The sequence below is a fragment of the Microcoleus sp. S36b_A4 genome (assembly GCF_036700645.1).
GTDB lineage: Bacteria > Cyanobacteriota > Cyanobacteriia > Cyanobacteriales > Microcoleaceae > Microcoleus.
Genome location: NZ_JAUBPI010000019.1, coordinates 1 through 57,671, shown reverse-complemented (window position 1 = coordinate 57,671; position 57,671 = coordinate 1). Strand labels below are relative to the sequence as shown.

42 protein-coding genes and 1 pseudogene (1 of these 43 running past the window's edge) are annotated in these 57,671 nt (G+C 45.8%); 19 read left to right on the top strand and 24 right to left on the bottom strand.

Annotated elements, in window-relative coordinates; genetic code table 11:
* The 5 genes from QUA03_RS08665 to QUA03_RS08645 all read right to left on the bottom strand — a co-directional run.
* On the bottom strand, window positions 1–81 hold the 5' end (the start) of the coding sequence (locus QUA03_RS08665) for a chemotaxis protein CheW (RefSeq protein ID WP_333161208.1). The gene continues 396 nt to the left of window position 1, outside the view; 81 of the gene's 477 nt are visible here — the first part of the coding sequence; the start codon lies at window positions 79–81; its stop codon lies beyond the left edge, outside the window.
* Between the two features lie 220 nt (window positions 82–301).
* Window positions 302–3,172: a hybrid sensor histidine kinase/response regulator gene (locus QUA03_RS08660; RefSeq protein WP_333211298.1), complete on the bottom strand. Its 2,871-nt coding sequence runs from the start codon at window positions 3,170–3,172 to the stop codon at window positions 302–304.
* Between the two features lie 238 nt (window positions 3,173–3,410).
* Window positions 3,411–9,203: a PAS domain S-box protein gene (locus QUA03_RS08655; RefSeq protein WP_333211297.1), complete on the bottom strand. Its 5,793-nt coding sequence runs from the start codon at window positions 9,201–9,203 to the stop codon at window positions 3,411–3,413.
* A 90-nt stretch (window positions 9,204–9,293) separates the two neighbouring features.
* Complete coding sequence (locus tag QUA03_RS08650; RefSeq protein WP_333211295.1) at window positions 9,294–9,797, bottom strand: chemotaxis protein CheW; 504 nt, start codon at window positions 9,795–9,797, stop codon at window positions 9,294–9,296.
* Window positions 9,798–10,050: 253 nt separating this feature from the next.
* Window positions 10,051–10,416, bottom strand: a complete 366-nt coding sequence (locus QUA03_RS08645) for a response regulator (protein WP_333211293.1) — start codon at window positions 10,414–10,416, stop codon at window positions 10,051–10,053.
* Between the two features lie 933 nt (window positions 10,417–11,349).
* Here QUA03_RS08645 and QUA03_RS08640 point away from each other — a divergent pair.
* Together QUA03_RS08640 and QUA03_RS08635 are read left to right on the top strand one after the other, a co-directional pair.
* Window positions 11,350–12,084 carry a phosphoadenylyl-sulfate reductase gene (locus QUA03_RS08640; RefSeq protein WP_333211291.1) on the top strand — a complete coding sequence of 245 codons (735 nt, stop codon included), beginning with the start codon at window positions 11,350–11,352 and terminating at the stop codon, window positions 12,082–12,084.
* A 294-nt stretch (window positions 12,085–12,378) separates the two neighbouring features.
* Window positions 12,379–13,356 carry a class II fructose-bisphosphate aldolase gene (locus tag QUA03_RS08635; protein ID WP_333211289.1) on the top strand — a complete coding sequence of 326 codons (978 nt, stop codon included), beginning with the start codon at window positions 12,379–12,381 and terminating at the stop codon, window positions 13,354–13,356.
* Between the two features lie 55 nt (window positions 13,357–13,411).
* Here QUA03_RS08635 and QUA03_RS08630 read toward each other — a convergent pair whose 3' ends face one another.
* Window positions 13,412–14,251 (bottom strand): Uma2 family endonuclease, encoded by an 840-nt coding sequence (locus tag QUA03_RS08630; RefSeq protein ID WP_333211287.1) that lies wholly within the window; start codon window positions 14,249–14,251, stop codon window positions 13,412–13,414.
* Window positions 14,252–14,406: 155 nt separating this feature from the next.
* Here QUA03_RS08630 and QUA03_RS08625 point away from each other — a divergent pair, with 155 nt between their 5' ends.
* A complete protein-coding gene (locus QUA03_RS08625; protein ID WP_333211285.1) occupies window positions 14,407–16,617 on the top strand; it encodes a Tex family protein in 2,211 nt (736 codons plus the stop codon).
* 90 nt (window positions 16,618–16,707) lie between these two features.
* Window positions 16,708–17,280 (top strand): Uma2 family endonuclease, encoded by a 573-nt coding sequence (locus tag QUA03_RS08620; RefSeq protein ID WP_333211283.1) that lies wholly within the window; start codon window positions 16,708–16,710, stop codon window positions 17,278–17,280.
* A gap of 111 nt (window positions 17,281–17,391) precedes the next feature.
* On the opposite strand, the gene QUA03_RS08615 is transcribed toward QUA03_RS08620, so the two are convergent.
* Together QUA03_RS08615 and QUA03_RS08610 are read right to left on the bottom strand one after the other, a co-directional pair.
* A complete protein-coding gene (locus QUA03_RS08615; RefSeq protein WP_333211282.1) occupies window positions 17,392–17,577 on the bottom strand; it encodes a hypothetical protein in 186 nt (61 codons plus the stop codon).
* A gap of 12 nt (window positions 17,578–17,589) precedes the next feature.
* On the bottom strand, window positions 17,590–18,669 hold the full coding sequence (locus QUA03_RS08610; RefSeq protein WP_333211280.1) for a PIN/TRAM domain-containing protein: 1,080 nt from the start codon (window positions 18,667–18,669) through the stop codon (window positions 17,590–17,592).
* Between the two features lie 396 nt (window positions 18,670–19,065).
* Between QUA03_RS08610 and hemW the strand changes: the two genes are divergently transcribed.
* The 4 genes from hemW to QUA03_RS08590 all read left to right on the top strand — a co-directional run bounded on the left by hemW (window position 19,066) and on the right by QUA03_RS08590 (window position 23,244).
* Window positions 19,066–20,409, top strand: a complete 1,344-nt coding sequence (gene hemW / locus QUA03_RS08605; protein ID WP_333211279.1) for a radical SAM family heme chaperone HemW — start codon at window positions 19,066–19,068, stop codon at window positions 20,407–20,409.
* Between the two features lie 226 nt (window positions 20,410–20,635).
* On the top strand, window positions 20,636–20,857 hold the full coding sequence (locus QUA03_RS08600) for a hypothetical protein (RefSeq protein ID WP_333211277.1): 222 nt from the start codon (window positions 20,636–20,638) through the stop codon (window positions 20,855–20,857).
* A 155-nt stretch (window positions 20,858–21,012) separates the two neighbouring features.
* Window positions 21,013–21,285, top strand: a complete 273-nt coding sequence (locus tag QUA03_RS08595; protein WP_333057596.1) for a DUF1830 domain-containing protein — start codon at window positions 21,013–21,015, stop codon at window positions 21,283–21,285.
* Between the two features lie 393 nt (window positions 21,286–21,678).
* A complete protein-coding gene (locus QUA03_RS08590) occupies window positions 21,679–23,244 on the top strand; it encodes an FAD-dependent oxidoreductase (protein WP_333211275.1) in 1,566 nt (521 codons plus the stop codon).
* A 185-nt stretch (window positions 23,245–23,429) separates the two neighbouring features.
* Here the strand turns inward: QUA03_RS08590 and QUA03_RS08585 are convergent, their stop codons facing one another.
* Window positions 23,430–24,299, bottom strand: coding sequence for a lipid kinase (locus tag QUA03_RS08585; protein ID WP_333211273.1), 870 nt, complete (start codon window positions 24,297–24,299; stop codon window positions 23,430–23,432).
* Between the two features lie 228 nt (window positions 24,300–24,527).
* On the opposite strand from QUA03_RS08585, the gene QUA03_RS08580 reads away from it, so the two are divergent.
* Window positions 24,528–25,820 carry a HEAT repeat domain-containing protein gene (locus QUA03_RS08580; protein ID WP_333211271.1) on the top strand — a complete coding sequence of 431 codons (1,293 nt, stop codon included), beginning with the start codon at window positions 24,528–24,530 and terminating at the stop codon, window positions 25,818–25,820.
* A gap of 136 nt (window positions 25,821–25,956) precedes the next feature.
* Here the strand turns inward: QUA03_RS08580 and QUA03_RS08575 are convergent, their stop codons facing one another.
* The 4 genes and pseudogenes from QUA03_RS08575 to QUA03_RS08560 all read right to left on the bottom strand — a co-directional run bounded on the left by QUA03_RS08575 (window position 25,957) and on the right by QUA03_RS08560 (window position 29,383).
* Window positions 25,957–27,093 (bottom strand): DegT/DnrJ/EryC1/StrS family aminotransferase, encoded by a 1,137-nt coding sequence (locus tag QUA03_RS08575; RefSeq protein ID WP_333211269.1) that lies wholly within the window; start codon window positions 27,091–27,093, stop codon window positions 25,957–25,959.
* A 149-nt stretch (window positions 27,094–27,242) separates the two neighbouring features.
* On the bottom strand, window positions 27,243–27,878 hold the full coding sequence (locus QUA03_RS08570; protein ID WP_333211267.1) for an acetyltransferase: 636 nt from the start codon (window positions 27,876–27,878) through the stop codon (window positions 27,243–27,245).
* 12 nt (window positions 27,879–27,890) lie between these two features.
* Window positions 27,891–28,373 (bottom strand): annotated as a pseudogene (locus QUA03_RS08565) (sugar transferase).
* Window positions 28,374–28,711: 338 nt separating this feature from the next.
* Window positions 28,712–29,383 (bottom strand): sugar transferase, encoded by a 672-nt coding sequence (locus QUA03_RS08560; RefSeq protein WP_333211265.1) that lies wholly within the window; start codon window positions 29,381–29,383, stop codon window positions 28,712–28,714.
* Between the two features lie 159 nt (window positions 29,384–29,542).
* On the opposite strand from QUA03_RS08560, the gene QUA03_RS08555 reads away from it, so the two are divergent.
* Window positions 29,543–29,701 (top strand): hypothetical protein, encoded by a 159-nt coding sequence (locus tag QUA03_RS08555; RefSeq protein WP_333211264.1) that lies wholly within the window; start codon window positions 29,543–29,545, stop codon window positions 29,699–29,701.
* Between the two features lie 5 nt (window positions 29,702–29,706).
* Here the strand turns inward: QUA03_RS08555 and QUA03_RS08550 are convergent, their stop codons facing one another.
* From QUA03_RS08550 to QUA03_RS08510, 9 genes are all read right to left on the bottom strand, one after another.
* Window positions 29,707–29,964: a hypothetical protein gene (locus QUA03_RS08550; protein ID WP_333211262.1), complete on the bottom strand. Its 258-nt coding sequence runs from the start codon at window positions 29,962–29,964 to the stop codon at window positions 29,707–29,709.
* A gap of 224 nt (window positions 29,965–30,188) precedes the next feature.
* Window positions 30,189–31,214, bottom strand: coding sequence for an ATP-grasp domain-containing protein (locus QUA03_RS08545; RefSeq protein WP_333211261.1), 1,026 nt, complete (start codon window positions 31,212–31,214; stop codon window positions 30,189–30,191).
* Window positions 31,215–31,235: 21 nt separating this feature from the next.
* Complete coding sequence (locus tag QUA03_RS08540; protein ID WP_333211259.1) at window positions 31,236–32,396, bottom strand: glycosyltransferase; 1,161 nt, start codon at window positions 32,394–32,396, stop codon at window positions 31,236–31,238.
* A 79-nt stretch (window positions 32,397–32,475) separates the two neighbouring features.
* Window positions 32,476–33,672 carry a glycosyltransferase family 4 protein gene (locus tag QUA03_RS08535; RefSeq protein ID WP_333211258.1) on the bottom strand — a complete coding sequence of 399 codons (1,197 nt, stop codon included), beginning with the start codon at window positions 33,670–33,672 and terminating at the stop codon, window positions 32,476–32,478.
* Between the two features lie 113 nt (window positions 33,673–33,785).
* Window positions 33,786–35,012: a hypothetical protein gene (locus tag QUA03_RS08530; RefSeq protein ID WP_333211256.1), complete on the bottom strand. Its 1,227-nt coding sequence runs from the start codon at window positions 35,010–35,012 to the stop codon at window positions 33,786–33,788.
* 83 nt (window positions 35,013–35,095) lie between these two features.
* Window positions 35,096–36,280 (bottom strand): O-antigen ligase family protein, encoded by a 1,185-nt coding sequence (locus tag QUA03_RS08525; protein WP_333211254.1) that lies wholly within the window; start codon window positions 36,278–36,280, stop codon window positions 35,096–35,098.
* A gap of 45 nt (window positions 36,281–36,325) precedes the next feature.
* Window positions 36,326–37,522, bottom strand: a complete 1,197-nt coding sequence (locus tag QUA03_RS08520; protein WP_333211252.1) for a glycosyltransferase family 1 protein — start codon at window positions 37,520–37,522, stop codon at window positions 36,326–36,328.
* Window positions 37,470–38,804, bottom strand: a complete 1,335-nt coding sequence (locus tag QUA03_RS08515; RefSeq protein WP_333211251.1) for an oligosaccharide flippase family protein — start codon at window positions 38,802–38,804, stop codon at window positions 37,470–37,472. The genes QUA03_RS08520 and QUA03_RS08515 overlap by 53 nt, the downstream gene beginning before the upstream one ends.
* 80 nt (window positions 38,805–38,884) lie before the next feature.
* Window positions 38,885–41,668, bottom strand: a complete 2,784-nt coding sequence (locus QUA03_RS08510) for a polysaccharide biosynthesis protein (protein ID WP_333211249.1) — start codon at window positions 41,666–41,668, stop codon at window positions 38,885–38,887.
* 408 nt (window positions 41,669–42,076) lie between these two features.
* Here QUA03_RS08510 and QUA03_RS08505 point away from each other — a divergent pair, with 408 nt between their 5' ends.
* Window positions 42,077–44,293 carry a polysaccharide biosynthesis tyrosine autokinase gene (locus QUA03_RS08505; RefSeq protein WP_333211247.1) on the top strand — a complete coding sequence of 739 codons (2,217 nt, stop codon included), beginning with the start codon at window positions 42,077–42,079 and terminating at the stop codon, window positions 44,291–44,293.
* A 20-nt stretch (window positions 44,294–44,313) separates the two neighbouring features.
* On the opposite strand, the gene QUA03_RS08500 is transcribed toward QUA03_RS08505, so the two are convergent.
* Window positions 44,314–47,727 (bottom strand): PAS domain S-box protein, encoded by a 3,414-nt coding sequence (locus tag QUA03_RS08500; RefSeq protein ID WP_333211246.1) that lies wholly within the window; start codon window positions 47,725–47,727, stop codon window positions 44,314–44,316.
* Window positions 47,728–48,343: 616 nt separating this feature from the next.
* Between QUA03_RS08500 and QUA03_RS08495 the strand changes: the two genes are divergently transcribed.
* From QUA03_RS08495 to QUA03_RS08465, 7 genes are all read left to right on the top strand, one after another.
* Window positions 48,344–49,318 (top strand): LysR family transcriptional regulator, encoded by a 975-nt coding sequence (locus QUA03_RS08495; RefSeq protein ID WP_333211244.1) that lies wholly within the window; start codon window positions 48,344–48,346, stop codon window positions 49,316–49,318.
* 189 nt (window positions 49,319–49,507) lie between these two features.
* On the top strand, window positions 49,508–50,572 hold the full coding sequence (locus QUA03_RS08490) for an anthranilate phosphoribosyltransferase family protein (RefSeq protein WP_333211243.1): 1,065 nt from the start codon (window positions 49,508–49,510) through the stop codon (window positions 50,570–50,572).
* 306 nt (window positions 50,573–50,878) lie between these two features.
* A complete protein-coding gene (locus tag QUA03_RS08485) occupies window positions 50,879–51,484 on the top strand; it encodes a molybdenum cofactor guanylyltransferase (protein ID WP_333211242.1) in 606 nt (201 codons plus the stop codon).
* A 91-nt stretch (window positions 51,485–51,575) separates the two neighbouring features.
* Window positions 51,576–52,751, top strand: coding sequence for an aminotransferase class V-fold PLP-dependent enzyme (locus QUA03_RS08480; RefSeq protein WP_333211240.1), 1,176 nt, complete (start codon window positions 51,576–51,578; stop codon window positions 52,749–52,751).
* Window positions 52,752–53,172: 421 nt separating this feature from the next.
* Window positions 53,173–53,520 carry a DUF6717 family protein gene (locus QUA03_RS08475; protein ID WP_333211239.1) on the top strand — a complete coding sequence of 116 codons (348 nt, stop codon included), beginning with the start codon at window positions 53,173–53,175 and terminating at the stop codon, window positions 53,518–53,520.
* Window positions 53,521–53,534: 14 nt separating this feature from the next.
* On the top strand, window positions 53,535–54,884 hold the full coding sequence (locus QUA03_RS08470; protein ID WP_333211237.1) for an LCP family protein: 1,350 nt from the start codon (window positions 53,535–53,537) through the stop codon (window positions 54,882–54,884).
* Window positions 54,885–54,976: 92 nt separating this feature from the next.
* Window positions 54,977–55,486, top strand: coding sequence for a pentapeptide repeat-containing protein (locus QUA03_RS08465; RefSeq protein WP_333211235.1), 510 nt, complete (start codon window positions 54,977–54,979; stop codon window positions 55,484–55,486).
* Window positions 55,487–55,614: 128 nt separating this feature from the next.
* Here QUA03_RS08465 and QUA03_RS08460 read toward each other — a convergent pair whose 3' ends face one another.
* Complete coding sequence (locus QUA03_RS08460) at window positions 55,615–56,868, bottom strand: S-layer homology domain-containing protein (protein WP_333211233.1); 1,254 nt, start codon at window positions 56,866–56,868, stop codon at window positions 55,615–55,617.
* Window positions 56,869–57,214: 346 nt separating this feature from the next.
* On the opposite strand from QUA03_RS08460, the gene QUA03_RS08455 reads away from it, so the two are divergent.
* On the top strand, window positions 57,215–57,613 hold the full coding sequence (locus tag QUA03_RS08455; protein ID WP_333211232.1) for an amidase: 399 nt from the start codon (window positions 57,215–57,217) through the stop codon (window positions 57,611–57,613).
* Window positions 57,614–57,671: the final 58 nt, after the last annotated feature.

The following is a 57,671-nucleotide window of genomic DNA, read 5'->3' as shown; positions in this document are numbered from 1 at the left end:
GGAAACAAATTTTTTAGGGGCAATTCTAACAGTGGCTTGTTTCTTGCTCCGAAAGCGGCGATTGTAATTGGCGTGAGTCATTCGATTTTAGATTTTAGATTTTAGATTTTAGATTTTAGATTGAAGATTATAAAATTTTAGATTTTAGATTGAAGATTATTGGATTTCAGATTTAATATTTTTGGATTTTAGTAGGTGATTCGGCTGCGTAGCTTCGCACTATAATTCGCGGGTGGAATTATTTTTTGCCTAAGTTTTGTTTGAGATTAGGGATTATTTGATGGGAATTCGAGATTGTGGATTAAATTATTGATTGGTGGATTAATTTGGGGATAGCTTGTAAAAGTTGGGCTTCGCTGTAAGGTTTCGTGAAATATTGATTTGCGCCTAATTCCATTGCCATTTGCCGATGTTTTGCCCCGCTACGGGATGTCAGCATGGCTACAGGAATCTTAGCAAACCGCTCAGTCGATCTGATCGATCGCAACAATTCAAATCCATCCATCCGGGGCATTTCAATATCCACGATCGCCAAACTGCAATCAAGACCATTTTGCAACTTTTCCAAGGCATCCACACCGTCTTTAGCCTGTACCACCCGATAGCGAGCACGAGTCAGCGTCATAGACAGCAACTGGCGAATTGTATAGGAATCATCCACTACCAAAATCTGTGGTGACTGACTCGAACTCGCCGGCATCTCCTTCACTTTACCTGACACAGCGGCGATCGAACTATTTACCACAGGTTGACCCACCAAATCATCCACATCCAGAATGTTCACCACGCGCCCGTCCCCCAAAATCGTAGTCCCCAAAACGCCGCGAGGCTTGGATAGAGGCGGTGGCAAAGGTTTAACCACAATTTCCTGCTGACCGATCAGCCGTTCCACGGCCACCGCCAGCATTCCTTCGGTAGAAGCCAAAACCAAGACGGGAATTTCGTCTAGGCTTAAAGGGTCAGGAGAGGGGGCATCCGGCGCGACGACGCTGTATTCGAGCAAATCTTGCATCCTCACCAAACGAATAAATTCCTCCCGCCACCACAGCATCGGCTGATTGCCCGCAATGTGAACTTCCGAGGCTTTAATGTGCAGAATTTCTTCGACTGCATCCAGCGGCACTGCTATTTTATTGTGATCGGTCTTCACCATCAAAGCATCAGTAATCGACAGCAGCAGCGGCAGTTTGATAATAAAACTCGTACCTTTTCCCAGGCGAGAGTCTACCTTCACAGTCCCCCGCACAGTCCGCAAATTTGTTCGCACCACGTCGAGCCCGACTCCCCGCCCCGAAAGGTCGCTGACCCCTTCTGTAGTGCTGAAACCCGGCCAAAACAGAAAATCGTAGAGTTCGGCAATGGAAAATTCTTGAGCTTGTTCCTCCGTAGCCAAACCCTTTGTGACAACTTTACGGCGGATCATTTCCGGGTCAATGCCTTTGCCATCATCGGCGACAGTAATAATAGTTTGGCCGCCTTGGTGGCGGGCTTCTATTTCTATTTGACCGCTGGCCGGCTTGCCGCTGGCTTTCCGAACTTCGGGCATTTCGATGCCGTGGTCGAAAGCGTTCCTCACTAAGTGTATTAAAGGGTCGCGCAAAGCATCCAGCAAACTTTCGTCAATTTTGGTATCTCTTCCCACTAGCAGCAGGTTGACATCTTTATCGTATGTGAGGCACATCTCCCGCAGAGCTCTGGGCAAGTGATCGACGGCGCGACTGAAACTCACGACTCGCAACTGCATAACGCGGCTGCGTAGTTGTTCGGTAATGCGGCGCAGTTGGTCGGTACTGCGCTCGAATTTCATGGCTAAAGTGTCTAATTTGGTGGCGGAGTGAGAAATTGCTTGGGCAGTTTCGATGACTTCGGCGGCTGTCGAGTGGAACTCTGTATAACGATCCATCTCTAAGATATCGAAGTGAGCATGAACCGGAGAGGATTTGCCGTTAGCAATCATGGGGAATTCTGGTTCTGTTGCAAGTTTTCCCAATCCAGAGTTCCCGTTTCCCCCTCTCCATTCTGCAAAGCTCAGTCTGTCGTATTCTTCTCGCAACTGACCGCCGAATTGGTTTAAATCTACGATATTGCGGCGGATGCGCTTGACTTCGCCGCGCAGTTCGGATTCTTGAAGTTCTAAATTTGTACGGTTGATGACTAATTCCCCGACTAGATTCACCAATTCAGTTAAGCGTTCTAAGTCTACCCGGATTGTCGGCCTTTGCGGGTTGGCGACTGGGAGAGTCGGAGAGGGGGGGACAGTTGGGGATGGGGATGGGGAGATTTCCGGGGGAGTCGGGAAGTCGGGGAGTCGGGGGGAGTCGGGGGGAGTCGGGGAGGGGGAGATTTCCGGGGGAGTCGGGGAGTCGGGGGGAGTCGGGGAGGGGGAGATTTCGGGGATGTCGATCGCCCTTCCTTCCAATATTTGTTGGCGTGCGGTTTGCAAGTTTTGGGCGATCGCCCAACCCTCGGATTGCAACCGTTGTAGAGTCAAGTCAGGAGAGTCGATCAAAGCGCTGAGGGCTGCAGCGACTTTCGCAAAATCCGGCAATTGCAGCATTCCAGCCAAACCGGAGAGTTGGTAGTAAACCTGCTTGAGGGCGGTGACGCTTGTTGCCAAATCTGCCTCTGAAGCTTGGGAAAGCTCGGTTTCTAGGCGATTGAAGAGTGCCGGCACTTGGTGTTCAAAAATCTGTTTCAGGGTTTCCGGGGCGGTCGATTGGCTGACTGTGGGGACTGGCGACGGTTCTGAGTTGCCGTACTTGGCCTGGAACTGATCGAAAATTTGGGCGATCGCCTCCAAGTTTTCTGTTTGATCCGGAGTTGTGACATCGGAGTGTTGAACTGATTCGATCGTAATCTTTTTGAGAGCATCCACCCCTTGCAGCAAAACACTCACAGTAGTCGGTTCCAGGGCTGACAAGTCTGTGCGATCGCGCAAAATGACAAAACAGTCCTCCAGCGTGTGAGCCGCCGCCGATACGTTTTGAAAGCCCAACATCGAGCCCGCACCTTTAATGGAGTGAGCGGCGCGAAACATTTCTTTAACTGCCGCTTGTCGCTCTTTCAAACCCGCAGCTTCCATCGCCAGCAGATTCGTCTCCATTGACTGGAGAAACTCTTCGCATTCTGCGGTAAAAGCATCTATTAATTCGTTTAAATCGTCATCATTCATATTAGTTTGTTGTCTGTTGTCTGTTGACTGTTGACTGTTGGCAGTTAACAGTTGTCTGTGGGCAGTTTTTTTATATATGTACCCCGTTATTTAACTGTAATTGTTGTCAGGGTGGGTTCACGATTATCTATAAATTCGCATTCAGGATATTCGTCAACTCGCCCCGGCAACAACGATAGTTATTAGTGATTTGTATAACTGTCAACTGTCAATTGTCAACTGTTAACAGTCAACTGAACTAACTGCGGAAATTCGCCACCGACTTTTGCAATTGGCCCAGAGAACCAGACAGCTCGTCCAAAGATGCTTTGACATCAGCACCTTTTTGTGCAGTCGTATTAGCAATCTCGTTGACTTGCTGCATACTGTTAGCAATTCCCTCAGCCGAAACGGTTTGCTTGGCAGATGCGATAGTAATATTCTGCACCAAAGCATTCATTTCTCGACTAACTTCGATGATGGCATTGAGGTGAGTTTTAGCTTCGCTTGCCAGCTTAGTGCCTTCCACTACCTCCAGCGTCCCCGATTCCATTGCCTTCATCACGCGACTGATTTCTTCTTGAATTGTACCGACAATTTCGGAGATTTCCTCAGTAGCGCCGGCGGATCTTTCTGCTAATTTCCGCACTTCTTCGGCAACAACTGCAAAGCCTAAACCTTGTTCGCCGGCTCGCGCCGCCTCAATAGTAGCATTCAGAGCTAATAAATTAGTTTGCGAAGCAAGTTGAGAAATCGAAGTCACAATTTTGCCAATTTGCTGCGAAGATTCGCCCAAACGCTTCATCATTTTCGAGGTAGAGGCGATCGTCAACCGGAGCCCGTTAATGCCTTCGACAGCTCGATCGACCGCCATACCGCCGACTTCAGCCGTTTGAGAAGACTGCTGAGCCACTGTTTCGGCGCGCACCGAAACATCTCGCACGTCGCGGATCGAATTCACAATCCGCTCGATTTCGCGCATGATGGCAGATATTTTTGCTGCTTGAATTTCCGCCTGTTGGGTGAGTTGACTGGTATTGTTAATTGACTCGTCGGTGGCAGATGTTACCTGTTCGGCTAAAGTTTGAATTCCCGTTACCACTTTCCGCAGAGAACCGATTAAGAAGTTGAAAGAGTCGGCCACAGCACCTAAAACGTCGTTAGTCACTTCCGCCCTGACTGTCAAGTCGCCTTGAGCCGCGCCTTTAATTTCTCCCAACAATTTAAGGACTTGCTGCGTCAGAGAATCAGCTTCAGCTTTACGTTCTGCTGCCAATTTTCCTAGTCGTTCTTCTGCTTCTTTGCGCTCGGTGATGTCAAAGCGAATGGCGATATATTTGACTATTTTGCCACTGGTATCAAAAATGGGGGAGATCGTCGAATCTACCCAGTAAAACGAGCCATCTTTGCGTCGGTTTTTGATTTCCCCTTTCCACACCAAACCGCGAGAAAGTGTCACCCACATTTCTTCAAAAAATGATTTGGGATGGTAGCCGGAATTGACGAGGCGGTGGTTGCGGTGCAGGAGTTCTCCCATGCTGTAACCGGAGATTTCAATGAATCCGTCGTTGACGTAGGTAATCATGCCTTGGATATCGGTTTCGCTGACGATCGCCGATTCATCTAGGGCATTTTGCCGCGTTTTGAGTTCTTGCAGCAAGCGTTCCTGTGCCTCGGCTAACTCCTGCATTCGCTGCTGGGATGCTCTTTGTTCAGTGATATTTCGGCAAACGACTACGCCGCCTTTAAGCGCCCCAGTTTCGTCTTTGATCGGCCGGCCGTTAACTTTCACCCACACACCCTCTGGCTTGCCTGCGTGGCGGGTGAAAATGTCTACGTCGTCAACTACTTCTCCTCGAACCGTGCGCGCTAAAGGTATTTCGCCTGGGGGATAGGGAGTTACGGTATCGGGCAAGAATAAACCGTATTTTGCCGACCATTCGTTGAGAATAGAATCTGTCGCACCCATGCCAAACATATCTTCTGCGGCGGGGTTGAACAAAATAAAATTGTTATTTTCGTCGGCAGCAATTATGCCGTCGCTAATGCTGTTTATTAGCAGTTGCAAGAGATTGCTTTGCTGGCGAAATTGCTCTTCGGAACTCGCTAATTGGGCTGTTGTTGTTTCTAATTGCACCATCGCCTGTTTGCTTTCGGTAACGTCGCGAGCGACTGCATACATGAGCTTTTGTTCGGTTTCAGGTCGCACTTTCCACGACAGCCACTTGTAGGAACCGTCTTTGCAACGGTAGCGATTTTCATAAGACTTTAATTCGGAGCCACTGGCTACTTTTTCCGCTTGTTCTAGGGTAGATTCGTGATCGTCTGGATGGACTAAATCGATATAATAGCTGTCTTCGAGTTCAAGCGCTGCGTAGCCGAGTGTCTTTTCCCAAGACGGATTGATGCGCTTGAATTTGCCTTCAAAATCTATAATACAAATCAAGTCTAGGGAAAGGGTAAAAAATCGATCGCGCTCTTCTTCTGCTTTTTTGCGATCGGTAATTTCGAACACCACACCTCCGACACCGATGGGTTTGCCGTCAGCTCCGGGCAAAGGAAAGTATGAGGCTAGCCAATCTCGGATAACGCCCGGTTGGTTGAGAGTTGTACCCGAAACCTCTATGTTTAAAAACGGTTGGTTGGTGACAAGAACTTGCTGCAACATCGGCTCTAGGGTTTCGAGCATTTCGGGTACCACTTCCCTCACCGTCTTGCCGAGGTGTTCGGCAATTGAGGGGCCGGTGGTTTCCGCTAATTTCTCGTTAACTTGCACGAAGCGCAACTGCTCATCAAAAATAAACATTGAGGCCGGGGCTGCTTTGAAAAAGGCGTCAAAGCGGGTTTGACGCAAAACTAATTCTCGTTCTAGGGCTTTGCGATCGCTGATGTCGCGGCCTTCTGGAATTAGCATCAAGACTTTACCACTCTCGTCTGTGATGGGTTTGATCGAGAAGTCAACGGTCGCCACTGCACCGTTGGCAACTAGCACATCCACTTCGTAACGGACTACCTCGCCGGCTGCGGCTGCGGCGATGGCTTCTTGTATCTGTTGCTTGGTTTCTGGGGAAATCTGCCACCACAGGGTTTCGGAAAACGGAGTGCCTATTATTTCTTCGCTTTGCAGGCCTGCGGCGGCCAGGGCTGTTTGGTTGGCTTCCAAAACGGTGCCGTCCGGTTTGAGCAGACCTATGAATTGGAACGATTGGTCGAAAATGGCTCGGAATAGTCTTTCGCGATCGCGCAGCATCTCTTGTGCGCGTTTGCGATCGCTGATGTCGCGAGTAACTGTTGCCAACCCGATAGGCTCGCCGGTTTCTGGGTTTTTGACGGTAAATATGGTGAAGTCAACCGGAATGTTTTCGCCAGTTTGAAAGTTCCTCAAGCGGAATTCACCCTGCCAAAAACCGTCTCGCACAGTAGGCGGCAGGATTTCTTCTTGGAAAAACTTAACATCTTCTGCACAGAAGAACTCATAAACACTTTTATTTTTGACTTCTTCAATATTTGGCAATCCTACTAATTCCATTCCAGCGGGATTCAGGTATGTTGCCTCTCCATCCAGGGTTGCCGTGCCGATAAAATCCGAGCTGCTTTCTACGATGGAAATCAATCTTTGTTTTTCAATTTCGGCTTGCTTTCGACCCGTAATGTCGTTGTTAGTTTCTAAAATGGCTTTGGGTTTACCCTTTTCGTCCCGCTGCAAATTCCAGCGACTAAATACGGTAATTTTGGTATCATGATTTGTGGTGTGAATTACTTCTCCTTCCCAATAATCTTGATCTTCTAACTGTGCCGAAATTGCTGTTAGAGGCTGGGGAAAAATGGTGTGCAATAGAGTATGGGTGACTTTTCCCAAGGCTGCTTTTTTTGTCCAGCCGTACATCCGTTCGGCTCCCTGACTCCAATAATTAATCGTGCCGTCTATATCGCGAACGATCAAGGCGTCGCTGGCAAGGTCGAGCATTTGCAAGTTCTGCTGCAATGCTTCTTCTGCGCGCTTGCGTTCTGTAATGTTGCGGGCGATCGTTGAGAGAAATTCAACTTCTGAATTCTCGGATTTGTGGGCAACAATTACTTGAGAAACTGGTATTTCTTCGCCGTCTAAACTCTGCCAAACAGTCTCGCCACTCCACGCCCCGTCCCGGGAAGCTGCGGGGATGCCGACGTTCACAATAGTGTCGATACTTTTGGGGGATGTCAGGTCAGAAATGTTGATTCGGGTTAAATCTGCGTCAGAGCCAACTCCCAACATTTCTCTGGCGGCGCGGTTGAGATAAATGGTGCGCTGTTGGGTGTCGGCTATGCCTACCCAGTCTGTTGTGGTTTCTAAAATTGCTTTGAACCGCAAGAGTTCTTGTTCAGATTTCCGGCGATCTGTGATGTCGCGCGCCAAGCCGAGCATTCCTAAAATATTGCCTTCTGCATCTTTGAGGGGCAATTTCAGGGTGTCGAAGCTGTGTACTTTACCGTCGGCTAAGGTGCCTAAGTCGTTGGAAGCGGGGGCGAGGTGCTTGCCGGCCCGAAAGTTTTGGATTTGGTTCTCGGAATCAGTTTGGGCGTGGAAGTTGGGGAAGATGCGATCGACCGATATGCCGATTTCTGCGTCGTCTTTGCCGATAATTTCTGCTTGAGTTTTACCGAAGGCGGCGGCGAAACCTGCATTGACTAGGGTATAGCGCGAGTTTCTATCTTTGACAAAGATGCAGTCTGGCGTAGCGTCAATGACTGTCCGCAGCAAGCTTTGGGAGCTTTGTGCTTCTGCGAGTGTGTGCCGCAGTTGTTCTTCCATTTGCACGCGCTTGGTGATATCTCTCATCGCGGAAACGAGAAATTTCCTGCCGTCGGTATCTACAAAAATAGATTTTTTGGCGGAGAGAAAGCGGGTATTTCCTGCTGGATCTTGGATGGTTTTTTGGACTTCGCTGCTGGTATTTGTTAAGAAAACTAATTCGTCTTTTTCTCGATATTTCTCTGCTTCCTCTTTGGGCAAAAACTGGTCGTAGCATTGGCCAATTAGTTCTTCTCTACTGTGACCTATGTATTGACAAAAGGCATCATTTAATGTTATCCAGCGGTGCTGTTGGTCTTTGACGTAAAGCGGGTCTGGGATGCTGTTGAGGATGTTGTTTAAGAATTGTTCTGAGGCTTTTAATTGCTCTTGGGCTGCGGTGCGGTCGAGAATTTCCTGTTCCAATTGTGCGTTAGTTTGCAGTATCTGCTCGGTTCTTTCATTCACTCGCTGCTCTAGTTCTGCGCTTAGCTGCTGCAAGGCGGCTTCGGCCTGTTTGCGCTTGGTAATCTCCCGGCCTTCTGCGAGTATTTGAAATACTTCTCCTGTTGCATTTAACAGCGGCTTAAACGACAAGTCAATTACTGTTACCTGGTTGTTAGCTCCGGTGATTTCGTATTCTTCCCGGACAAAATTACCGACCGAAACTTGTTGAATGTTCGTTTTTAGGCGCTGCTGGTTTGTTGGGGATGATGCCCAGCCTGGTGTCAGCCAAAATTTCATTCCCAGCACTTCTGATGCTGGGAAATTGCCCAATTTTAGCGCTGTCTGATTGGCTTCGATCAGAGTACCGTCTGCATCCAATAATGCGATCGCTTGAAAAGCTTGGTCGAAGATGGCGTGAAATCGCTGGGTAGTTTCGCTCAGCGCTTGTTCTGTTTCTTTTTTAGCGTTAAGGATACGGGTGGAACCTACTAAGAAGCCGTAGCGGTTGGACAAACTCAAAAAAGCGATCGCCGCAATGACAGTGATCCAATCGAACACAGTTTGCACTACCGGAGAGTGCGGCAGTCCTAGGTATTCGGCGGCGTGGCCGCTGTGGCCGAAAGCGCAAGTCCAAAATATGCCTGCTGTGACTGTGGCGAAGATGTCGAACCCGAATTGACGGTTTCGCCACAAACCTAAGCTGATTAGCCAAGCGATGGCAAAGTAACATCCAGAAATAATGATATTAGCCGCCCCAGCTACCAGCGATGGGGACAAGTCAGGCAATGTCAGGGTGAAAGTTGTTGCGAGCCAAGTATAGAGAAGTTTGATCATAAGATTAAGGATTGGCAAATCGGATGCGGGCGATCGTTAGTTAAATTTATAGATGCAAAGCCGTTGCAGACTTATGTGTATGGCGGATTTTTACCAGCGTTCGGAATGGGCGATCGCTTCTACATCGACAATCATTAGCAAGCGTCCTTCGGAATTGTACAGACCTTTTAAGAATGGAGCTAGGTCGGGACTGACATCTAGTGCTGAGACAATGCGATCGGGATTGAGAGGTAAAACTCCTTCGACGCGGGAGACAGCTAATCCCAGGCGCATTTTCGATAACAATCTCACGTCTCGTGGATCAGGCGCTTCTACCACTAAGATGCGGCTGTTTGGGTGGTAGGTGTCAACAGACTCAATACCGATAAACAGTCCAAAGTCTGCTGCTGCTAAGATTTCGCCCCGCAAGTTGGTTAATCCCAGCAAAAATGGCTGGGTATTGGGAACCAGGGAAATCGGTTGTTCCTTGAGTGAAAGGACTTCCCGCACTGCATCTAATTCTATGCCGAACAGACTGCCTCCTTGACCGAACAAGAGAAATTGCTTTGTTGCACTTGTCTGATTCCCCCCAGCGGGGGGAGCCGTTATTTTCATGGCTTATTTTTAGTTTATAGTGTAGCTTACCAATTAGAGTTTTGCGACCCTAAAGCCGATCGCCCATCAAATTTTTCACCATCAGTTTGGGTGGCTCAAATGTACCCGTTAAATAAATCACGGTGGCGTAAAATAAGCAGGTTTTTATCATTAAACATAAACTTTTATGTGGTTCAAAAACCCTGTCTATTAAAAAAACGGGGTTTATCTGTATAATGTTTTTTGGGAAGCGGTCGATGAATTTATATTTTGTTTACGCCGAAAGCAGACGCTGCACTATGTGGACGAGTTGCTGAGGTTCAAAGGGTTTGCTGACGTAAGCATCGGCCCCTAAATCAGTTCCCCAAGCTTTATCGATCTCTGTGTTTTTATGAGTACAAAATACTACGGGCAATTTGGCAGTTGTGCGATCGCCCCGCAATTCTCTGATCACTTCAAACCCATTCATTCGTGGCATCACTACATCTAAAACGACCAAAGCCGGAGGAGTTTTGCGGATCATGGCGATCGCTTCTTCGCCGTCACCTGCCCGCATCACATCCAATCCGGCATCTTGAAGAATGCGACAGATGATTTCTAGTTCGCTCTTTACGTCGTCCACTACTAAAATTTTTGACATAATTCCACACTTCCTTGCTGTTACTGACAGCGGACTACGTTTATTCAGAAGCTGGCGCGACCGGCGGCGATGGGACTATACCGCTTTGCGGACAAATTAATGTACTTCTAAATACAATATAGCCGATCGTATGGCTGAAGGTTAGCTGTAAGCGATAAAAAGCGATAAAAATTTACTTTGCTAACGGAATAGCTCTGAATAAATTAATCGGCAATTAGTAATTGATTTTTGGTGATTGGCTGTGTTGAAACCAACAACTCTTAGTAGAAGGAGCGCTTGGGGTACTAAAGCGATATTTTCTACGTATATTTTTGAAATTTGTTCCCAACTATCTAGTTAATTTTATTGCATAAATAATGCTAGCTAATTGATTTAATTAGTGCCAATAACGGTCACTCAAAAGTAGCTATGACGGGGGAAGTTATGGCAGTGAGAGAAACTTTGTTCACTTAATATACAGCGCTATATTTCTGAGCTAGCGCTATTTTGTAATTAATAATACAAGCTTAATTTTAGGAGGGTAACAATGACATTTAAAGAATTTTATTGTCTGTGCTTTATAATTTGGAGGCAAAATAAATTGACCGCGCGATAGTCCCATTTGACCCAGTAGAGGAGTGTTGAGTTCACCAAAACTACTGCCAGCAGGCGATATCAATCCTTGAGCTTGATTGTGAACCCCGCCGAAAAGACTGCGGAAAGATGCGGTCAATCGATTTTAGATTTTAGATTTTAGATTTTAGATTTGAAGAAAGTGCTCGCGCTGATAAATCTGGGGGCCGGTGATGAGCAGTCGGAGCTTTTTCCTCGCTTCACGGATGAATCCGGGAGCCCCGGACGACATTGCTTGATTGTCAAATTAGTCGGCGAGGGAGAGACGGCGATCGGCTATAATAAAGGGCTAGAGGAAAAGAACACCGAAAACCCGAAAATATGGTTGCCATCCAAAGAAATCTCAACATTGCCGCCCTAGAATCAGAATACAGTCAAAAAACACCGCGAGACATTCTCAAATTTGCCCTAGAAAATTTTGACAATATCTCCATTTCTTTCAGCGGGGCTGAAGATGTAGTTCTGATCGATATTGCCTCAAAAATTACCAAAAACTTCCGCGTTTTCACCCTAGACACCGGACGATTGCACTCGGAAACTTATCAGTTTTTGGATCAAGTCAGAAAACATTACGGCATTAAATTAGAAGTAATGTTTCCCGATGCAGCCGAAGTACAAGCCCTAGTAGAAGAAAAGGGATTGTTTAGTTTTTATCAAGACGGTCACAAAGAATGCTGTGGCGTCCGGAAAGTCAAGCCGCTGCGCCGCAAATTGAATACTCTTGATGCTTGGATTACCGGTCAGCGGAAAGACCAAAGTCCCAGTACCCGCAACGGTATTCCGGTTATTGAAGTTGACACTGCATTCTCAACTCCTGACCATGAATTAATTAAATTCAACCCCTTAGCAAACTGGTCTTCGGCAGAGGTTTGGGAATACATTCGCGCTTTGGATGTGCCTTACAACAAGTTGCACGAACGCGGTTTTGTAAGTATTGGTTGCGAACCTTGTACAAAACCGGTATTGCCGAACCAACACGAACGCGAAGGTCGCTGGTGGTGGGAAGAAGCGACCGTAAAAGAGTGCGGTTTGCACGCAGGTAACGCCCAAAAATAGTAAATCACTTAGTGGGGTGCACCTAGCGCACCCTACTATTTGTTTGGTGCGCCTAGCGCACCCTACCCAAGAATAAATGCACTTCACAACATAAATAGTAGCGGAAGAATTCGCAATTAAAATAAACAAAAGTTACGCTGAGCTTGCCCTTGAACTTTGATAAAATGATCGATAGTCAGAATAAATAGTAGCGGAAGGATTCGCAATTAAAATAAACAGAAATTACGCTGAGCCTGCCCTTGAACTTTGATAGAATGATCAACATTCAGAAAAGTTTTTAAAGCAGGTACTATTATGCTTGTCTCAACTCGCGAATTGCTGAACACGGCCCGGAGAAAGGCTTATGCGATCGGCGCTTTTAACGTCTACAACCTCGAAGGAGTAAAAGCCGTCATCAATGCGGCCGAAGCGCTGGACAGTCCTGCGATACTGCAAATTCACCCCAGCGCCCTCCTATACGGAAAGTCGCCTTTAGTCGCGCTGTGCATCAAAGCTGCCCGCACATCTTTAGTACCGATCGCAGTACACTTAGATCACGGCACCTCAGAAAAAGATATTCACGTCGGTCTAGCCGCCGGCATTAAATCAATTATGGCAGACGGTTCTCCTTTGCCCTACGAACAAAACTTAATATTTACCCGGGAAATGACTAAATTATCCCACGCTAACGGTGCGGCAGTTGAAGCAGAAATCGGCAGAATTAGTGGCAGGGAAGAAGGTTTGACAATCGATGAGAAAGCCACAAGGATGACAGATCCAGTAGCAGCAGTAGACTTTATCAAAGAAACTAAGGTGGATTTTTTAGCCGTAACAATTGGTAACGTTCACGGCAAATATTTAAGCCAACCCAAACTCGATTTTTCGCGTCTGGCAAAAATCCGGGCTGCTGTTTCAGTGCCGTTAGTGATGCACGGGGCGAGCGGTTTGCCGAACTCAATGATTCATCAATGTATTAAATTCGGAGTATCTAAATTTAATGTGAATACGGAAGTTCGCGAAGCTTATATGGACGTGTTAAAAAGTAACATTTCTGAGCCACATCCGGATTTGTTGGAAATAATGGAAAAAGCTATCGCTGCTATGCAATCGGTCATTTCTGACAAACTGCAACTTTTCGGTTCTGTCGGTAAAGCTTATTTGCATCAATCTCCCTACGCGGATGACTTGACTGACCAGAGTACCAGCAACAAAGAAATAAGCCGCAACCAATCAAGTTTTGATCAAATGTTAAAGCCTGCCTATAGTGAGGCCTTCAGTCTTATGTTGAAGTAAAAAAAAACTAACGTCCTGACGGCGAACCAGTTTTTAGTCAGGACTTTAGTCCTCTTTAACCGTTTAACAATTTATCAGGATCGATGCCAGATTCCCGCAGCCGCCGAATTAAAGACTGTAATTGAGCTTCCGCTGACTCAGCCCGCTGCCGTTGCTGTTCCGCTTCAGTGAGAATCCAATTACCATCAACATCATACCAGCGCAACCACAGTCGATCGATTCCCTGAAACTCTCCTTGCCACAAACCCAAGCCCAAATTTAGGTCAGCAATCCACACTCGCGACTCGGGCAATTCTAATTCTTGATAGTGTCCGCCCTTCAATTCAAACACTCGCAATTTGTTAGTATAGCGGCTGAAAACTGCATAAATAGGAACCCGCAAAATTTGCTCGTAAACCTCCCATTTTCTCGGCGGTTCCTCCTTCGTCTCGTCCTCCAAAACTTGCCCGTTACCCGCAGTGTTTCCCGACTGAGGTGGCAAATTTTCTTCATCGGTATTGTCGCCTAAATCTTCTTTTTCCGTTCCTGGCGAGAGCAGTTCTACAATTACAAAAGGATTCACGCCTTCCTGCCAAGTAACATAACTCATCCGCAGTTCGGATCGATCGTAAAGTCGGGGAACTCCCACAACTCCAAACCAATCCGGCGGCTTGTGCCACAGAGTGTGATGCACGTCATAATAAAGGTTCATGTCGGTGCCGCTAAATATCTCAGAAGCCGGATAATTCCGAGGTCGAAAGGTCAGGCTCAACAACTGCGGCTGCAAATCGTGAAATTCGTCAGGCAAACCAGGTTGCTCCGGGTCTTCGCTGGGTAAATCGTACATCGTCGGCAGCGTTTCTCTGGGCGATCGCGGCGGATCTGTTTGCGGCACAGGATATTTAAAAGGAAACATATAATATTGAGCAATGACTGCATTTATGCTAACATCATTTTTATACTTGCAGGACGAGCGCAAACACCCTGTAAAACGTTTATTTCAAACTTTTCTTCCTCTCTTCCGTGAAGTCAATCTAAAATCTAAAATCGACTGACCCGAACTTCTGCACTATGATCGACATTCCTCAACTGATTGCTCAAGAACTTTCCATTAATCTGTCTCAAGTCAATAATGCTCTGGAACTTTTCGCAGAGGGAGCAACTATTCCGTTTATTGCCCGCTACCGCAAAGAACGCACGGATTTGCTGAATGAGATTCAGTTGCGAGACATCTCCGATCGCTTCACCTATCTGACGGAAATTGAAGAGCGCAAAAAATCGATTTTAGAGACGATTAGCTCTCAGGGGAAACTCACTGAAGAATTGCAAGCGAAAATCGAATCGTGTTTGCAAAAAAACGAACTCGAAGACCTTTATCTGCCTTACAAACCCAAGCGGCGGACGCGCGCGACAATTGCTAGGGAAAAAGGTTTGGAACCGCTGGCAGAATTTATCAAGTCTCTGAACTTACCGACGGCTAAACCAGCAGACTTTGAGGCGGAAGCAGCTAAATACATTTCGGAAGAAAAGGGAGTTAAAACAGCAGAAGAAGCTCTCAAAGGTGCTGCGGATATTTTGGCGGAAGCGGTTTCGGAAAAAGCAGAGTTGCGGGCTTATTTGCGAGAGTTTTTAATGAAAACCGGAGTCTTTGTCTCTAAAATTAAAGAGGATTTCCCGGAAGGAAGCACTAAATTTGAAATGTACCGCAATTATCAAGTTGCAGCGAGAAGCGTTCAGTCGCACAATATGTTAGCGCTGTTTCGCGGGGAAACGGAAGGAGTGTTAGATTTGGAACTGGCTTTTGATGAATCCGCAGTGATGGCTTATTTGGAAGCTCAGGAAATTAGAACTAGGATACCGGAAGTTAAAGAGTTTTATCGATCGACTTTGAAGGATGCCTTCAACCGACTGATGAAGACTTCGTTAATTACAGAAGTGCGATCGCACAACAAAGCCGTCGCTGATATCGAGTCCATCGCCACTTTTGAAACCAACCTCCGCGAGTTGCTGCTGTCGGCGCCGGCGGGGATGAAACCGACACTAGCGATCGATCCGGGATTTCGCACGGGGTGCAAAGTTTCCGCCCTCGATGAAACCGGGCAATTTTTAGAATATCAAGCCATTTTCCCCCACCAAGCAGCCGCTCAGCGACAACAAGCTGGTAAAATTGTCAAGCATTTAATTGAAAAGTATAAAATTGAATTAATCGCGATCGGCAACGGTACAGCTTCCCGGGAAACAGACGAATTTGTTTCGGAAGTTTTGGCAGAAATGGAAAGAAAACCGATTAAAGTCATGGTGAATGAATCCGGTGCATCGATTTATTCAGCAAGCGAAGTGGCGATCACCGAATTTCCAGACCTCGACATCACCGTCCGCGGCGCAGTCAGCATCGGACGGCGCTTGCAAGACCCGCTCGCCGAGCTCGTGAAAATCGACCCGAAATCAATAGGAGTCGGTCAATACCAGCACGATGTTGACCAAAAACTGCTCAAAAAGAAACTCGACGAAACAGTCGAAAGCTGCGTTAATTATGTCGGAGTTGACTTAAACACAGCCTCCAAAGAACTGCTGACATTTGTGTCAGGAATGACGGCAACTGTTGCCAAAAATATCGTTAATTACCGCAACGAAAACGGCGCTTTTAAAAATCGCCGCCAACTCCTGAAAGTTCCCAAACTCGGCCCAAAAGCTTTTGAACAAGCAGCCGGGTTTCTCCGCATTCGCGGTGGCGAAAACCCCCTAGACAATACAGCAGTTCATCCCGAAAGTTATCCTGTCGTGCAGACGATCGCCAAGGATTTAGACTTGCCGCTGACAGGAATAACACAAATATCGGAAAAAATCAAGACTGTAAACATCAAGAAATATGTCACTGAAAAAGTGGGTGAACCAACACTCCGAGACATTATTTCCGAACTAGAAAAACCGGGAAGAGACCCGCGCGCCGAGTTTAAATATGCCACTTTCCAAGCAGGAATCAAAGAAATCTCCGATTTGCAAGTTGGGATGGAATTAGAAGGCATAATCACTAATGTAGCTAACTTTGGAGCCTTTGTTGATGTGGGAGTGCACCAAGATGGTTTGGTTCACGTTTCTCAATTAGCCGATCGCTTCGTAGATGACCCCAAACAGATTGTTAAAGTCGGACAAGTTGTGAAAGTGCGGGTTTTGGAGGTGAATGAGAAGTTAAAGCGGGTTAGTTTGACAATGAAGCTGCAAGAAAAACCGCAACCGCAAAATGGCAATAGTGCGAGGCTTCCGGCCCCGCGCCGACGTTAACAGTTTGGGGGAAAGCTGAAAAAGGGCGATGGCGTCCCGCCCCGCAAGCTACGACTATAATTATGTAATCCTCACCAACCTCAAAATTATATGGTGGCAAGTAAAAACGACACCTACGTCTCCCCCGAAGACTATTTAGCAGGCGAGAAAGTCAGCCCGATCAAACACGAGTACAGACAAGGTGAAATCTATGCAATGACAGGCGCAAAAAAAGCTCATGTCATCATTAGTGTCAATACAGCAAGTTTGTTGAGAAATCATCTTCGGGGGAGTGGCTGCATAACTTACATGGCAGATATGAAAGTTCGGATTGAGGCGGCCAATTGTTATTACTATCCCGATGTAGCGGTGAGTTGCGATGAACGAGACAAAAATGCTGATGAAGATTTCATTATCTACCCGCGCTTAATTGTGCAAGTTTTATCGTCGAGTACAGCGGCTTTTGACAGAGGCGAAAAGTTTGCCGACTACCGAACTTCAGACAGTTTGCAAGAGTATGTATTAATCAATCAAGAAAGAGTTAGTGTAGAGTGTTTTCGCCGGAATGCAGAGGGTTTGTGGGTGCTTTATCCTTACAGTCAAGGACAAGAAGTTCAGTTTGCTAGCGTTAATTTTAGCTGTGCGATTGAAACCTTGTATGAAGATGCGATCGAGATTGGTTGATTCTAATTACTCCAGAATCACTGGAATAATGCGGAATTAGATCTTGAGATATTGAACCGCGAAGACGCGAAGGACGCGAAGGAAGAGAAAAGAAGAACAAGCTGGTAATTGTTATTTTTTCTTGCTAGCTTTCCAAGTGCCGCCGTAGAAGTAGAAAGGATTGTTTTTACTTACCGATTCCCAACATTTAAGACACAAAAAAAACCACTGCCCCGACTCGTCATACCGGGCGCGGTAAAGAGTCGGGGCAGATTGGGAACAGCGATCGCAATATTTGATTCTGATTGCCCTGGCCATGGTTACTCAGTTTCAAACAATAACGGACTCTTGAGGGCGGGCGAATATCATGCGGCCGGCGCTAGTTTGCAGGGCGCTGGTGACTACGACTCGGGCTTCGCCGCCGACATAGCTGCTTCCTGCTTCTACGACAACCATTGTGCCGTCATCCAAGTAACCGATTCCCTGAGAGGGTTCTTTGCCTTCTTTGCGGATTTTTAGTTCGATCGTATCTCCCGGCAAATAAGTGGGGCGCACCGCATGAGTCAAATCGTTGATATTCAAAACCGGCAGTTTTTGGACGGTAGCTACTTTTGATAAGTTGTAATCGTTGGTGAGCAAAATGCCGTCTATATCCAAAGCGAAACGGACTAATTTCGCATCGACTGTGGCAATATCTTCGTAGTCAGCCGAGTGAATTTGAATCCGTTCTGGATATGTTTCTTTGATGCGGTTGAGTACATCTAAGCCGCGGCGTCCGCGCACTCGCTTTTGATCGTTGGCGGAATCAGCTACCAGTTGCAGTTCTTGGAGAACGAATTGCGGCACGATAATTTGACCTTCGAGAAAACCTGTTTCTAGCAAGTTTTCAATTCTGCCGTCAATAATGCAGCTAGTATCGACAACTTTGGCAGTTGCTGGTTTGAAAGTACCTTCGGCTACCAACACCGTGTCAAAGCTTTTGGGGTTGATCAGCCGCAAGAAAGCGCGGCCGTGAGTGTCGGTCAAACTGACGCCTGTGAAGCCGAACATGACGCTACCCAAGACTGCGACTAGAGGTTTGATGAAGCCGAACTCGCGCGGAATTGGCAGTAGGAAAAGCGGAGCCAGCATTAAGTTTGCTACTAGCAGTCCGATGATTAAGCCGATCGCCCGCGTCAGCAGCATCTCCACTGGCATATCGCGGACTTGTTTTTCCAAGCGCCGATAGGTTGTTTGAGCCACTAATCCCATCACGAAGCCGATTAATGCTCCAAAGGAACCTAGTACAGAACTTAAGCCTTGTATATTTGTAACTTGCTGCAGGAGATTGCTCGGCAGGAGTTCGACTCCGTAATAGCCGATGCCTCCGCCTGCGATTATGAATGAGATTATTATGATTGCGTCTAGCATTAGTTCTAGGTTAATGAATTTATTCACATTATATCTTTGCAGTGCTGATACTTGTTTTCATGCTTTGGTCGGATATCGCCCTATTTACTCAGGGATTTTCATAAACTTATATTTCGCGGTTGTACCCTTTGGGGGATGTGCCAGGGAGGCGCTCGAAATTTACTACGCCGGACCCAAAGCAGGCACGAAGTGCGAATAGACCGCCCTGCGGGATGTTCGGGGATTTTGGTTGATTAAAACTGGTATGAGGTTAAATTAACAGAGCCGTAGCTTGCGGGGCGGGACGCCATCGTTCGCAGCGCTTTTTTGGTAAGAAAATGTCATAATATACATAATTATTCATGATGGTTTAATTAAAATTTTAGATTTGAAGTTGCGCTTTTGGCTTGAAATGTAATGAACCCTCCCACAGATTATTTAACATTTGAATTAAAAAAAAGTGTGCAAGCGACAAATTCCGGGATTCCTAGTTCGGCTTACCTGCACATACCTTTTTGTCGCCGCCGCTGTTACTACTGCGATTTTCCGGTTTTTGTGGTGGGCGATCGCAAAAATGGCGAGAATTCCGGGACAATTGTGCAATATGTTGCTGTACTGTGTCAAGAAATTCAAGAAACTAAAAATTTAGGCGCATCTCTGAAAACAGTTTTTTTTGGTGGTGGCACGCCTTCGCTGCTTTCTGTCAGTCAGTTGAGCAATATTTTAGAGACTCTCGACGGCAAATTTGGGATTGCTGCTGAGGCGGAAATTTCTATAGAAATAGATCCGGGTACGTTTACTTTAGAACAGTTGCGGGGATATGTAGCGGCGGGAGTAAATCGAGTTAGTGTGGGAGTGCAAGCTTTTCAAGATGAATTGCTGCAAACTTGCGGGCGATCGCACTCTGTCGCTGATATTTTTGAAGCAGTAGAAATAGTGCGATCGGCGGGTATTGTCAATTTTAGTTTAGACCTAATTTCGGGACTGCCACACCAAACTTTAGAACAGTGGGAAGCTTCCCTGAAATCGGCCGTCGAAATTTCGCCGACTCACCTGTCGAGTTATGACTTAATTGTTGAACAGGGAACTGCTTTCGGGCGCTACTTTGAAGCAGGCGCGCAGCCGCTACCAGCAGATGAAACCGCTGCTGGAATGTACCGTTTAGCGCGGGAAATTCTGACAGGGGCTGGCTACGAACATTACGAAATTTCTAATTACGCTCGCTCTGGCTATCAGTGCCGCCACAACCGCGTTTATTGGGAAAATCGCCCTTATTACGGTTTGGGAATGGGGGCGGCGAGTTATGTGGAAGGCCGGAGGTTAACGAGACCTCGCAAAACTCAAGAATATTATCAGTGGGTGCGATCGATCTCTGGCCTCAATTCCCCAGCTACTCCTCGAATTGGGGGGGAAACCCAGCCAGATATTTACCCACCAATTGAGCAAAATTTTCCCGTCTCAGAAAATGACGTTTTGTTAGAAACGCTGATGCTAGGTTTGCGTTTAGCAGAAGGAGTTAGCCTGTCGGCGCTGACTGAAAAGTTTACTCAGCAAACAGTTGATAAAATTTGGCGTTGTTTACAGCCCTACTGGCGGCAAGGATGGGTAGAAATTATCACTGCGGATGGGGCGATCTCAAATTTAGGTGAGGGCGAGAAACTGCCACTGTCGGGCAATTTGAGGTTGAGCGATCCCGAAGGTTTTTTATTTTCTAATACAATTTTAGCCGATTTGTTCAGCAACTTAGGCGAAGATAATTAGCTCTGTCTGAGGAAGTATACCCCCTGACAAGCGCGATCGGCTCTAAAGCCGGGGCCGCCAATTCGATGAAAGGAAATTTAATCGCTCCCTAGCTTGATCCTCTCTAAAATAGTATATTTTCTCTCGATCCCTACACAAAACTTAAAGGCGAACTAAGCCTTGGGATAGACGCCACGACAGCACTCCAGCCGTCATACTTAAGACTGAACATTTAAAAAGTAATTTAATGAACACTTTAACAACTATCGAGCGCAACCAAACCCAAAACCAGCCCTGCCTTGTAATTAGCGATCGCGGGTGCAATCCTGCTTCCAAGTGTAATTTTTGCGGTCACTACCAACAGGCAAGAGGTTCAGTTGGTCACTGTCAATTGTTGAACGCACCTGTTAGGGGAGGATGGAAATCTTGCACTTTAGCACTGCCGGCTTTTGCACCTTCTTGGGAATAAGTGGAAGGCGCTGATGTTTCCCTGGCGCAATTTATTAATTAACCCAAAAAATATAAAAAAAATGTATAAAAAATTGTGTTTTAACTGGTAATATGCTATATTAAGTCTAGGTTCGTCGCCGATCGTTCGCACAATTGCACAAACAAGTTAAAAAAATGAATTTGACACTAAATCAGGTAATTTCCGAAGGTCATACGCGCATTTTGTGTTGGTACCTTAATAATACTAGCAAAGTGCAAATCGCTCGTATTACAAATATTCCTAATTGGTATTTTGAGCGGACGGTTTTTCCGGGAGAGCGTTTTTTGTTTGAAGCGTTGCCGGAAGCTCAGTTAGAAGTTTGCAGGAGTGCGGATACGGGTGGTATAGTGTGCGAGCGAATTTTGTGCGATCGGCTGCGAGTTGAAGAATTAAGCACGGCTGATTGAAGATAATTCCTTAGACTTACCAAACAGATGTAGAAACCCGGTTTTTTTTCAGAAACCGGGTTTCTCTGTATGATGATAAAAACTTCGTTTGCGATCGCACTCCCAACCTCATAAACCCGGTTGATTCCTAGATTCCTTGTTACTAAGCCCAAAATTCGTAGAAACTCACATCTTGCACCATTCTCAAGAACAGGCAAGATGCCTGTTCCACAAGAAAATCTACTCTTTGTGGAACAGGCATCTTGCCTGTTCCTAAAAAGCTTATTGACAAGGGTGCAACATCTTAGTATGAACCGGGATTCTCGCCACCCCATGCGTCAGCCCTGAAACTGTCGGAAATGTGGATCTAAGCTAAATTATAAAAAATCAACCACTGTTTAATACTAAAACCCGATGTCCCTCACCGAACAAATCCTCTCCCAACTGCCAGGAGACGCCCTCACAGGCCTGAGAAAAGTCGATCGACTCTGGGAAAACCTCAAACAAAACACCGCAGCAACACCCCAAGCAGTCAAACACAGCCAACAACCCCTCGAAACCCTCGACTTCGACATAGTTATCGGCGGCGGAACCCTAGGAATATTAATCGGTACAGCCTTAGCCGTGCGGGGTTGGCGAGTAGCCTTGATAGAACGCGGCACCCTGCGAGGACGCGATCAAGAATGGAACATTTCTCGCAAAGAATTAGACACATTCTTAGAATTAAATTTGCTATCTGTTGCAGAGATAGAAAAAGCCATAGCTACCGAATACAACCCAGCCCGCATCAGCTTTGCCAACAGCCCAGACATTTGGGTGCGCGACGTACTCAACATCGGAATAGACCCAGTTTACCTCCTAGAAACCTTGAAACAGCGATTCCTAGAAGCCGGAGGCGAACTATTTGAAAATACACCATTTAAAACAGCCACAATTCATCCAAATGGAGTCCTTGTAGAATCGGAAAATACCGATTTACAACTTGACAAAAAATTATTTAAAACCCGATTATTATTAGACGCAATGGGGCATTTTTCGCCTATTGTCCGCCAAGCAAGACAAGGCAAAAAACCCGACGCCGTATGTTTAGTAGTCGGCAGTTGCGCTCAAGGATACCCCAAAAACGACACTGGCGATATATTTGCATCCTTCACCCCAATGCAAAATCAGTGCCAATATTTTTGGGAAGCATTTCCAGCCAGAGACGGCCGCACCACCTACTTATTTACCTACATAGACGCCGACACAGAAAGATTCAGTTTAGAAACATTATTTGAAGAGTATTTGCGCTTGCTTCCCCAATATCAAAACGTCGAAATCGAACAGTTAAAATTCCAAAGAGCACTCTACGGATTCTTCCCCTGTTATCGCCAAAGTCCTCTAAAAACCCCTTGGGATCGCATACTTCCAGTCGGAGACAGCAGCGGTAGCCAATCTCCCCTCAGCTTCGGCGGTTTCGGCGCCATGGTACGCCACCTCAAACGCTTGACTCTAGGAATTGAGGAAGCTTTGACAAGCGACAGTCTCAGCAAAAATTCCCTCGCACTTTTGCAACCCTACCAGCCGAATCTATCAGTTACCTGGTTGTTTCAGCGTTCGATGAGTGCTGCGATGAATCAAAGAATAGACCCTAATCAAATAAATCAACTTTTGGCTGCCGTATTTCAGGTAATGGAAGACTTGGGAGAACCAATAATCAAACCGTTTCTTCAGGATATCGTGCTGTTTCCGGCTTTGTCACAAACCCTGTTTAAAACAGCAATTAGCCATCCCGGATTAGTTCTGAAAATTATCCCGCAGGTAGGAATAGCTAATTTGCTCGATTGGATGGTTCATTATGTAAATTTAGGAATTTATACGGGATTGCAGCCTTTGGGGAAAGCCGTAGAACCCCAGGTAAAAAATTTAGCCCCGGAGCAGCAATATTATTTTCACCGATTAGTTGAAGCCTGGAAATATGGCGCTGGAGGCGATTATTAACTGATTAATTGTGGCACAGGCATCTTGTTCGTGGCTAATATCTGAACAGGCAAGATGCCTGTTCCACAACACAATATAATTTATTGATTAATTAATTGTGGCACGTGCAAGATGCCTGTGGCTAATATCTGAACAGGCAAGATGCCTGTTCCACAACACAATAACATCATTATATTAGTTGTGAGTCATGAAGGAGCTATAACTGCTAAAGCTTGGGGAATCACTCGAAATTTTGCAGGCGTGTAAGTTGTAATTTCACCGTCAGTATTAATCGGACGGCGTTTGCTAGTATTAACCTCAAATTCTTGAGCGTGCAAGGCGCGAACGTTAGGCCAACTGGTATGATTTCCTTGCCTCATAGCTGGCAGCAAAGCAATGATTTCCCACCATTTTTTTATTTCCAAACTGTACAAATCTAGTCGCTTGTCGTCGATTGTGGCATCCTCGGCAACTGTCATGCCACCGCCGTAGTAGCGGCCGTTGCCAATGGCAATTTGAATAGTTTTAACATTAAAAGATTGATTTTTTATCTTAATTTGTGCTCGGAAAGGTCGCGCTGAAAAAATTGTCTGCAAAGCAGTAAAAGCATAAGCTAACACTCCCCAGCGCTGCTTTACGTCTTTAGTCAGGCGCTGGGTAATTTCCACGCTTAGTCCCAAACTGGCAACATTAAAAAAATATTGGCTGTTAACCCAACCCAAGTCTATTAGCCGAACTTTACCGCTGGCAATTACTTGACAAGCTGCTGATAAATCTGTAGGAATCCCCAGAGTGCGGGCTAGGTCGTTAGCTGTTCCCATCGGCAAGATACCCAGGGGTAACTTGGTGTCTATCAAACCTTCTATGGCGGCGTTGAGAGTGCCGTCGCCACCGCCAATTATTACTAATTCGACTCGATTTTGGTAGTGGCGAATAGTGTCGGAAAGTTCGTGGGCGTGGTCGGTAGATTCTACCATTAACTCAAAACCCAGTGTTTCTAATTCTACAGTGGCTTGAGATAATAGCTTTTGCCCTTTTCGGGAGTGCTGGTTTACTAAAAGTAGAGCTTTCTTCATTTGTTAATTTTTAATTAGGAATATTGCGTATTTTAAATTACAAAAAGTATAGATTGATGCCTTAACTACATCAAATTAATGCTTTACTTCCATTTTACCAGTTATGATGGATTGACAAAAATGTTAAAAAATGGATAATTGTAGCAAAAGATTCGTACAAAGTAGTTCCCTCCCGCTCTGACCTAGCAGCAAAAAACCTTGCTTCTCGATCGAACTTAATTTAAAATCATGTATAATATTTTACAAAAAGCGCAAGTCGCTGCCGATCGCCAAAACTGGCCGGGGTTAGTCGAATGCTTGCAGCAAGTGACAGCCAAAGCCGGCAAGCCGCAGGAACAACACATTTTAGAGCAAGCTGTCAGTTTAGCAATAGAAGCCTTAGAATGGGGCGATTTTCAAGACCGCTGGGAAATTGCTAAAGTATTGCCCAATTTGGGAAATGGCGCGATCGCACCTTTAATTGCCGTACTCGAAGATGAAGACGCAGACACGGAGCCCCGGTGGTTCGCTGCCCGCATTCTCGGAAAGTTCGATCGCCCGGAAGTGATTCAAGCTTTAGTAGAATTGGTCAAAAATTCCGACGAAGAATTGAGCCAAATCGCCGCCCAAACCCTAGGGAATTTCGGCCCGACAGCCATAGAATCCCTCGCAACTCTCCTACTCCAAGAAGACTCGCGACAGTTTGCCACAGCAGCACTCGCCCAAATTCGGCGCACCGAAACTATCCCACCGCTGTTGAGCGTAGTCGCAGACTCTCAAGTTGCGGTGCGGGCGCACGCAATCGATGCCCTGAGCAGTTTTCACGACTCCCGCATCCCCCCGATACTGGTAGCAGCACTCAAAGATCCGGCAACAGCAGTCAGAAAAGAAGCCGTGCGAGCTCTTGGGGTGCGCGCGTATTTAGATGCGGAATTAGATTTAGTTAACTTGCTCAAACCTCTGCTTTCGGACATCCGATTAGAAGTTTGTCAGCAAGCGGCGATCGCGATCGGGCGAGTAAAAACCGATGCTGCAGCGGCTGCTTTATTTGAATTGTTGCGATCGCCCACAACTCCGATTGAATTGCAAATCGAAACTGTGCGCGCCCTAAGCTGGATGGAAACTGCAACCGCTTTAGCATATTTGCATCAGACATTAATGGAGCAATTCACTAACATAAATTCTACTGTTTATCAAGAGATAGTCACTGTTTTAGGGCGAGTAGAAAAGCCAGAATTAAAAGCTGCTGCTGCTGAAATTCTGATTGATTTGTTGAAAACAAATCATCCGGCCGTGCAGGAGGCAGTCAGCAAAAAATCTTTAGCTTTAGGTTTAGGAAAATTAGGAGATATGAGAGGGCTAGATGCTCTGATTTCAATGTTGGGCGACACAGAAAGCAGCGTCAGGTTACACTGCATGGCAGCGCTCAAACAGCTAGGTGCTGCCGAGGCCAGGCAGAAATTAGAAAGCTTAGTTAAGCAAGACAATCTTGAACCGAGATTGAAACAAGGAATTGCGATCGCCCTGCAAGAATGGCAATAAAATTAATCAAAAGATAGAATACCCAAATCCCCAACTTCTTGAAAAAGTCGGGGATCTAATAGCGATCGCATCTTTCTTCTTCCTGACCCCCGTTACATCCGTTAGAGAATCTGTTGCCGAACTTCCTTCGGCTAGATCATCGATTTTCTTTGTGAATTTCGGCGATCGCACTTGTCACCCGCTCTAAATCTTCATCAGTTAAATTAGAACCAGAAGGCAAGCAAAGCCCGTACTCAAATAACTCTTCGGCCACCGCCCCCCCCAAACATTCGCAATCTGCAAATACTGGCTGTAAGTGTAAAGGTTTCCAAACCGGACGCGCTTCTATTTTCTCTTGAGCAAGTGCTAAACGAACTTGTTCTCTATCTGCACCGAAAGCGGCCGGATCGATCGTCAAACAAGTCAGCCAGCGAGTAGATTTTCCAAAAGCAGCTTCCGGCATAAATTCAATTCCCGGCAAGTTTCCTAAAGCTTGTTTGTAGAAGTCAAAATTGCGTCGCCTAGCTTCAACCCGCTCATCCAAAACCCGTAATTGACCGCGACCAATTCCCGCCAAAACATTGCTGAGACGATAATTGTAGCCAATTTCTGAATGTTGGTAATGAGGAGCGGGGTCACGGGCTTGTGTTGCCAAAAAACGAGCTTTTTCTACAATTTTTTGGTCGTCCGAAACTAGCATTCCGCCGCCGGAAGTGGTGATAATTTTATTACCGTTGAATGAGAAAATGCCGATTTTACCAAAGCTTCCAGGCGATCGGTTTTTATAGCTAGCCCCTAGAGATTCTGCCGCATCTTCTATTAGCGGAATTTCATAAGCATTGCAAGCTTCCAGAATTGGGTCGATATCGCAACTTTGACCGTAGAGGTGTACGATTACAACAGCTTTGGGTAATTTACCAATTTTGGCTCGTTTGTCAAGTGCCTCTCGGAACAAATCGGGGTTGAGATTCCAAGAAGTGCGATCGCTATCGATAAAAACTGGTTTGGCGCCAAGATAAGTAATCGGGCTAGCAGTTGCAATAAAAGTCAGAGTCGAGCAAAAAACCTCATCTCCTGAACCGACACCAATTAATTGTAAAGCCAAATGCAAAGCTGCGGTACCGGAACTAACAGCCGCTGCGTGTTTAGCGCCAACTACCTCGCAGAATTCTTGCTCGAAAGCATCCACATGGGGGCCAACGGGGGCGATCCAGTTGGTATCAAAGGCTTCTTTCACGAACTCTTGTTCAAGCGAACCCATGTGAGGTGTTGAGAGGAGGATTTGTTTTGTCATTTTTCAGCTAAGTTGATAATCAATTATTGAAAATGCTAATTTCTTAACTTATTTTCCCTTGCCCAATTTTATAGCAATACAGCAGCCAGAAGAAAATTGTCCCCATAAATATAAAGAACGCAAGTAAAGTAACATTTATGATATAAATATTACGGGAAGTAATTACGATCGACAATTTTGGCTGGGCAACCGTAGGCTAAGCAATGGGAAGGAAGAGAGTGAATAACTACTGAACCTGCTCCACAGGTTGTTCCCTCCCCAATTTCTACGCCAGGACAAACTTTAGTACCAACACCTAATAAAACACCTCTACCCAAACGAACTTGACCCGCAAGAGAACAGCCAGGAGCAATGTGGCAGTAATCCTCAATAATACAATCGTGGTCAATAGTTGTACCAGTATTAATAATAACGTGATGGTTAATTTGGGTTTCAGTGTTGATAGCAGTATTAGCCATAATGACGGTACCAGAAGCAATTTCAACTCCTAATGCAATTTGTGCCGAAGGGTGAATTGCAGTTGTGAAAGCATATCCCAAATCTGTGATTTTCTGAGCTATATACTGACGGGTACGATTATTACCGATAGCCGCAATCCATTGAGTGTTTTCTATATTGATTTCCCTCAATTTTTTTGCAGCTAAGTAGATTGGATTACCATAAATTTCAGTAATTTCTGGCGGTGGGTTATCATCAACAATTGCCGTAATTACTTGTCCTTGGCGATAGAAAATATCTATAATAACTTTGGCGTGTCCGCCGCAACCATACAAATAGGTATCCATATAACCTCACCTCTACTCGTTTGACTTCATGTTTCCTGAAAATTCATTCATAGTTGCTTGGTTGGGATGGGAGATACCTCTATGTTTTATGACTTCTATGGGAGTTAACAAGAGAATTTGGAAGTCAAGCCACAAACTCCAGCGAGCGACATACCAAACATCTAGGTTAAATTTCTCTGGCTAACTAATGGCATTGCGACCGTTAATCTGCACCCAACCCGTAATCCCTGGTTTAACTTCATGACGCCGTGCTTGTTCCGGGCTATAACGCTCCAAGTATTCTACCAGCAAGGGGCGAGGACCAACAAAGCTCATATCACCTTTAAGAACGTTCCAGAGTTGGGGAAGTTCGTCTAAACTGCTTTGGCGCAGAAACTTACCGATCGCGGTGATTCGCTGTACGTCGGGGAGAAGATTGCCATCGGCATCGCGATCGCTCGTCCGAACTGCGAAACTTGTAGAATTGGAAAAGTTCGCCGGCAAACGGAAAATCACGAGCGAGTAAAGCACAGTATTTTTGCAGGTCGTTTTTACCTGTACCCTTGGTATCCATCCACAGCCTAATACAGCTATTTCGGACAACTTGAGCGGTACGAATTGCTTCGTCTACTGCTGCAAAGTGATTTGATTTTCCCAAGGTTTTGAAATAAAAAAAAGCTTTTTTACCTCCTATATTATAGTATACTACCTGGTAGATTTTTTTGGAAATTGCTACAAACTTTATTTACCAATTAAAAGCCGTCATAGAAGGACTGGGCTTTAGATCCATTAATTACGAGAAAATTTCATTTGCCCGTTCCTTTGCCCTGTATCGGACTTAAATAAACGAAATTCTACCGAACCTCACTGCTAGTTTGGTGCTCGTCAAGAAGACCTGTAAATTCAGGGGCTGTAGCATAGCCTTCTCGGTTAATTCCGTCTCTTTTCAAGACTTTCAATACTGTCAGAAACAGAATTTTCAAATCTAACCACAGAGTCCAATTATCGACATACCAAACATCAAGTTTGAATTTAGCATCCCAGCTAATAGCATTGCGACCATTGACTTGAGCCCAACCGGTAATTCCCGGCATAACTTCGTGGCGACGTGCTTGTTCTGGAGTATAGCGATCGAGGTATTTTACGAGTAAAGGACGAGGACCAACAAAACTCATATCACCTTTGAGAACGTTCAAAAGTTGAGGGAGTTCGTCCAGACTTGTTTTGCGAAAAAATTGACCGAGGGGGATGAGACGCTGTTCGGTGGGTAGCAAATTGCCATCAGCATCGCAATCGCTTGTCATAGTGCGAAACTTGTAGAAATTGAAAACGTGACCGTTTTTACCGGGACGCGGCTGGCAGAAAAAGATTGGCTTGCCCATGCGGATGTAAATGGCGATCGCAACCATTAACATTACGGGAGAGAAAACTGCCAGCGCGATCGCCGCCACTAATCTATCTAATATTGCCTTGAGCAGTCTGCTGTATTTACTGAAACTTTTGGTAGAAGAAACTTCTGAATTCATGAACACCATCCTTTTGAGCTTAAAAAATTTCTCAATTCCTTCACGAACATTTTTCAACTTGATGTTCTTAAAAGACGAACTTTAATTCGCGATCGCCCCCAACTTCAGAACCCGCCTTATTACCGCACTTAAGACAAAGTTCATTAATAGATAATAAAATTGTCTCTAGTTCAGGCAAGGAAAGAATTGTGCGATCGGCTTCCTAGCCCGGTGCTGGTGGAGTCTTGCAATACTCTCCTCTTGACGAGCGATTTGAACAGTCAGCCCACTCAGTTTCTTGACCGTGACGAAATCTTTGTGAGGATTATTCCTACATAGACGCATTATGAGGCTTGAAACTGCCTTAATTCCATCACTTTCAAGTAGGGTGCTGGGCTGGGAGTCCAGTTTCCTGAACCGTATTTATCCCTGGAAACGATAGTATCACAACTGTTTGCTATGTGCAATCCTTCTACTTTATTGCGTTGAGTTGTTAGGTAGCCATCTGTGATCGCGCCTAGTTTTTTGTTACCTTTAAAATAGTCGATCGATCGCCGAGAAGCGGTATACAGAGATATCTGCCGCTTATGTTGTCGATCCATTGGGATGCTCTCCTTAATTATTTGAGAGTCATCCTCAATGCTAATTTCTGCTAAACTCAATTAAAAATTTCGCTTCGGTTTCTGGTACAAAAAACTTCCAAGCGATTCAAAAAATCTTGGAACCGCATATTTATTTAGTATCCAATCCCCCACTGCTTGAAATCCGAGCCGCACAAATCCTTCGGGTAACAGAGTATCATCTACATCAAAGACGATAATTTTAATCATGCGATCATTTCCTTTGTTACAAAAATTGCCTCGTCGTACCGCAACATGACAACTCCATTCTGCCAATCGTCAATTTTAATTTCAAGGTTCTTCCCCAAAACCATTTCGATAATCCAGAGAGGGAAATTAGCACCGGCTTGAAATGCGAGAGGAAATCCTCCGCCAAATCGTGGATTAATTTCAATAAATTTAATCTCACCGCTAACTAGCAAAAAACATTGCACCGTAATGCACCCTATCGCACCGGGCAATGACTCAGCAACCTTTTTTCCCGCCTCAATTAAGGCGGGATTTTTCACTGTTATTCCCTTACTAATTTCCCCAGCTCTGGTTTCAATGCGGAGCCGGGGAACCACCGATCGCACCTTTCCTTGGAAATCCACTAAAATATCTAATGTGTATTCTTCACCTATGAGAAATTCCTGAATAATCGCATTAGCAATGTGCTCTCTAAAAAATTCCAACTCTTTAGCATTTCTGACCTGATTTACTCCCACACTGCAACTACCCTTCGCAGGTTTAATCAGAAAAGGATAACAGGCATTAGGATCGGCGAGAATTTGGTCTCCATCTAACAATTCAGGGGTGGGAACACCAATCTCTTTGAAAAACTTAAAAGTATTACGTTTGTCATAACAAATCTCATTGGTTTCAGGAGAACAGACGAGTATGGTAACGCCTTTCGCTTCAAATTCCTGTCGGTGAAGTGAGAGCAAATACAGTTCCGGGTCAATCAGCGAAATCAGCAGCTTAATTTGATGTTTTTCACAAATTCCTAGCAAAATATTGATGTAATTGACATCAGTAATGCGGGGAACAAGTTCTGAAACATCAGCCGCGAAAGCAGCAGGAGAATTTTTTTGAGTATCAGTCGTAACAATAATGCCAGGAACTCCTAGATCGCTCAAAACTTTTTTGAATGATTGAATTAGTGCTACCCTCCTGCCTGCACTGGTGAAAAGAATGTTAAAAGCGTCCATAAGTTGATAAAATTGGTGATTTTTGGGTAAAATTTCTGGCATATTTGCGTATTCGCAAAGATTTTACCAGCGTGTAGAACTTGATGCGTTATCAGACAAAGCCTCGTTATACAAACTTTCGTACAGCTTTATGATTTGTGGCGCGTCATAATTAACCATATCCTTTCGTCCGCGCTTGCCCATCTTTTGAGCTTCGTGTGGACGATCTAAAATCCATGCCATTGCTTCAGCCATTCCGTTGATATCTCCCACTTTTACCAGCCGCCCATTTCCATCTACTAATAAATCGCGAGTGCCGCGAATTTCTGTACCAATGACGGGGGTTTCCATGCACAAAGATTCCATCACGCAATTGGGAAGTCCTTCGTGTGCAGAAGCAATCAAAGTAGCTACAGACGCACGCATTAAAACTGGGATATCCCTCCTTCGCCCCAAAAAATGCACTTGGTTTTGAATTCCCAACTTGGCTGCGAGTTCCTGCATTTCCTGGAAAATTCGTCCATTTCCGGCGAAGGCTAAATGTACTTGAGGCCGACCGAGTTGGGCAAATGCCTTTAAAATATCCCCAGGACGTTTGCGGGGAATAAATTCAGCTACCGACAAAAACAAAGGGTTTTCCGGTGCTAATCCCAACTCTTGACGTACTGCTATTATCTGGGCTTCGGAAATAGCATGGGGATTAAAGCGATCGAGATTTAAACCTGTTCCGGGGATATAACGAACTCGTTCGGGAGAAATGAGTCCATAGCGCTTCGCTGCTGACTCATCTTCCCGATTCACTACTACTAAATAGTCTGTCCAAGGCCCAGCAATCTTTTCTAGTCCCAAGAAGATAGCATTTTTATGGGGTGCGCCTCCCTGGTAGAAGTGAAAACCTTGAGCAGTGTAGATTACCTTAAATTTTCCCTGCTTTCTCCAATTGTTAAGAGCATAGCGGGCAACAAAAGCAGCTACTGGCGTGGAAACATTTACTAAATTGTATTGTTGCTGAGCAAACACCTGACGAATTTGTTGGGGAGCCGCGAGCAAGTTTTTCGGATCTAGGGGGTTGCGCGACCACTCGATATCCCAAACGCGATCGAAAAAATGTGCATATTCCTCGCTAGTAGAAAGTTCTTTTGCCATTGCATCCACCTGCCAGCCTTGACTGCGTAGGTGCTTGGTTAGAGGCAGGAAAAATTTAAGAGTAGAGGGAATAGTGGTGATAATTAGCAGGCTCTTCATGATGGCTCCTCAATTTCCTCGTAAACGCTAGTAGGCACAAAATTAATCCTTGTTAAATCTGACGAAAATTGAGACAGTCCTAGTTTTTTTGCTTCAACCAAGCTTCAGTCATCTCTCGCACGTAGCGGTAAAATTCATTCCGCTGCTCGCGGAGGGCTTCATCGCGATACTCTTTAGCTTTTTCCAAATTCCTGGCCGACATTCGAGCCATGCGTTCTGGATCAGTCGTCACCTCTCGGATTTTGCTCGCCAAAGCTGCTACATCACCGGGGGGTACTAAATCTTCCGGGGGGAGCAGTTCTGGGATACCGCCCACTGTCGAGCCGATGCAGGGTAATGCGCGCGCCATTGCTTCCACCATTGCTCTAGGTAAACCTTCTTGATGGGAAGGAAGAACGAAAATGTCAGCTAGATCCAACTGATTTCGCACCGCATCACCCGCAGTCAACTGACCTTTGAAACAAACCCGATCGCCCAAACCGTGCCCTTGAGCTCGCGCTTCCAGTTTTTGACGATACTGGCCGTCTCCAACTAGAACCAACTTGATATCTAGTCCTTCTGCGACGCAAACAGCAACGGCATCGATTAGTACATCGGGAGCTTTGTAAAGTTGAGCCAAACTAGCCAGTGTAATCAAGGTCAGCGACTGCTTTTTCTCAAAGCCCGATCGCGGTGTTGCCGCAAATGCTGAATCCGGCAATTCCGTCATCGAATAGTGAGCGGTAAAAACCCCTGGAGCGGGCGGATATCGGCGCTGGAGAGCCTTTTCTGTAATGTAAGCAGCGGCGCTAGCGTTCGCGCACTGATCTCTGAGCCGACGCGGTGACCACCAGCGCAAGAACGGGCGCAGAGGGCTTTTTACGGAGCCGGGAGCGAATACATCGTAAGGGTCGGCGATGACATAAATGCCGTAGGGATGACCCATCCGGCGCAACATCGGTTCGATACAGGACGAAATTTGAGAAGAAAGATAAAAAATCACAGCATCCTCTGTGCGGACAGCTTTTCTGGCTGCCTGCTGAACTTGCCTTGCCTTCAAGAGGTACTGCCACGGGCCTATATAGTAAGGTATTGCTGCAAAGGAAACTCTTTCCCCGTCAGCTCGCTTCCAGTCAGAAGGCACTTCAGGTACGTCGCGCACGCGGGCTACTGCCAAGATCTCGTCAAATACCTCAAAGTAACGCTGCCAGTACGAATGGGCGAACATTGTCTGCGTCCACACTGCCCCGTCGGGCGTGCGAACAAAGCGGTGTTCAACAGCTACAACTACTCTCATACAATCGATAACTCCTTTAACAAAAACATTTCTACATTTGATTGATAAGTTGTTTGCTGTCATTCATTGTGCCAATGGCGATCGCATCGATCGGTCATGGCACTCTGGTATCGTCACAGAACAAGTCTGTAAACGTGAACGTCTAAAGGGTCGATCGACCCAAAAAGTTTACCTTCCTTGACTGCCATACCCGCAGGTCGATTTTGAAACATCGATCGCGCTTCCTTAACTGCGATCGGAAGTTCAAGTGCCACTTCTATTGGTTTCCCGTAATTGCTGTTGACGACAACAGCGACAGCTTGGTTTTCGCGCCTCCATATCCCCGCTACTATATTCGACATCTTGGTATCAATTTTTTGGAACTCTCCATCAAGCAATAGCGGACTAATTGATTTCAATTCAGGCACTAAAGATTTAACTCCCTCCCACAAATCCGGGTGATCAGGCAAATGCCAAGAGGGATCGTGATAAGTGTAGTATAGAATCCCTTTTGTCCCTGCAAGTAAAGCTTGATAGGTCATATTTCGCACTTCTTGAAAGGTAGGGGCTTGAGAACCATCGTATTTTTTAGAAGGGTGAGATTCCCAGTTATAGGTTTGTAAATTAGCATAAGTGGAGCGCTTGAAGCTAGCAGCGGCTTCCCGCGCATTTGATATGTCAGAATAAGTCGCCGGCAATTCTTCTGGCTTCCTCAATTTTATGGGATAAGATTGCCTCGCAATGACATCAGAACAATTGGCAAACTGCTTGAGTTTATTTGAGTAGCCGCTAACATAAGTGATGTGGTTGGGATCTGCTGTCTTCGCTTGCTGGTGAGATTTCAACAGATTGTCTACACTCCATTTTCCGTTGTCAACATCGTCCGCTATACTCCAGCCGAGTACAGCAGGTTTTTGATTAAAAGCGTTGATTAAATTCAGGAGTCCGATGGAATTTTGCTCTGTTAAAACATATACTCCCAGCCCCTCTGCTTCGTCTAAAAATTCTCCATAATCCTCTAGGTTGGTCGCCGAAGCGTGAATTGTGTTAAATCCAGCAGCAGCTATGTCGCGGAGTGCCGACTTGCGCTCTTGGGCGGTGGATTCCCAGGAAACATGATAGAAACCGAAGGGAAAAAATGGTTTGTTACCAATCACCGTAGTTCCGTCAACCCTAGTTTCGACTATTCGCGGGTTTTTGAGAGTTTGAGTGATAGGTGCGGCAACAGCAACAGGACATGATGAGCCAACCTTTAAAATCTGAGAATAAGCTAAAGCCAAAATAATTCCCGATATTAAAAGAGATGCGAATAGCGTTAATCCTCGCAATTTATTATTGTTTTTCTGGTTTCTGTCATTCATGTCGGCGTTTTTTATTCAAGGGTAATTTTCAAAAACTAATTCAAATCAGAAGTAGATTTTTTTTAATGATACCTTCTGGCTTCCTACTGCTGCTTTTTCCCGGTGAGTGGCCTTGATATCACAATACCTATAGACAGCATATAGGCAAGCGTCATGGCATTACCTAATGAGCCAAACATCCCTTCAGCCATAGATAAAAACCAGAAGCATACTGTAATCAGGAAGGGAGCGATCGCAGCACAATCTTCTTTGGCATAAGTTTTGAAATAGGCGTAAGTATAGAAAAAACTGGCGATCGCAAAAGCGACTAGTAAATTTGCTGCTATAATGCCATTTTGTCCGATGACTTCAATAATTGTGTTGTGTCCTCCCAGTCCAAAGTTTAACTGAAAGTAATTGCTGCCGTGACCCAGTAAATCTGATTCATCTAATGTCTGTCCCCAGATGTGATCTCTTCCGCTCAAACCTTCCTTAGCTTCAAAGTTGTTGTTGAGACTCTTATTCATAGCCTCAATTTTTTCGCCTCCAAATAGCAAGACTGCCGTCACAGCCACGGTGGCAATCGCTATCATTTTTTTTACTGCTTTGGGATTTTTTACAAACTCGCTAAAAAACACAGAAGACATGATAAAACATACCATCATTGAAGTCCTGGAGTTGGCTAAAATGATCAGCACAAAAAGGCTCAATAGAGCAGCAGATATCGGCAATAAATACCGCGCATATTTTTGGGCAGACCAAGCACCTATCAACAAAATAAATAAACCGGCCGACATTGTGGCACAGGTAAATCCCATTTGATTCGAGTTGGCAAATACGCCACGATACAGCGTACCATTACCAGGAGGATGCGACACAAGAGACGTAATAATATAGGGAATGTGGCCGAGAAAAAGTCCCATTCCCATTAGCAAGTTGGCATTTTCTTTCATCGCCTTTGGGACAGCATTAAACAGAATTAACGGTACAGCAATCATTTGCCACAACCCGTCCCTAAAAATAGTTGTGTCATTGTTAGCAAGTCCCGATATGAGTAATCCGCAGCCGAAGAGAATCCACAGCAAGAGGAGAGGTCGAGCTTGACGGTGGAAACCCCACTGTTTAAAGGGGGACATGAGGATGAGAATTAGTAAACTTGAGGCAACTAACAGATAGCGCAATTTGAGGACGGCTGGATCGAGGGGAATATTATAACTGCCCAAGCTAATCAGAGATGTACCACCAAATAGCACAGATAGCGCGATAACTATAATGACTTGTCTTAGCATAAATTGAATAACTGATTTAAGACGAACTATCCGATGGGATTGCTGTCAGGATTTTGAAAGATTAGCCTCGTAAACCTCTGTCAGCTTTTTGACGCTGGCTGCTATATTGAAATGGCTTTTTTCAACGACAGCTAAGGCATCTCTTTGGCTAATTGCGGAGGCGTCGCTTCTTGCTGACATAACTGCTTCTGCCCAAATTGATGCGGGTTTTGACAGGGAAATTCGTTGCAGCAGAGGTCTGACTAAATCAGCTTCTTCTGGAACAACATCTGAGAAAACGCAGGGTAGTCCGGCTGCTTGTGCCTCGATTAATACTAAGCCCAAACCTTCGTGGAGAGATGGAAACAGAAATACATCTACAGCCTTTAACATTAGTCTGGGTACGTCAGACCTATTGCCGGCAAAGGTGACGCGATCGCTCAAACCCATTTGCACAACTTTTTGTTCGATATCCGAACGCAGTGAACCGTCTCCGATCAGCAACAGGTGCATTTTCTGTTCTTGTTTCGCAACTTCTGCTGCAATTTCTAGCAGGAACAGATGATTTTTTTGCGTTTCAAATCTGCCGATATGACCGATGACAAAAGCCTCGGCAGGAATGCCCAATTCAGCGCGAACGCCGATCGACTCTACCCGATCGTAGAACGGTTTCAGGTCAACACCGTAGTCAAGCACCTGCCAGCGGGTATCAGTTTTCCAAGCTGCACCGAATAGATCCGCTACAGCATTACAACTGCATCCCAGACCAACTGTTGAGAACCAGGAAATCGACCATTTGGTTAAACTTAGATACAACTGCCGATGAAATCCTGCTTTGGCATCAATTGCAGAGGTATCGTTATGGCTGTGGGCAATGCGGACAGGTACTCCTGCTTGTTTCGCCAAATAGAGAACGTAACCGCTAAAGTGGTGGACATGACTGTGAACAATGTCATAAAGCCCGTATTCGCGTAGAATTCGTTTAAAATTGCGACCGTAAAGCCAAGGTTTTGAGGGAGAGAGGCACGGGATAATCTTGCTACCAAGAGCCCTAGCTTCGTCATCGTAAGGACAGGGTTTCTCAGTGTGAACTAGAAAGTCCATCTGGAAGCGATCGCGATCGATATGTCTCAAAACGTGCATCAGCCAAGTTTCTACTCCGCCCCGATTCATACCGCCGACGACATGAAGAATACGGATGGGACGCTGCTTAGTCAATATTTGATTTTGTTCTTTGATATCTGTCGAGTCTGTATACTGCATAAGCAATGACTGCAAAACTAAAAACTGCTTGAACGATCGCCCCAACGATCAGCGCGATTACTGCGCCTTGCACTCCCATCGTCGGAATTAACCAAAGACAAGCGAGCCCAGAAGCCCCTGTCACTAAAGCAAACAAAGGCATTTGCACCTGAAAGTACCTAGCTGCCGTTATCCCGTAACCCAAGAAGGATGACACATAGCCAATACCCGCAACCACCATTAGCCACACGAACAAATCCGATCGCTCGGCATACTCAGGTTTATAGAGTAAAGTTAGGATTGGTTTGCCAGCAACAACAGCGATAAAAACGCCTCCCGCACCTAACATCAAGCCAACCCCCACCAGCTTAAACAAAAGTGTGCGAAAAGCAGTGCTATTTCCCGCTGCATAATATTTTGCCAGCCGCGGACTAGCAGACTGCGCTAGGGCACTGACTACCATGTTCCCTGCTACCATCAGGTAAGATATTGCAGAGAAAATCCCCAGTTCCCGTTCGCCCAAATACCGCTCGAGAAAGTATCGAGGAATGTTAGTATTCAGGGAAATTAACATCATCACCAAACCCAGAGGTAAAGCCAGCAAAACTAACTTTGCCAAAGTTTTTCCCTCCCAGCGGGGGTACAAGGGATTTTGGCTGTTTGGAGGTTCAGCATCGGCAACTAATAAATCTTCTCGCTCTCTCCCCTGCGAAGAATTCTTTAAAATTAATCTACCATTGCGAAGATCCCAGCCGAATAGGACTAAACCCCACGCAACTGCTAATCCGATCGCTCCCCCTACAACACTCCCAGTCAGAGAAACTCCGATGCCTAAAAGTAATAACGACAAAGGCCCTTTAATCATCAAGGCGATCGCAATTCTATCCATCCGTTCGTGTTGTTGAATCAAGCCGTAAAACACATCGCTGATCGACTCAAAAGCCTTTGCCAGGGCGATCGCCCAAATCACCAGCGAAGTTTCCCACCGATATCCAGCTTTGAGCGTAATTCCGGCAATTATCAAGAATGCTAGCGCCGTTGCAATTAACCTCAGACCCAGATAATCGCTAAAAACATACTCGCCTTTGGCATCTGTTGCTTGGATCTGACGCAATTGGAGATTGGTAAACATGATCACAGGTGCTGTCACCGCCAGACCCAAGGTAAATTGACCCACCATTTCAGGACTGCCCAATTTAGCAAGCAACACCAACATCCCCCACTGGGAAGCCGCATAAACTAGGTGCCCAGTGAAAGTCCATGAAAAATTTCGGCGTAACGTTAGTGGTTTCAACTGTTGCATTAGTAGCTAATTACCTGCTTGTTAATTGGTGAATTACCAATCGTGTATTTCCCATTTCAAAGTAATTCATAAAGGCCCCATTAACTTTTACCACCCATGCCCCCAATCAATTTCCCTGCCGCCCCACATTCCACAGGCTTCGAGAAAAAGTATCCCTGCCCGTAGACGCACTTCATAGATTTTAGCTGAGCTATTTGCCACTTCGTTTCTACTCCTGTGGCAATCATGCCCATACCTAACTCCTGAGTGATTGCAACAATTTTCTCAAGAACTTCTAAGTTGGGGTTGCTAACGTCCAGCCCGCTGACTAGAGAGCAATCTAGCTTCAAACTGTCGAATTTCCCATACTTCAGCCGCGTCAATTGGTAAAGGTGAGTTAAGGATACATCACTAAGACCGCAGTGGTCTATTTGTACTTGCAATCCTAAAGTTTTAAGTTTGAAAAAAACAGCTCCAGCCAACTCGGAATTTTCCGTCACAACATCTTCAGAAATTTCTAACCTCAAACTCGGAGCATCGAGATTTGTTTCCTTCAAGATTTTGGCAATCGTCTCGATTAAGTCAGGGTGGAAAAACTGTTGGCTAGCCAGATTCACGCTGACTGTTAAAGGAGAGTCAAGGCCAAATTGCGACTGCCAAACCCGCATCTGGCTGCAAGCTTGCCGCAGTACCCACTCGCCAATAGGAACAATCAAGCCTGTTTCTTCGGCCGCTGGTAGGAATTCGTCTGGCCAAAGCAAACCTCGATTCGGGTGCTGCCAGCGCAACAGCGCTTCAAAACTACTAATCTTATTAGTTTCCAGGCAGACGATCGGCTGATAGTGAATCCGAAACTCCTCATTTGCCAGAGCCACCCGTAAATCATTCTCTAACTGAACCGATGTTGCACTGCTAATCTTTGCCACAGCGGTTGTTTTTTGGGCTGTATTGGCGTGCAAATTAGTAGTTGAATACCCTTGTACATACTCAGGCACTAACTGCTGTAGCATTGAAACAATTAAATTTGCATCATTGCGATCGCTAGCTTGACAAAGGGCTTCTACTTCCTCATCAATATTTTCTTTCACTAGGCGGCTGGCATTGCCAAGACTGAGAATTTTTTCGTGTTTAGTGCGGTTGTATTTCTCGCCCGGAATAAACAGCTCTTCAAACAATTTTTCTCCCGGCCGCAGCCCTGTAAACGCGATTTCTATGTCTTTGCCCACTTCATATCCTGAGAGCTGAATCAAATCTTTTGCTAAATCAACAATTCGGACTGGTTCCCCCATCTCAAGCATGAATACTTCCCCGCCCCTGCCGATGACTGCCGCCTGCAAAACCAGTTGAACCGCCTCGGGAATGGTCATGAAATAGCGAGTGATATCTGGATGGGTAATTGTGATCGGCCCTCCCTCAGCAATTTGTCGCTTGAAAGTGGGTACGACACTACCCCGGCTGCCAAGAACATTACCGAAACGAACCACTACAAACGGGTTTTTACTTTTTTTGGCTGCTTGCAGCACCAGCATTTCGGCAACTCTTTTGCTAGCTCCCATAATGCTACTTGGATTCACCGCTTTGTCCGTGGAAATCATCACAAATTGTTCCACATTGTATTTCAATGCCAGATCCAGCAGATTTTTCGTTCCCCGCACATTGTTAGTAATCGCTTCCGGCGGGTTTAATTCCATCATGGGTACGTGTTTGTGAGCCGCCGCATGAAAAATTATGTCTGGTCTCACTGTTAGAAAAACGTACTCTAAGCGATCGCGAAAACGAATATCAGCCATAAAGGCTGTCACGCGAGTAATATCTGTTTGGGTTGTGCTGGTATTTTTTAGTTCAGACAGGACTTTTGTTAGTTCCTGTTGAATGTTAAATACAGAATTTTCTCCGTGTCCGACGATGATAATTTCCGCAGGAGCGCACTTTAATATTTGCCGACAAAGTTCGCTGCCTATGGACCCGCCCGCACCAGTAATTAGAACTTTCTTGCTTCCAATCAATCCCAGGACTTTCTCAACATCCGTTTGAATGGGTTCGCGGCGGAGCAAGTCCTCAATCTGTACTTCTCTGAGGCTACCTAAACTGACACCACTTTTGATGATTTCATTGAGGCCAGGGAGGGTGCTGGTGGGAATGCCAATTGACTGACAAATTTCTACGATTTCCCTAATCTCTTTTCCCGGAGCTGAGGGGATGGAAATTATTACTTTAGCGATATTTAGCGATCGAACTACTTCCGGAATGTTACAGCGATTGCCGACTACAGTCAGTCCGCGAATCTGCTTGCCGACTTTTTTGCGGTCATCGTCAATGAAAGCGATTGGATGGAGTCCTACCTCCGGGCTCCTCTGCATCGTTTGCGCCAGAGATGTGCCTGCACTGCCCGCACCGACTATCAGGATGCGATTGCGCCGCTGAACTTTCCACCGTTTTTGGCTCGATCTTTCGAGGGCGGGAATGCTGAAACGAATGGCCACCACTAACAAAAAGCAGATCATAGCGTCTACTAACGGCAGCGAGCGTGGCAGATTTGCGAGCGGCGAATTATTTAGCTGGTAGAGTGGTAGCAACAAGATAATTTCCACTGCTAGGGATATACCTATCAGCATCGTTATTTGTGTCATTTCTTCCAGACCCGCATACTGCCAGTAACGCTTGTATAAGCCGCCGGCATAAAACACTATAAGTTTGACTGCTACACATAGCAATGTAATTACAGCCAGACTCTGTAAGTAGGGAGCCAGATTCAATCTACCATCTAAACGAATTTCCAAGGCTAAAAATGGTGAGATCGCAAAACAAATTGTATCGATTATCAAAAAATGACGGGTTCTTAATTCCACCAACACTTTACTGAGTTTTCTTATGTTCTTATTCATCACGCCTTCTCAGATAACAACTTTACCATAACTCGATTTACTTTCTAAGGTGGAGTGTTTTTTATATCACCTGGTCTGCTGAAATTTATCACCATTTTAATCCGAGATCACTCAAGTGATATCCTTAAGGCCCTAGTACCAAAAATATGTCCCGTCTCATAATTGTTTTGTAGATTAAGTTTTTCGATGGCCCCTTATTGCTGCGTTTATATTCGAGCACTGCTGCCCTAGAGCACAATAAATTTATTTATAACACAAATATATAACTTGGGCGTGACGGGGGTCACAAACAACATTTTTTTCACCATGACCGTGCTTGACTTACGTGATATAATGGACATCCTAAGTAATGAGTTCAAATGCCTAAAATGTTAGATTTTAAAAAAAATAATTTTTCGGGAGCAACAGATGGAATCAAGTGAAAACAGTATGGGATTTCAGGAATACTGGCAGATTATGAAGCGCAGGTGGCTGCCAGCCTTAGCTGTATTTGCCTCAGTGGTTGCACTCACCACCTACGGCACGCTGCAGGAAAAAGCAGTTTATGAAGCAGAAGGAAAGCTGTTATTTAAGAAAACGACTCCGGGATCTGCTTTAACAGAATTGGGCAAAGAAATCGGAGAGTTGACTCCTGCAGCGGAGCAAAGTAACCCTCTGACTACCGAGATAGAACTGATTCGTTCTGTCGAAATTATCCAAAAAACTATAAATAGGCTTCAGTTAAAAGACGAAAAAAATAATCCCCTGAAAACCAAGTATTTTTTTAAGAAGCTAACCGTAGCTACTATTAAGGGGGCTGATATTCTAACAGTTTCATACAAAGACAAAAACCCGGAAATAGCAGCAGAGGTCGTAAAAACTATGATGAATTTTTATATAGATAATAATCAAAAAGTTAATCGCTTAGAGGCTGTGTCTGTTCGACAGTTTATTGAAAGGAAACTGCCTAACTCCGACCAAGCTATGCGGAAAGCAGCGGCAGAATTGAGGAAATTCAAAGAAGATAATAAAGTTGTCAATCTTGAAGAAGAAGCTAAATCAGCAGTAGCAGTTATGGCGGAACTAGAAAGTAAAATCGACCAAGCTAAGTCGGATTTGCTGAATGCCAGTGCTAAGTCCAAAGCATTTGAAGACGAGTTACAAATGAATCCCCAGCAAGCATTGACCGCCAGCACTCTCAGCCAATCTAGCACTGTGCAGGAAGCTCTGAAAGAGTACAAACAAATAGAGCGTCAGTTAGCAACTGAGCAAAATCGCTACCTGGATAATTCGCCTATAATAACTAGGTTAGAAACTAAAAAAGCTACCATAAAAGCTTTACTCGACCAACAAATACAACAAGTTTTAGGTGGCCAACAGCCCTTGCCCAATCAAAGTTTACAGATAGGAGAGGTGAAACAAAAACTGATCGAAGAATTTATCAAGGTAGATGTAGAGCGCCAGGGTTTGGCTGAGCGAGTTACTATTCTCTCAAATGCTCTAGCTGGCTACAAGCAGCGGGTAAAAGTTTTGCCGAAGGTAGAGAAGGAACAGCGGGAACTAGAAAGAAAACTTCAAGAAGCGGAAGCAGATTATCAGGAATTGCAAAAAAAACTCCAGGAAATTCGGATTACAGAAAATCAGCAAGTGGGGAATGCTCGGATTATCCAAAAGCCGAGTGTTCCGGACGAACCAGCGCGTTCTCGCAAGTCTTTATTGCTGATATCGGGCGGTTTTTTGGGAACTCTGCTTGCTATAGGTGCAGCGCTGCTTTTAGAATCTCAAGATAAGTCTGTCAAAACTATTGAAGAAGCGAGGGAATTATTTGGGTTTACTTTGTTGGGGGTGATTCCTTTCCATAGAAAGTCTGAAAAAAATCCTCGGCGCAATTCCTGGCCACTTAAGTCTGCTGCCCAGGAGTTAGAGATATCTCCCCGACAGATTGTTGTTAGAGATACTACTCATACTTCGAGCACTGCTGCTTACCGAATGCTTCAGGCGAATCTGAGGTTCCTGAGTTCTGATAAAGAGCTGAAAGTCATTGTTGTCAGTAGTTCGCTACCGCAAGAAGGCAAGTCTACTGTATCGGCTAATTTGGCTGTAGCTATAGCTCAATTAGGACGGAAGGTTTTGCTGGTAGATGCGGATATGCACTGTCCTGTTCAACATCGGATTTGGGAACTTCCTAATCAAGTAGGCTTGAGCAATGTGATCGTTGGACAGGCTGGGTTTGGGGATGCGATCGCCCAAGTCATGGATAATTTAGATGTGCTCACTTGCGGGGTGATTCCGCCTAATCCAATGGCTCTCTTGGATTCACAGCGGATCACTTTATTGATTAAGCAATTTTCGGCTATTTATGATGCAGTGATTATTGATGCTCCTTCTCTGAATGTTGCTGCTGATGCTCTGATTCTGGGGAATAAAGCAGATGGGATTTTATTGGTTGTGCGACCTGGTGTTCTTAATTCTGGTACTGTGGCTTTTGCGAAGGAGCTGTTGAAGAAATCAAGCCAGCACGTTCTGGGCTTAGTGGTGAATGGAGTAAGTCCTAAAAACGAACCGCACAGCCATTACTATTTTGCCAATGAATCTTACGCTCAAGAGCAGAGTCCTGGTATCAATAAAATAACGAATAACCAGTAACCAATAACAATAGTTAACTGTTAACTGTTGTTATTGATGATTGGCAGCCGCACTCCGAAAGTCGATCCGAGTCCTTCCCCTGAACTTTCGGCCCAGACACTGCCGCCGTGGAGTTCCACGAGATGGCGGACGATCGCCAATCCCAGTCCCAGACCGCCGTAATTGCGCGTAGAAGTGCTGTCAGCTTGGCGGAAGCGATCGAACACAAAGGGCAAAAACTCCTTGCTGATGCCAATTCCCGTATCGCTGACAACGATCGAAACAGAGTGCACCGGAGACGGCCCAGACAATATGGCGCCAGCCGCTGCTCCCGGTTCCCCATCCTCCGAGAGCCTTATTTCCACGCGACCCGACGGCGGCGTAAACTTAATAGCATTCGAGAGCAAATTCCACACCACCTGCTGCAAACGAGTAGCATCGCCCTTCACCAAGCTCACCCCTTCGCCACAAAAACTCACCAATTCAATTCCCCTAGCTTCAGCATCAGGGCTCAGCGTCTTCAGCGCTGTTTCTACAATCCGCACCAAATCCACCGGGAACAGCTTCAAACACACTTTGCCGCTGACAATCCGGGAAACGTCCAGCAAATCCTCAATCATCTGAGTCTGCAACCGCGCGTTTCGCTCAATAGTCTCCAAACCGACAGCCGTTTTTTCGGCACTCATTTGGCGCTGCCGCAGCATCTGCGCCCAGCCCAAAATTGCGTTCAGAGGCGTCCGCAACTCGTGAGAAAGCGTTCCCAAAAACTCGTCTTTAATCCGGTTGGCCTCCGCTGCTTCCCGGTAAAGCCGCGCATTGTCGATCGCCACCGCGGCATCCCGCGCCAAATCCTCCAGCAAAACCAAATCGCTCTCCCCGCAGCGACGGCCAGATTCCCCGCACAGCAACGAAATCGCTCCCAGCGTCCGCCCGCGAGCGATTAGCGGCACGCAGATTGCCGACAGCACTTGGGATTGGGATCGCAGCACCAACTGCAGTTCCCTGTCGGGCACAACCGCCTCGATTACCCATTGCGGTATTTCTGGGTAGAGCTTCGACTCACCAGTCCGTAGCACCTTTGCTACTCCGTGCCGTCCCTGGGGGTCTAGCGGCATACGCCGATCGATTTGCCACAGCAGAGCGACTTTGCTCGGATCTGAGTGAGCAACTGCTTGCAAGCGGATCGAGCCGTCGGCATCAAGCAAATGCACACAGCACCAATCTCCCAGCCCCGGTACTGTTAAATCTGCCAAACCTTGCAGCGCCTTCTCGTAATCCAGGGAAGCTGACGACAGCAAAGCCAAAGCTTGAGCGTTAAAATAGGCTGTTTGGGCCGATCGCTGGCGATCGTCAATATCGGTACAAGTCCCGAACCATTTGAGAATTTTCCCTTCAGCGTCCAGCACGGGCAATGCCCTACCCAAATGCCAGCGGTAAGCTCCATCAGATGCCCGTTTAAAGCGGTATTCCACCTCGTAAGTCTTCCCCGTCTGCACCGAGGTTTTCCAACTTTCTACAGCATCTTCCACGTCATCTGGATGTAGAGGTAGCTGCCACCCCCAGCCTTGAGTTTCCTCCAGCGTCAAGCCAGTATATTCAAACCAGCGCTGGTTGTAGTAGTCGAACCAGCCGTCGGCTGTGGCAGTCCAAACTATTTGCGGGATCGCTTCAGCGAGGACGCGGTACAACTGTTCGCTGGCTTCGGCTTCGCGGCGGGCTGCCTGTTCCCGCGCCAATGCCCAATTCCGCTGTTCTTCGGCCTCTTTGCGAGCGGTGATGTCGCTAATTACGCCGATCCATTTGTAGGGATTGCCTTGTTTGTCAAGCACTGCTTTGCCCCGATCGATCCAGTGGAGTAAGCCGCCCCCTTGGCACTGAACGCGGTATTCCTGAAAAAATGGGGCGGCAGAACTGTCTGGCGCAGTCAAATACCGATCGACTGCCGCCAAAACTCGATCGCGGTCGATCGGGTGCAAGATACTGTTCCAAGCTGCTCTTGTCCTCGGAAATCCGCCTTTTGCGTACTCCAAATGTTCGTCTACGTGACCGAACCACAGCACGATGTCAGTCTCGATATCCCATTCATAAATCAAATCGCTGGCACTTTCTGCCGCAATCCGAAACCGCTCTTCAGACTGTCGCAGCACTTCCAGAAATTTAAAGCGTTCCGTCACGTCCAAAACCAGAGACAGCACCGATATCAACTCTCCCGAATCGCTGTAAAAAGCCGAATTGTACCACTCGCAGTGTACCAACGAACCCGACTTATTATAATTGCTGTTGTGAACTACATTGCACCGATTTTCTGGTTTTTTTAAACTATAAATTACCGATTTTACCTCTTCAAAATCGCCCTTACAAATAAAGTTCCATTCGCTAAAATGCTTGCCTAAAACTTCGGTTGATTCCCACCCAAAAATCTTCTGTGCCGCCGGTGACCACCCGCTGAGATGAAAGTTTTCATCCCACTCAATCACCGCTAGGGGGGTATTTTCAAAATGAGAAGTGAGTTTTTGCAACGCCTCGCGCAGGGATGCTTCTACTTGCTTACGCTCAGTAATATCGCCAAAAGAAATAGCAATGCCGTCGCCTAATTTAACGGTCATAATCCGAAACCAGCCGACAATGCCTTCGCTTTCGCTGTTGTAATAAATCTCGGTATCGAGGGGAATTCCTGTTTCTAAAACTTGGACGTAACGGTCGAACAAACCGCTATCTTTATGGCCTGGCAGCACTTGCAGCAATCGCTTGCCGATTAATTCGCCCGGGGTACTCTGCTGAATTTTTGCCGCTGCGGGATTGACGTATTCCCATTCAAAATCCACAATTGTGGATTCGTCACGAATGCTGCGAAACACGTTAAATCCGTCTAGAGATAATTCCTGAAAAACGCGGAAGCGTTCTTCGCTTTCTTGCAGCTTGCCTACGGTGTCAAGCAGGAGATCCTCGACTCGCTCGCGCTGTGTTATTTCTGCAAGCAATTGCTGGTTAATTTGCTGGAGTTCGGTTGTGGGGGATGCGACGGAATTTGTAATATCAGAGTTGGCTTGCAGTCGATCGACCTTTTGGGTTTCCAGCGCCGTATTTGCTGGTAAAGAGGCCGCCCCAGCCAAAGCCAACACTTGAGAAATCGAGGGTATCAGGGACGCTACAGCCCACAAAGAGATGATAGCGGTTAAGGCGGCGATCGAACTTGACAGCCATTCGCTGGGATGCACCAGCATCCAAACTTGCATCAAGTGAGTTGTCCCGCCGCAGAAAAACCAGGCTCCCAATAGGAGAAACCCCTTGCTCAAAGGCACCTCTCGCTGCTTCCGGGCATAGTATGTCAGAAGTGCTGGAATTGAATAATAAGCCAAGGCAATTAACACATCGCTGACCGCGTGCAGTCCCATCAACTGGGGTTGCCACTGGCAACAGCCATCTTGAGGAATAAAATTGTGGTTAAATGACATAATCTTAATAAATGGCAGCATTTCGGCTTTCCTGTGCGATCGCTCCTAGTTGCACTTGTGTTGCTGACCCGCTAATTTCTAGTTTATACACAAAAAAACAGAAAACAAGAGTGACTTTAGTCCGGGGAGGAAAGTTCACAGCAGGCTTTAACCTGCCTGCAATATTAGTACATTAATTGAGAGGTAGAGGGAGAGTGAGGTACTATAATTCCCAAAGAGGTACGAAATTAAATGCTATTTTTTGAATTCACAACTTACGGAAAAACAGAACAATTAAACTCTGTTGATGAAGGGATTACTAGAGTGCCGTTCATTGAAACGGTTTAGCTAGAAACTGGCAATATTCGATAAATTCATCTTTATGGAATCTATTTTTTGAGAATTTTGCAGATTCAGAAATCCCTTCAATATAGGAGAATCGACCTCTACTTGGAGGCTCAGAAATCCTGCCACAGCAGATTGATGCTTAGATCGCAGCATCCCCGCCTCTGACCTCGGAATCAAAACTAATCTGTACCTGTATCAAAGTCTACTAAATTCTGCTACTAAATCGGTTAATGTCACAGATTATCTTCCAGTAAAATTTCTGAAACCATCTCTATCGAATTAAACCTCCATGCGCTTAGAGCAGCTTCAAGCATTTCTTTCAGTTGCTGAAACTGGTAGCTTTCAGCAAGCGGCCCGGAAGTGTGGCGTTACCCAATCGACTATTAGCCGCCAAGTGCAGGGATTAGAAGCGGAAGTGGGTTTGTCGCTGTTTCACCGCACGGCCCACGCGAAACTGACTGTGGGAGGGGAATGCCTGCTACCTCACGCTCGCAAAATCTGTCAGACTTGGCGAAATGCTGCTGAAGAATTGGGAGACTTACGGGCGGGAAAGCAGCCGGAACTTTGCGTGGCTGCGATTCATTCGGTTTGCGCTGCTTATTTGCCGCCTGTGCTGCAAAAGTTTTGCCGTGACTATCCAGACGTGCAATTGCGGGTGACTTCTCTGGGGAGCGATCGAGCTCTGAAAGTCCTCAAAGATGGTTTGGTGGACATAGCAGTGGTGATGAACAACCGCCATTTTACTCACGCCCCGGAAATGTTGGTTGAGGTGCTCTACAATGAGCCGATCGAGGTGTTGATGGCGGCGGGTCATCCCCTGGCCCAGTACGATCGAGTACCTTGGCCGGAATTGATTTGTTACCCGCAAGTGGTGTTTAAGGACGGGTACGGAATGCAGCGGATGGTGCAAGAACAATTTGGACGCATGGGTGCTAAACTTCATGCTGTTTTGGAACTCAACACTCTTGATGCTTTTCGGGGTGTGGTGCGACAGGGAGAGTTGATTGCTTTGCTGCCGCATTCAGCTTTGGTGGACGCGAAGGGCGATCGCACTTTAGCAATTCGGTCGATCGCCCAAGAGCGGTCAAATTCCAAGGTTTCGACGATCGGTCAATTGGCCGCAGATCCTACTTGGACTCGCGAAGTAGTGTTGGTGACAACTCACGATCGAATGCAAATTCCGCCGATCGCCCATTTTTGGAATCTGGTACGCGAATTTGTGCCACCACTTGATGTAATCAAGCTAGAAAAATCAGGGAGTTAATACCATTTTAGATTTTAGATTTTAGATTGGGAATGACTGATGAAATAATGGTTTGGATATTTCCAACAATTGCCTTCTTTTAGGGAACTGGTATAATTCGATAATTTTGAATAGATAATTCTGAAATTTAAATTTAAAACAGTTCAAATACTACCAATTACCCCTTACCAATTACCAACTTCAAAAGTTATGAGTGACGCATTTAGAGAATTGCTGCGAAAAATTGGCAGCGGAGTACACACAGGAGAAAACTTAACTCGTTCCGAAGCAGCAGCAGCCACGCGGATGATGCTGCTGGGGGAAGCAACACCGGCTCAAATCGGAGCTTTTATGATTTCCCACCGCATTAAACGGCCCACCGGCGAAGAATTAGCCGGAATGCTCGATGCTTATGAAGAATTGGGGCCTATGCTTGCCCCCCCAAACCGAGAAAAAGGGTTTTCCGTCTCTACCGTCGCCGTGTTTGGCATTGCTTACGACGGGCGATCGCGCACGGCTCCAATTAGCCCAATAACCGCCCTAATTTTAGCCGCTTCTGGCGTCCCAACCCTCATGCACGGGGGGGATACCATGCCAACCAAGGAAGGCATTCCCTTGATTGAAATTTGGCGCGGTTTGGGAGTTGACTGGAGAAAACTGAGTTTAGAAAAAGTCCAGCAAGTTTTTGACAATACGGGTTTGGGTTTTGTTTACCTTCCCAAACATTTTCCTCAAGCCGCTGCTTTAGTACCCTACCGCCGCGAAATTGGTAAACGGCCACCTTTTTCGACAATGGAGTTGATGTGGTGTCCCTGTGCCGGCGACGTTAACGTCATATCAGGCTACGTCCACCCGCCGACAGAAGGTATGTTTCAAAAAGCCTTTGAGTTGCGGGGAATCAAAAATTATACCACAGTCAAAGGATTGGAGGGAAGCTGCGATTTGCCGCGCGATCGTACTGCGATTATCGGCATTGCTAAGCCCGCTGCCGAGTTTGAACGAGTGCTTTTAGCTCACGGAGATTACGGTTTTAGCAACACAAATCCTGCCTTTGAATCAGCCCCTGAGTTATTCAAACAAATGCAGGAAGTTTTGCTGGGAAAACCATCGGAATTAATGCAGTCCGCTATCTGGAACGGCGGATTTTATCTGTGGCGCAGCGGAGTTTGTTTGGATATAAACTCTGGTTTGATTGAGGCAGAAACTTTATTAAGTCGCGGTCAAGTAGTGCAAAAACTTGAGGAAGTTAGCCAAGCCGTTAGTGTTTTGAGTTGACAGTTGACAGTTGACAGTTGACAGTTGACAGTTGACAGTTGACAGTTGACAGTTAACTAATGACTAATGACTAATGACTACTAGAGATCTCCAATAATTATTGTGGAACAGGCATTTGGCCTATTCAAAACAGGCAATTCTTGCGATAACTACTGACTGCTGACTACTGACTGCTGACTACTGACTGCTGACTACTGACTGCTGACTACTGACTACTGACTGCTGACTACTGACTAATGACTAATGACTAATGACTAATGACTACTGACTACTGACTACTGACTACTAACTACTGACTAATGACTAATGACTAATCATAAAATTGCCGTAATTGTGCTTGCAGGCGGCCAAAGTTCGCGGATGGGTAGTGATAAAGCTCTACTGGAAATAGAGGGCAAATCCCTCTTGCAGCGTGCGTTGGAAGTTGCCGCAGTTGTAACCCCCGAAGTTTATGTTCTGACTGCTTGGCCCGATCGCTATCGATCAACCTTAACCGAAACATCCCAATTTCTGGTAGAGTACAATCCGGGCTCCGGCCCTTTGGTTGCATTGACTCAGGGATTGACAGAAATAGCCGCCGAGTGGATTTTACTGTTAGCTTGCGATTTGCCTTTGTTGGATGCTCAGATTATTCAAAATTGGGCAAGTCAGTTAACAGAATTTCCCCCATCAACTTTAGCAGTTGTGCCTTATCAAAATTCGCGCTGGGAGCCTTTGTGTGGCTTCTACCGCCAACAATCTCTGCCCTGTTTGCAAAGTTTTATTGACAAAGGGGGACGTTCCTTTCAAGTTTGGTTAAATCAAATTCCCGCAATCCCTTTACCTGTAGGGGAACGAGAAGCAGTAATGTTATCGAATTGCAATACATTAGAAGAGTTTGAGCAATTAAAATGTAAAATGGTTAACGGTTAACGGTTGACAGTTGACAGTTAACTGACTAATGACTAATGACTAATGACTACTGACTACTGACTACTGACTAATGACTAATTACTAATTACTAATGATTAACCAATATTGGTTGCTCGATCGCAATATAACTTTCCTCAATCACGGCTCTTTTGGGGCCTGTCCGATTCCCGTACTCGAAGCGCAAACCATTTTTCGGGAACAACTGGAAAGAGAACCATTGCGCTTTTTACTGCGGGAATTTGAACCCTTGTTGGATAATGCGAGAAATCAGTTAGCAGCATTTCTCGGTGCGGCTGAGGAGGACTTGGCTTTTGTGCCGAATGCCACGACGGGAGTAAATGCTGTTTTGCGATCGCTCTGTTTTTCTCCGGGCGACGAATTGCTAACTACAAATCAGGAATACAACGCTTGCCGCAACACACTTAATTTTGTAGCCGAGCGTACAGGCGCTAAAGTAATAGTAGCAGAAGTCCCCTTTCCCATTGAGTCACCCGACCAAGTTATTGAAGCAATAATTAAGTGCGTTTCACCGCAAACAAAGTTAGCCTTATTAGACCACGTTGTCAGCCAAACAGGTTTAATTTTTCCCATCAAACACTTAGTGGGCGAGTTAGCTAACCGTGGCGTGGATGTATTGGTAGACGGAGCTCACGCGCCGGGAATGATAGCACTGAATTTAGAGGAAATTGGCGCAGCTTATTATACGGGAAATTGCCACAAGTGGCTGTGCGCGCCGAAAGGTGCGGGCTTTTTATACGTGCGGCGCGACAAGCAAGATGCCATTCGGCCAACTACAATCAGTCACGGTGCTAATTCGCCCCGCGCTGATAAATCGCGCTTTCAGCTAGAATTTGACTGGATGGGAACAGTCGATCCTAGCCCTTATTTGTGCGTGCCTGTAGCTATTGATTTTATGGGTTCTTTGTTGAGCGGCGGCTGGCCGGAATTGAGGGCAAAGAATCATGCTTTAGCATTGGCGGGGAGAAAAATATTGGCGGAGAAATTAGATTTGTCGCTACCTTGTCCTGATGAAATGGTGGGTTCGATGGCTGTTGTGCCGCTGCTAGACTCCCAGTCTGATGTGGTTGCAAAGGGAGGAATTCCACCTTTGCAAGAGGCGCTGTGGGAGATTTTTAAAATTGAAGTTCCGGTGATTCCTTGGCCGGATGCTAGCAAGCAGTTGGTGAGGATTTCGGCTCAGTTATACAATACTTTGCCGCAGTATCAATATTTAGCTAATGCCCTGGTTGAGCTGACGAGAATTTGAGCGTGAGCTTCCCGAAAAGAAACATCACACCCAGCTACAAATAGTTATAGGTTTGTAGTTAGGGTGTCGGTTCTCATAGTTTGGGAGAATACAGACTATTTGTCCTTACTATAAACGTAGTAAAGGTTATACAAATAGGCCCCATAATAGTAAAAATCATGCCAGTAATCCCCTTTATTTCCATGATTAGAATACTATTTACCTAAAATAAAAAACACACAAAAATAGATCTAAAGCCCCATAGCCCTAAACTTCGCCAATCCGCCCAAACCGAATAAAGTTTGTAAATAACCCGCCAAAATTCCTAATTTAAAACAGGGTTGTCAAATCGGATAGCGCACAACTTCCGCGCAACAGAATATAATGTATCCACACTTGCATTTTTGCAGACAAAAAAAGGAAATGAAAAGAGGCGAATACCATGTCCAATGCCATGATGGTAATTTACCCCTATCGCGAACAGTACACCTGGGTTTTTGACGACGAACGAGTCGGACTTGTCCGAGAACCTTTTGTTCAGGGCGTCCCCGAAATGATTAACGTGCTCGTCGCAGACATTCCCAATGCCACTCAAGGTTTCCGACTTTTATTTTCAGCCAATCCATTTCCCGGATATCAAGCAGAAATGCTGTGGTTGAAAGCAGAATACGGCGGTAACTGGTATCGGTGGGAATCGAAAAATCTCGAAGGCTGGCTGTGTCCGGCTATGTTCAAATACTTTCCAGAAGCACCGCCCAAGTTTTACTGCAAAGCTGAAAAACTGCAATAATCAACAGCAAGTCAATGAAAAACTTGTCAATTTTTAAAAGAGACTTTGTTAAACCAGTCGATCAAATCTCTCGAAAAAAGCCTAAATTCTTCCTGTATATAGTGGGGCTATTTTTCCTAGTTTTCACAGCCGCCATCTCGGCCACATTGGGGGCAATTACCGCCCTTTTAGCTCCCGTAGAACCCCCAATTATCAATAGAGTATTAGAGGCGACTGGCTTTGACTATCTATCCTCCAACCGCTCTGGATACCGCCTGTCGCGGTCAGTTAATATCTTGATATTGGGAATTGACGGCGTGCCGGAAGCTGTCGCCAATTCCCCTAAGATTTTTGATGGTCGCAGCGATACCATACTCTTATTGCACCTCGATCCTAGAGATAAATCTATTAGTTTGCTTTCAGTTCCACGAGATACTCAAGTCGAAGAGCCCGGAATTAGCTTCAGCAAAATTAGCGAAGCCAATGCTAGAGGAGGAGCAGCTTTGGCGACGCGATTGGTTAGCAGTATGCTGAACAATACGAAAATTGAACGATACGTGCGAGTCAGCAGTAATGCGTTTCAGGAATTAGTCGATTTGTTGGGCGGAGTTGAGGTATTTGTACCTCGCGCGATGTCCTATACAGATACCGCTCAAAAGTTAAAAATAAACTTAGGGCAGGGATGGCAAACTCTCAACGGAGAACAAGCAGAACAATTTGCTCGATTTCGCAACGATGGTTTAGGAGATATCGGCCGCATTCAGCGGCAGCAATCTTTAATTCAAGCTATTCGGGACCGCCTCGCAAGTCCATCAGTATTGGTGCGCTTGCCACAAATTGTTCGATTGATGCAAAAATATGTGGATACAAACCTAAATTATGAGGAAATATTGACGCTGGCAAATTTCGGTTTGCAATTGGAGCGAGATAATTTTAAAATGGTAATGTTGCCTGGACGTTCTAGTTCAGAAACAGGGGATTTGAGGAGTTATTGGATTGTAGATGCGCTGGGGCGCGATCGCATTATGACACAATATTTGAACCTGGGTGTGCCGGATTTTGAACAAGGACGAATTCGCAATCCCAGCGAGTCCCTGTTGCCCAAAAACCTCAAAATATCTGTCCAAAACGCTTCTAGCAAACCGACAACCGCAAAAAACGTTGCTGAATTTCTCACAAAAAAGGGCTTTTTTAATGTATCTGTAGTGCAGGATGCGCCCCAGAAGCAGCGTCAAAGTCAAATTATTGTTCAGCAAGGCGATTTAGAGGCAGCCAATCTACTGCAAAAAGAGTTAGGTGGCGGTAAACTAGAAGCATCTTCTACGGGTGAAATTAATTCTGACTTGACACTTCGGGTTGGCGAAGATTGGGTAAAGCGATTTTAATTAGTCAGTTGTTAGTTGTCAGTTGTTAGTTGTCAACAGTCAACAGTCAACCGTCAACAGTCAACTATGCCCCATTCCCCATTCCCATCATTATGAAAAGCGTTTTCCGAATATTCCTGAGCCTGTTTTTAAGTTTAGTGTTGGCTGTTGGGTGGGTGCTGCTGAGTGCTACTCCGGCATTTGCCCTACCGAAAACAAATATTAATTACACAAACATTAATTTGTCCGATCGCGATTTTTCCAACTCTGATTTAGCGGGGGGAACATTTGTCGCTGCTGAAATGCGGGGAACCAATTTTCAAGGTGCTGATTTAACTAATGCGATTTTGACTAAGGGAGTTTTACTAAATGCCAACTTGTCAGGTGCAAACCTCTCCGGTGCTTTGGCAGATAGAGTTACATTCGACGGCGCTAATTTGACAAATGCTAATTTTTCCGAGGCAATCATGACTCGAACTCGGTTTTTTGATGCTGCAATTTCCGGCGCTGATTTTACTGACGCGATTATCGACGCTTATCAAGTGACTCTCCTGTGCGAGAAAGCAGATGGTGTCAATCCCGTGACGGGAGTTTCTACTCGCGAAAGTTTGGGATGTCCGTAGGAATTCACACTTAAAGAAAATCCCTGGCTAATTATTTGATTAGATGCACCTGTAGCAAGGTAAAATACACACATTAAAACCCCTCTCCTGCAAGGCGAGGGGTTTGAGGAAATTTCCAAGTATCGGCTCTATCGAGCGCTACAAATGCCTGTGCTGGCAGTACCAACTACCAAATCGGAATTCAACAGCAAATCTAAATCGGTGTCAGGATTAACAGCATACAAATCGACTTTATCTCTGCCCAAAAACACCCCGATCAAAGTCCCGATTCCCGCACCGCCGAGCACCTCTTCAGTCGCGATCGCCCGATCGCCCGTAACACCTGCGATCGCCGCCGCTGCTGCTGCACCCAACGCCGTATTCTTAACCAGATTACCAACATTAACGCCTTTCGTAACAGTTTCTTTCCTAGTAATCACTTGCGAAGTGGCATTGAGAGGCACTCTGCTGCCATTGATGATACTTAATTCTTGAGCCACAAACTGAACGCCCGAAGTAGTCGATCGCAATTCGCCGCTAATTTTCGAGCCTTCCGGTATCAGCACTTGGCCATTACTTCCCGTGATATCCGAAGCAACAGTCAGCGTAATCGGAGACTTGTCATTAGGGGCGAGCAAAATCTTGCCTTTTGCATACTCGATGGGGATAGTCACCCCCCTGGGAATTTTCACAGCAACAGACTCGCTAACATCAATCTTAGCAATGTAAGGAGAATTAATTGCTCTTGCTTGATTGGTACTCACTAATGTTTGATAGATAAAAGCAGCTACTTCAGCTCGCGTTGCTGACTTGTTCGGCTTGAGAGATTTAGGATTAGGATAGCTGACAACTAACTGTTTTTCAGTAGCAGCAGCAACGCTTTTGACAGCATAAGTTTGAATCTCACCCGCATCATTATAGTAGCTGAGAACATCTTGAAAATCGCACGTAGGCTCATAGCCCAGGCCGTTATTTAAAGCGACTACAACTTGAACGCGAGGAATCTGCTGTGTCGGCCTGAAAACATTGCCGGGATAGCCAGACATCCATCCCATTTCGTAAGCTTCGGCGATCGCCCCGCTTGCCCAAAAATTAGACGGAACATCGGCAAACCTTACAGCACCGCGGGTTTTTGCCTTTTTCACCGAACGGATCATAGCCGCAAATTCAGCCCGCGTTACCGGTGCATCCGGGCGAAAACTGCCATCGGGAAATCCTTTGATAATTCCTCTTTCGGACAAATCTTGAATAAAATCTTTTGCCCAGTAGTTATTATTAACATCCGAAAAAGCTGTTTGAGCAAAAGAAGGCGCGGGAGCTAGCATCGGTGCTGCGGTTCCGGCAACTGTTCCCAAGGTTAATAAAACAGATGTACCGGATTTGATGCGATGTAATACAGACATTTTTTGATTCTCCAATTTACACAATTTTTTTATTGAGGATAACTCAGTTTTTGATAGGCTGATTAATTACTGCCTAACTTGCTCTTTCCCTCAGTTATGTAATCATTATTGAAGATTTTTACTTCTTAAGCGGGGAAGATACGGTCTTTTAAAATAAATATTTTGATGCTTTTTGGGGGATTTTAAAATGCTTAAATTCCTTAAAATCCTTATGTTGCTTATCTCCCTTATCTACCTTGTGTCGGCAATTAACAGGATTTAGGGACAAAGCCGTTTGATATTAGTTAACTATATTAACTAAAAGTGAATATAATTGACTCGATCGAGAAATACCTGTTTGTTGCTTATGAGTAGCCTGACGTTTGCCTCTGCCCATCAGCTAGCGCGAATGATTCGCGATCGCGAAGTCTCTGCCGTCGAAGTTCTCGACGCTTACCTTACTCAAATCGCAAAGCACAACTCGCAATTAAACGCCATTTGTACGCTGGATGAAGACAATGCTCGTACTAGAGCAAGACTTGCCGATGAAGCCCTAGCCAGAGGAGAAAACTGGGGTGCTTTACATGGGGTTCCCATCACGATTAAAGACATTTTTGAAACAGCCGGACTCCGCACCACAGCAGGCTATATTCCCCTCAAAGATTATGTCCCTCAACAGGATGCAACTGCTGTTGCGAGATTGCGGGCAGCAGGTGCTGTCATCATGGGAAAAACCAACATGGCGGAACCATTGGTGACAAGTTAAGACTGTAAGTCTTTTGTCAAGAGGCTTTTAGAGAATTGTTGAAAAAAAACTGGTCAGA

Excerpts from the sequence above, each read along its gene's own strand:
- QUA03_RS08660 (WP_333211298.1), bottom strand. The coding sequence starts at position 3,172 with ATGAATGATGACGATTTAAACGAATTAATAGATGCTTTTACCGCAGAA.
- QUA03_RS08655 (WP_333211297.1), bottom strand. The coding sequence starts at position 9,203 with ATGATCAAACTTCTCTATACTTGGCTCGCAACAACTTTCACCCTGACA.
- QUA03_RS08650 (WP_333211295.1), bottom strand. The coding sequence starts at position 9,797 with ATGAAAATAACGGCTCCCCCCGCTGGGGGGAATCAGACAAGTGCAACA.
- QUA03_RS08645 (WP_333211293.1), bottom strand. The coding sequence starts at position 10,416 with ATGTCAAAAATTTTAGTAGTGGACGACGTAAAGAGCGAACTAGAAATC.
- QUA03_RS08640 (WP_333211291.1), top strand. The coding sequence starts at position 11,350 with ATGGTTGCCATCCAAAGAAATCTCAACATTGCCGCCCTAGAATCAGAA.
- QUA03_RS08635 (WP_333211289.1), top strand. The coding sequence starts at position 12,379 with ATGCTTGTCTCAACTCGCGAATTGCTGAACACGGCCCGGAGAAAGGCT.
- QUA03_RS08630 (WP_333211287.1), bottom strand. The coding sequence starts at position 14,251 with ATGTTTCCTTTTAAATATCCTGTGCCGCAAACAGATCCGCCGCGATCG.
- QUA03_RS08625 (WP_333211285.1), top strand. The coding sequence starts at position 14,407 with ATGATCGACATTCCTCAACTGATTGCTCAAGAACTTTCCATTAATCTG.
- QUA03_RS08620 (WP_333211283.1), top strand. The coding sequence starts at position 16,708 with ATGGTGGCAAGTAAAAACGACACCTACGTCTCCCCCGAAGACTATTTA.
- QUA03_RS08615 (WP_333211282.1), bottom strand. The coding sequence starts at position 17,577 with ATGGCCAGGGCAATCAGAATCAAATATTGCGATCGCTGTTCCCAATCT.
- QUA03_RS08610 (WP_333211280.1), bottom strand. The coding sequence starts at position 18,669 with ATGCTAGACGCAATCATAATAATCTCATTCATAATCGCAGGCGGAGGC.
- hemW (WP_333211279.1), top strand. The coding sequence starts at position 19,066 with ATGAACCCTCCCACAGATTATTTAACATTTGAATTAAAAAAAAGTGTG.
- QUA03_RS08600 (WP_333211277.1), top strand. The coding sequence starts at position 20,636 with ATGAACACTTTAACAACTATCGAGCGCAACCAAACCCAAAACCAGCCC.
- QUA03_RS08595 (WP_333057596.1), top strand. The coding sequence starts at position 21,013 with ATGAATTTGACACTAAATCAGGTAATTTCCGAAGGTCATACGCGCATT.
- QUA03_RS08590 (WP_333211275.1), top strand. The coding sequence starts at position 21,679 with ATGTCCCTCACCGAACAAATCCTCTCCCAACTGCCAGGAGACGCCCTC.
- QUA03_RS08585 (WP_333211273.1), bottom strand. The coding sequence starts at position 24,299 with ATGAAGAAAGCTCTACTTTTAGTAAACCAGCACTCCCGAAAAGGGCAA.
- QUA03_RS08580 (WP_333211271.1), top strand. The coding sequence starts at position 24,528 with ATGTATAATATTTTACAAAAAGCGCAAGTCGCTGCCGATCGCCAAAAC.
- QUA03_RS08575 (WP_333211269.1), bottom strand. The coding sequence starts at position 27,093 with ATGACAAAACAAATCCTCCTCTCAACACCTCACATGGGTTCGCTTGAA.
- QUA03_RS08570 (WP_333211267.1), bottom strand. The coding sequence starts at position 27,878 with ATGGATACCTATTTGTATGGTTGCGGCGGACACGCCAAAGTTATTATA.
- QUA03_RS08560 (WP_333211265.1), bottom strand. The coding sequence starts at position 29,383 with ATGAATTCAGAAGTTTCTTCTACCAAAAGTTTCAGTAAATACAGCAGA.
- QUA03_RS08550 (WP_333211262.1), bottom strand. The coding sequence starts at position 29,964 with ATGGATCGACAACATAAGCGGCAGATATCTCTGTATACCGCTTCTCGG.
- QUA03_RS08545 (WP_333211261.1), bottom strand. The coding sequence starts at position 31,214 with ATGCCAGAAATTTTACCCAAAAATCACCAATTTTATCAACTTATGGAC.
- QUA03_RS08540 (WP_333211259.1), bottom strand. The coding sequence starts at position 32,396 with ATGAAGAGCCTGCTAATTATCACCACTATTCCCTCTACTCTTAAATTT.
- QUA03_RS08535 (WP_333211258.1), bottom strand. The coding sequence starts at position 33,672 with ATGAGAGTAGTTGTAGCTGTTGAACACCGCTTTGTTCGCACGCCCGAC.
- QUA03_RS08530 (WP_333211256.1), bottom strand. The coding sequence starts at position 35,012 with ATGAATGACAGAAACCAGAAAAACAATAATAAATTGCGAGGATTAACG.
- QUA03_RS08525 (WP_333211254.1), bottom strand. The coding sequence starts at position 36,280 with ATGCTAAGACAAGTCATTATAGTTATCGCGCTATCTGTGCTATTTGGT.
- QUA03_RS08520 (WP_333211252.1), bottom strand. The coding sequence starts at position 37,522 with ATGCAGTATACAGACTCGACAGATATCAAAGAACAAAATCAAATATTG.
- QUA03_RS08515 (WP_333211251.1), bottom strand. The coding sequence starts at position 38,804 with ATGCAACAGTTGAAACCACTAACGTTACGCCGAAATTTTTCATGGACT.
- QUA03_RS08510 (WP_333211249.1), bottom strand. The coding sequence starts at position 41,668 with ATGAATAAGAACATAAGAAAACTCAGTAAAGTGTTGGTGGAATTAAGA.
- QUA03_RS08505 (WP_333211247.1), top strand. The coding sequence starts at position 42,077 with ATGGAATCAAGTGAAAACAGTATGGGATTTCAGGAATACTGGCAGATT.
- QUA03_RS08500 (WP_333211246.1), bottom strand. The coding sequence starts at position 47,727 with ATGTCATTTAACCACAATTTTATTCCTCAAGATGGCTGTTGCCAGTGG.
- QUA03_RS08495 (WP_333211244.1), top strand. The coding sequence starts at position 48,344 with ATGCGCTTAGAGCAGCTTCAAGCATTTCTTTCAGTTGCTGAAACTGGT.
- QUA03_RS08490 (WP_333211243.1), top strand. The coding sequence starts at position 49,508 with ATGAGTGACGCATTTAGAGAATTGCTGCGAAAAATTGGCAGCGGAGTA.
- QUA03_RS08485 (WP_333211242.1), top strand. The coding sequence starts at position 50,879 with ATGACTAATCATAAAATTGCCGTAATTGTGCTTGCAGGCGGCCAAAGT.
- QUA03_RS08480 (WP_333211240.1), top strand. The coding sequence starts at position 51,576 with ATGATTAACCAATATTGGTTGCTCGATCGCAATATAACTTTCCTCAAT.
- QUA03_RS08475 (WP_333211239.1), top strand. The coding sequence starts at position 53,173 with ATGTCCAATGCCATGATGGTAATTTACCCCTATCGCGAACAGTACACC.
- QUA03_RS08470 (WP_333211237.1), top strand. The coding sequence starts at position 53,535 with ATGAAAAACTTGTCAATTTTTAAAAGAGACTTTGTTAAACCAGTCGAT.
- QUA03_RS08465 (WP_333211235.1), top strand. The coding sequence starts at position 54,977 with ATGAAAAGCGTTTTCCGAATATTCCTGAGCCTGTTTTTAAGTTTAGTG.
- QUA03_RS08460 (WP_333211233.1), bottom strand. The coding sequence starts at position 56,868 with ATGTCTGTATTACATCGCATCAAATCCGGTACATCTGTTTTATTAACC.
- QUA03_RS08455 (WP_333211232.1), top strand. The coding sequence starts at position 57,215 with ATGAGTAGCCTGACGTTTGCCTCTGCCCATCAGCTAGCGCGAATGATT.